47 protein-coding genes, 3 rRNA genes and 2 pseudogenes are annotated in these 57,671 nt (G+C 69.6%); 35 read left to right on the forward strand and 17 right to left on the reverse strand.

The window, feature by feature from the left end; translation table 11 throughout:
* Positions 1–174: 174 nt before the first annotated feature.
* A complete protein-coding gene (locus ABIC53_RS00005) occupies positions 175–1,155 on the reverse strand; it encodes an ABC transporter substrate-binding protein (protein ID WP_354449923.1) in 981 nt (326 codons plus the stop codon).
* Between the two features lie 316 nt (positions 1,156–1,471).
* Between ABIC53_RS00005 and ABIC53_RS00010 the strand changes: the two are divergent.
* From ABIC53_RS00010 to ABIC53_RS00035, 6 genes and pseudogenes are all read left to right on the forward strand, one after another.
* Positions 1,472–1,767 (forward strand): annotated as a pseudogene (locus ABIC53_RS00010) (linear amide C-N hydrolase); the annotation flags it as partial.
* Between the two features lie 104 nt (positions 1,768–1,871).
* Positions 1,872–2,018, forward strand: coding sequence for a linear amide C-N hydrolase (locus ABIC53_RS00015; protein ID WP_354452131.1), 147 nt, complete (start codon positions 1,872–1,874; stop codon positions 2,016–2,018).
* A gap of 139 nt (positions 2,019–2,157) precedes the next feature.
* Complete coding sequence (locus tag ABIC53_RS00020; protein ID WP_094260399.1) at positions 2,158–2,328, forward strand: CsbD family protein; 171 nt, start codon at positions 2,158–2,160, stop codon at positions 2,326–2,328.
* Between the two features lie 159 nt (positions 2,329–2,487).
* A complete protein-coding gene (locus ABIC53_RS00025) occupies positions 2,488–2,859 on the forward strand; it encodes a sigma factor (RefSeq protein WP_282501480.1) in 372 nt (123 codons plus the stop codon).
* Between the two features lie 75 nt (positions 2,860–2,934).
* A complete protein-coding gene (locus ABIC53_RS00030; protein WP_274179370.1) occupies positions 2,935–3,945 on the forward strand; it encodes an LLM class flavin-dependent oxidoreductase in 1,011 nt (336 codons plus the stop codon).
* On the forward strand, positions 3,942–5,594 hold the full coding sequence (locus ABIC53_RS00035) for an alpha-amylase family protein (protein WP_354449924.1): 1,653 nt from the start codon (positions 3,942–3,944) through the stop codon (positions 5,592–5,594). Before ABIC53_RS00030 ends, ABIC53_RS00035 begins: the two co-directional genes overlap by 4 nt.
* A 153-nt stretch (positions 5,595–5,747) precedes the next feature.
* Here ABIC53_RS00035 and ABIC53_RS00040 read toward each other — a convergent pair whose 3' ends face one another.
* From ABIC53_RS00040 to ABIC53_RS00050, 3 genes are all read right to left on the reverse strand, one after another.
* On the reverse strand, positions 5,748–6,668 hold the full coding sequence (locus ABIC53_RS00040; RefSeq protein ID WP_354449925.1) for a hypothetical protein: 921 nt from the start codon (positions 6,666–6,668) through the stop codon (positions 5,748–5,750).
* A 6-nt stretch (positions 6,669–6,674) separates the two neighbouring features.
* The gene (locus tag ABIC53_RS00045; protein WP_323987769.1) at positions 6,675–8,213 is read right to left on the reverse strand and encodes a tyrosine-protein kinase domain-containing protein; all 1,539 of its coding nucleotides are present in this window, start codon (positions 8,211–8,213) and stop codon (positions 6,675–6,677) included.
* Positions 8,214–8,309: 96 nt separating this feature from the next.
* Positions 8,310–8,909: an arsenate reductase/protein-tyrosine-phosphatase family protein gene (locus ABIC53_RS00050; RefSeq protein WP_274179367.1), complete on the reverse strand. Its 600-nt coding sequence runs from the start codon at positions 8,907–8,909 to the stop codon at positions 8,310–8,312.
* Positions 8,910–8,932: 23 nt separating this feature from the next.
* Here ABIC53_RS00050 and ABIC53_RS00055 point away from each other — a divergent pair, with 23 nt between their 5' ends.
* Both ABIC53_RS00055 and ABIC53_RS00060 read left to right on the forward strand, forming a co-directional pair.
* Complete coding sequence (locus ABIC53_RS00055) at positions 8,933–9,700, forward strand: CPBP family intramembrane glutamic endopeptidase (RefSeq protein WP_323986539.1); 768 nt, start codon at positions 8,933–8,935, stop codon at positions 9,698–9,700.
* Between the two features lie 25 nt (positions 9,701–9,725).
* A complete protein-coding gene (locus ABIC53_RS00060) occupies positions 9,726–11,381 on the forward strand; it encodes a hypothetical protein (RefSeq protein ID WP_354449926.1) in 1,656 nt (551 codons plus the stop codon).
* Here the strand turns inward: ABIC53_RS00060 and ABIC53_RS00065 are convergent.
* The gene (locus ABIC53_RS00065; protein WP_112617938.1) at positions 11,373–12,434 is read right to left on the reverse strand and encodes a sensor histidine kinase; all 1,062 of its coding nucleotides are present in this window, start codon (positions 12,432–12,434) and stop codon (positions 11,373–11,375) included. The two genes, ABIC53_RS00060 and ABIC53_RS00065, sit on opposite strands and share 9 nt — an antisense overlap.
* A gap of 51 nt (positions 12,435–12,485) precedes the next feature.
* Positions 12,486–14,183 carry a PAS domain-containing sensor histidine kinase gene (locus ABIC53_RS00070; RefSeq protein ID WP_354449927.1) on the reverse strand — a complete coding sequence of 566 codons (1,698 nt, stop codon included), beginning with the start codon at positions 14,181–14,183 and terminating at the stop codon, positions 12,486–12,488.
* A 228-nt stretch (positions 14,184–14,411) separates the two neighbouring features.
* On the opposite strand from ABIC53_RS00070, the gene rplM reads away from it, so the two are divergent.
* The 3 genes from rplM to glmM are packed head-to-tail and all read left to right on the forward strand — an operon-like array spanning position 14,412 to position 16,743.
* On the forward strand, positions 14,412–14,858 hold the full coding sequence (gene rplM, locus ABIC53_RS00075; protein WP_112617876.1) for a 50S ribosomal protein L13: 447 nt from the start codon (positions 14,412–14,414) through the stop codon (positions 14,856–14,858).
* 29 nt (positions 14,859–14,887) lie between these two features.
* The gene (rpsI, locus tag ABIC53_RS00080) at positions 14,888–15,379 is read left to right on the forward strand and encodes a 30S ribosomal protein S9 (RefSeq protein WP_023954328.1); all 492 of its coding nucleotides are present in this window, start codon (positions 14,888–14,890) and stop codon (positions 15,377–15,379) included.
* Positions 15,380–15,384: 5 nt separating this feature from the next.
* On the forward strand, positions 15,385–16,743 hold the full coding sequence (gene glmM, locus ABIC53_RS00085; RefSeq protein ID WP_354449928.1) for a phosphoglucosamine mutase: 1,359 nt from the start codon (positions 15,385–15,387) through the stop codon (positions 16,741–16,743).
* Between the two features lie 72 nt (positions 16,744–16,815).
* On the opposite strand, the gene ABIC53_RS00090 is transcribed toward glmM, so the two are convergent.
* The 3 genes and pseudogenes from ABIC53_RS00090 to ABIC53_RS00100 all read right to left on the reverse strand — a co-directional run bounded on the left by ABIC53_RS00090 (position 16,816) and on the right by ABIC53_RS00100 (position 20,313).
* The gene (locus ABIC53_RS00090; RefSeq protein WP_354449929.1) at positions 16,816–18,036 is read right to left on the reverse strand and encodes an IPT/TIG domain-containing protein; all 1,221 of its coding nucleotides are present in this window, start codon (positions 18,034–18,036) and stop codon (positions 16,816–16,818) included.
* Positions 18,037–18,199: 163 nt separating this feature from the next.
* Positions 18,200–19,078: pseudogene (locus ABIC53_RS00095) on the reverse strand (IPT/TIG domain-containing protein); the annotation flags it as partial.
* Positions 19,079–19,113: 35 nt separating this feature from the next.
* Positions 19,114–20,313: an NAD(P)/FAD-dependent oxidoreductase gene (locus tag ABIC53_RS00100; protein WP_354449930.1), complete on the reverse strand. Its 1,200-nt coding sequence runs from the start codon at positions 20,311–20,313 to the stop codon at positions 19,114–19,116.
* 115 nt (positions 20,314–20,428) lie between these two features.
* Between ABIC53_RS00100 and ABIC53_RS00105 the strand changes: the two genes are divergently transcribed.
* Positions 20,429–22,240 (forward strand): ATP-binding protein, encoded by a 1,812-nt coding sequence (locus ABIC53_RS00105; RefSeq protein ID WP_354449931.1) that lies wholly within the window; start codon positions 20,429–20,431, stop codon positions 22,238–22,240.
* Here the strand turns inward: ABIC53_RS00105 and ABIC53_RS00110 are convergent.
* Complete coding sequence (locus ABIC53_RS00110) at positions 22,201–23,145, reverse strand: Ppx/GppA phosphatase family protein (protein ID WP_269268822.1); 945 nt, start codon at positions 23,143–23,145, stop codon at positions 22,201–22,203. The genes ABIC53_RS00105 and ABIC53_RS00110 overlap by 40 nt on opposite strands.
* Before the next feature lie 65 nt (positions 23,146–23,210).
* Between ABIC53_RS00110 and coaA the strand changes: the two genes are divergently transcribed.
* The 10 genes from coaA to ABIC53_RS00160 all read left to right on the forward strand — a co-directional run bounded on the left by coaA (position 23,211) and on the right by ABIC53_RS00160 (position 32,063).
* A complete protein-coding gene (coaA, locus tag ABIC53_RS00115; protein WP_404568870.1) occupies positions 23,211–24,167 on the forward strand; it encodes a type I pantothenate kinase in 957 nt (318 codons plus the stop codon).
* Positions 24,168–24,260: 93 nt separating this feature from the next.
* A complete protein-coding gene (locus ABIC53_RS00120) occupies positions 24,261–25,475 on the forward strand; it encodes an esterase/lipase family protein (RefSeq protein ID WP_354449932.1) in 1,215 nt (404 codons plus the stop codon).
* A 37-nt stretch (positions 25,476–25,512) separates the two neighbouring features.
* On the forward strand, positions 25,513–27,363 hold the full coding sequence (gene glmS / locus ABIC53_RS00125) for a glutamine--fructose-6-phosphate transaminase (isomerizing) (RefSeq protein ID WP_354449933.1): 1,851 nt from the start codon (positions 25,513–25,515) through the stop codon (positions 27,361–27,363).
* 25 nt (positions 27,364–27,388) lie between these two features.
* A complete protein-coding gene (locus tag ABIC53_RS00130) occupies positions 27,389–27,745 on the forward strand; it encodes a holo-ACP synthase (protein WP_354449934.1) in 357 nt (118 codons plus the stop codon).
* Complete coding sequence (alr, locus tag ABIC53_RS00135) at positions 27,742–28,878, forward strand: alanine racemase (RefSeq protein ID WP_354449935.1); 1,137 nt, start codon at positions 27,742–27,744, stop codon at positions 28,876–28,878. Before ABIC53_RS00130 ends, alr begins: the two co-directional genes overlap by 4 nt.
* Entirely contained in the window at positions 28,875–29,378 is a 504-nt protein-coding gene (gene tsaE / locus ABIC53_RS00140) for a tRNA (adenosine(37)-N6)-threonylcarbamoyltransferase complex ATPase subunit type 1 TsaE (RefSeq protein WP_354449936.1), read from the forward strand. The genes alr and tsaE overlap by 4 nt, the downstream gene beginning before the upstream one ends.
* 36 nt (positions 29,379–29,414) lie before the next feature.
* Complete coding sequence (tsaB, locus tag ABIC53_RS00145; RefSeq protein WP_354449937.1) at positions 29,415–30,077, forward strand: tRNA (adenosine(37)-N6)-threonylcarbamoyltransferase complex dimerization subunit type 1 TsaB; 663 nt, start codon at positions 29,415–29,417, stop codon at positions 30,075–30,077.
* On the forward strand, positions 30,074–30,541 hold the full coding sequence (rimI, locus tag ABIC53_RS00150) for a ribosomal protein S18-alanine N-acetyltransferase (RefSeq protein ID WP_112617889.1): 468 nt from the start codon (positions 30,074–30,076) through the stop codon (positions 30,539–30,541). Before tsaB ends, rimI begins: the two co-directional genes overlap by 4 nt.
* On the forward strand, positions 30,538–31,605 hold the full coding sequence (gene tsaD, locus ABIC53_RS00155; protein ID WP_354449938.1) for a tRNA (adenosine(37)-N6)-threonylcarbamoyltransferase complex transferase subunit TsaD: 1,068 nt from the start codon (positions 30,538–30,540) through the stop codon (positions 31,603–31,605). The genes rimI and tsaD overlap by 4 nt, the downstream gene beginning before the upstream one ends.
* Positions 31,602–32,063 (forward strand): hypothetical protein, encoded by a 462-nt coding sequence (locus ABIC53_RS00160; RefSeq protein WP_112617890.1) that lies wholly within the window; start codon positions 31,602–31,604, stop codon positions 32,061–32,063. Before tsaD ends, ABIC53_RS00160 begins: the two co-directional genes overlap by 4 nt.
* Here ABIC53_RS00160 and ABIC53_RS00165 read toward each other — a convergent pair.
* Positions 32,042–33,277 (reverse strand): THUMP-like domain-containing protein, encoded by a 1,236-nt coding sequence (locus ABIC53_RS00165; RefSeq protein WP_354449939.1) that lies wholly within the window; start codon positions 33,275–33,277, stop codon positions 32,042–32,044. The two genes, ABIC53_RS00160 and ABIC53_RS00165, sit on opposite strands and share 22 nt — an antisense overlap.
* A 142-nt stretch (positions 33,278–33,419) precedes the next feature.
* Here ABIC53_RS00165 and groES point away from each other — a divergent pair, with 142 nt between their 5' ends.
* The 3 genes from groES (at position 33,420) to ABIC53_RS00180 (ending at position 36,312) form a co-directional block, all read left to right on the forward strand.
* Positions 33,420–33,716 carry a co-chaperone GroES gene (gene groES, locus ABIC53_RS00170; protein WP_023954390.1) on the forward strand — a complete coding sequence of 99 codons (297 nt, stop codon included), beginning with the start codon at positions 33,420–33,422 and terminating at the stop codon, positions 33,714–33,716.
* A 122-nt stretch (positions 33,717–33,838) separates the two neighbouring features.
* On the forward strand, positions 33,839–34,780 hold the full coding sequence (gene rarD, locus ABIC53_RS00175) for an EamA family transporter RarD (protein WP_274179352.1): 942 nt from the start codon (positions 33,839–33,841) through the stop codon (positions 34,778–34,780).
* Positions 34,781–34,953: 173 nt separating this feature from the next.
* Entirely contained in the window at positions 34,954–36,312 is a 1,359-nt protein-coding gene (locus tag ABIC53_RS00180; protein ID WP_112617893.1) for an ABC transporter substrate-binding protein, read from the forward strand.
* A 305-nt stretch (positions 36,313–36,617) separates the two neighbouring features.
* Here ABIC53_RS00180 and ABIC53_RS00185 read toward each other — a convergent pair whose 3' ends face one another.
* From ABIC53_RS00185 to ABIC53_RS00205, 5 genes are all read right to left on the reverse strand, one after another.
* The gene (locus ABIC53_RS00185) at positions 36,618–37,598 is read right to left on the reverse strand and encodes a putative endonuclease domain-containing protein (RefSeq protein ID WP_354449940.1); all 981 of its coding nucleotides are present in this window, start codon (positions 37,596–37,598) and stop codon (positions 36,618–36,620) included.
* Positions 37,599–37,712: 114 nt separating this feature from the next.
* On the reverse strand, positions 37,713–38,435 hold the full coding sequence (locus tag ABIC53_RS00190; protein ID WP_091503903.1) for an ABC transporter ATP-binding protein: 723 nt from the start codon (positions 38,433–38,435) through the stop codon (positions 37,713–37,715).
* The gene (locus tag ABIC53_RS00195) at positions 38,432–39,469 is read right to left on the reverse strand and encodes an ABC transporter ATP-binding protein (RefSeq protein ID WP_114587620.1); all 1,038 of its coding nucleotides are present in this window, start codon (positions 39,467–39,469) and stop codon (positions 38,432–38,434) included. Before ABIC53_RS00195 ends, ABIC53_RS00190 begins: the two co-directional genes overlap by 4 nt.
* Positions 39,459–40,439, reverse strand: a complete 981-nt coding sequence (locus tag ABIC53_RS00200; RefSeq protein WP_269268837.1) for a branched-chain amino acid ABC transporter permease — start codon at positions 40,437–40,439, stop codon at positions 39,459–39,461. The genes ABIC53_RS00195 and ABIC53_RS00200 overlap by 11 nt, the downstream gene beginning before the upstream one ends.
* Before the next feature lie 5 nt (positions 40,440–40,444).
* Positions 40,445–41,719: a branched-chain amino acid ABC transporter permease gene (locus ABIC53_RS00205; RefSeq protein ID WP_274179350.1), complete on the reverse strand. Its 1,275-nt coding sequence runs from the start codon at positions 41,717–41,719 to the stop codon at positions 40,445–40,447.
* A 251-nt stretch (positions 41,720–41,970) separates the two neighbouring features.
* On the opposite strand from ABIC53_RS00205, the gene guaB reads away from it, so the two are divergent.
* On the forward strand, positions 41,971–43,476 hold the full coding sequence (gene guaB / locus ABIC53_RS00210) for an IMP dehydrogenase (RefSeq protein WP_094261156.1): 1,506 nt from the start codon (positions 41,971–41,973) through the stop codon (positions 43,474–43,476).
* 195 nt (positions 43,477–43,671) lie between these two features.
* Entirely contained in the window at positions 43,672–44,535 is an 864-nt protein-coding gene (locus tag ABIC53_RS00215) for an endonuclease domain-containing protein (RefSeq protein ID WP_354449941.1), read from the forward strand.
* A 126-nt stretch (positions 44,536–44,661) separates the two neighbouring features.
* Here ABIC53_RS00215 and ABIC53_RS00220 read toward each other — a convergent pair whose 3' ends face one another.
* Entirely contained in the window at positions 44,662–45,774 is a 1,113-nt protein-coding gene (locus ABIC53_RS00220; protein WP_354449942.1) for an FAD-dependent oxidoreductase, read from the reverse strand.
* Between the two features lie 104 nt (positions 45,775–45,878).
* Between ABIC53_RS00220 and ABIC53_RS00225 the strand changes: the two genes are divergently transcribed.
* The 8 genes from ABIC53_RS00225 (at position 45,879) to rrf (ending at position 57,563) form a co-directional block, all read left to right on the forward strand.
* Complete coding sequence (locus ABIC53_RS00225) at positions 45,879–47,567, forward strand: ABC-F family ATP-binding cassette domain-containing protein (protein WP_274179347.1); 1,689 nt, start codon at positions 45,879–45,881, stop codon at positions 47,565–47,567.
* A 57-nt stretch (positions 47,568–47,624) separates the two neighbouring features.
* A complete protein-coding gene (locus tag ABIC53_RS00230; protein WP_112617902.1) occupies positions 47,625–48,743 on the forward strand; it encodes a GuaB3 family IMP dehydrogenase-related protein in 1,119 nt (372 codons plus the stop codon).
* Position 48,744: 1 nt separating this feature from the next.
* Positions 48,745–49,626, forward strand: coding sequence for an SURF1 family protein (locus tag ABIC53_RS00235; RefSeq protein ID WP_274179346.1), 882 nt, complete (start codon positions 48,745–48,747; stop codon positions 49,624–49,626).
* A gap of 10 nt (positions 49,627–49,636) precedes the next feature.
* Entirely contained in the window at positions 49,637–50,158 is a 522-nt protein-coding gene (locus ABIC53_RS00240) for a DUF3817 domain-containing protein (RefSeq protein ID WP_112617903.1), read from the forward strand.
* Complete coding sequence (guaA, locus tag ABIC53_RS00245) at positions 50,155–51,735, forward strand: glutamine-hydrolyzing GMP synthase (RefSeq protein WP_112617904.1); 1,581 nt, start codon at positions 50,155–50,157, stop codon at positions 51,733–51,735. Before ABIC53_RS00240 ends, guaA begins: the two co-directional genes overlap by 4 nt.
* A gap of 610 nt (positions 51,736–52,345) precedes the next feature.
* Positions 52,346–53,865 (forward strand): 16S ribosomal RNA (locus ABIC53_RS00250).
* Between the two features lie 374 nt (positions 53,866–54,239).
* Positions 54,240–57,346: ribosomal RNA gene (locus ABIC53_RS00255) — 23S ribosomal RNA — on the forward strand.
* A gap of 100 nt (positions 57,347–57,446) precedes the next feature.
* Positions 57,447–57,563: ribosomal RNA gene (gene rrf / locus ABIC53_RS00260) — 5S ribosomal RNA — on the forward strand.
* The 16S, 23S and 5S rRNA genes sit together here, the layout of an rRNA operon.
* Positions 57,564–57,671: the final 108 nt, after the last annotated feature.

The raw sequence follows: 57,671 nt of genomic DNA on the forward strand, positions 1-57,671 counted from the left end.
CCGTGGGCCCTACAGCGGGTTGCTCCGCCCCCCCCCCCGGGGGGGGGGGGGGGGGGGGGGGGGGGGGCCCGCGGGGGGGGGCGGGGGGGGGGGGGGGGGGGGGGGGGGCCCCCCCGGGGGGGGGGGGGGGGGGGGGGGCCCCCCCCCCCCCCCCCCCCCCACCCGGGTGTCGGATCAGTAGGGTCGGCTGTCCAGGACTTCCTTCGCCTGCTCCTGCGTGAAGCTCTGGTCCTCGACGATGTAGGTCTTGTCGACCGACTCGCCCGCGACGACGGACTTCACGACCTCGGCCGTCTTCTCGCCGAGCAGCGGGTTGCACTCGACGATGAAGTTGAACTCGCCGTTCGCGAGAGCGGTCATGCCGTCCTTGACCGCATCGATCGTCACGATCTGGATGTCGGTGCCCGGCTTCATGCCGGCCGCCTTGATGGCGTCGAGGGCACCGAGACCCATGTCGTCGTTGTGAGCGAAGAGCACGTTGATCTCGGAGCCGAACTTCTGCAGGAAGCCCTCCATCACGGTCTTGCCCTCGGCGCGGGTGAAGTTGCCGGTCTGCGAGTCCAGCACCGTGATGTCGGTGCCGGCCACGGCGGCGTCGAAGCCGGTCTGCCGGTCGGTGGCGGCGGACGATCCGGTCGTCCCCTCGAGGATCACCATGTTGGTCGGCTTCGAGCCGAAGTTCTCGGCGACCCACTCGCCGGCGGTCTTGCCCTCCTGCTCGAAGTCGAGCCCGATCCAGCTGGCGTAGAGGTCCTCGGATGCCGAGACCGTGCGGTCTTCGAGGATGACGGGGATGCCGGCATCCTTCGCCTCCTTCAGCACGTCGTCCCAGCCGTCGCTGACGATGGGGGCCAGGACGATCGCGTCGACGCCCTGGTTGATGAAGCTGCGCACCGCGGCGATCTGCGCTTCGGGCTTGTTGTCGGCGGCGTTGAAGATCAGGTCGAAGCCGTTCTCAGCCGAGAACGCCTCCTTGACCGACTCGGTGTTGGCGCTGCGCCATCCGCTCTCGGAGCCGGTCTGGGCGAACCCGACCGTGATGACGTCGTCGCCGCCGGACGCACCGGGGGAGCTGGAGCTCGCGCACGCCGTGGCGCTGAGCGCAACGACGCCGAGCATGGCGATCGCGGTGACGACGGACTTCACCTGGGACATCGGAAACCTCCTCGTTTCGTCCGGCGGCGTCGCCGGATCTCTGATGCGTGTCACCTCTCGGGGACGCTCGAATGTTAGCGCTCACAACACGGGTGCTGTCAAGAGCGTCTCGGGTCACGAATGCGCAACGACAGGGGTTCTGTGCCATAGGTCGCCTCGGTGATCCGTTTCATCGAGGTGAGCGCTCACAAGAGCGGTGGGCCATGACTGCACCGAGCGGCGATGCCGGTGTCAAGTGCCCTAGCGAGCGTCGCGCGGATCGGGATAGGGCTGGGCCAGGGCCGAGGGGCGGCCCGTCACGACAGGAGGCGGCACCGTGTGCACAGGAGTCAGTTACACCACCCGCGATCACTACTTCGGCCGGAATCTCGACCTCGAGTTCTCGTATCACGAGGAGGTGGTCGTGACCCCGCGGAACTTCCCTTTCCGGTTCCGCCGGGTCGACCCGCTCGAGACGCATCACGCGATCATCGGCATCGCGACGATCGCGAGTTCATCCCCTGGGTGCTCGGACGATTCGAGACCGTCGACGAGGTCGAGGCCGCCCTGGCTGGCGTCACGATCATCGACGTCTCGTTCAGCGACGCCTTCCCGGCGTCACCGCTGCACTGGATCATCGCCGACCGCTCGCGTTCGATCACGGTCGAGAGCGTTCGGGAGGGTCTTCGCGTCTCGCCGGAGCTGCCGCTGGATCGCTACAGCCGCGGCAGGGGGCGATCGGGCTCCCCGGCGACCTCTCGTCGTCCTCGCGGTTCGTCAAGGCCGCCTTCACGCGTGTCGACATGCACCGGGAAGACCTCGACGCCGATGCTCTCGTGCACTACCCGCTGGTGACCGGCCAGCAGATCAACATGCAGAACTGACGGCGTTCATATCGCATTCGCGCCGTGAACGCGAGCGGGTGCGCGGGCGGAACCGGTCGACCTAACGTTTGATGACCGGGATGAACCGTCCCGGCATCCGGGGATCAGACCCGGACGCAGATCGACGGAAGGGGCCGATATGGGACTCGACGACAAGATCAAGAACGCAGCTCAGGACGTCGCCGGCAAGGCCAAGGAGGCCACCGGCAAGGCGACCGACAACGAGCGTCTCGAAGCCGAAGGTCACAAGGACCAGACCGCTGCCAACGTCAAGAAGGCCGGCGAGAACGTCAAGGACGCCTTCAAGTAAGACGCTCCCTCACGCGAGCGCCCCGGGTCCCCGCGACCCGGGGCGCTCTGCTGTGCGTGCGGCGCCGCGGATCCATTCATATGACTGGATCGGCCTACCACGGGCGGCCTCGGGACTCAAGCGCTTCCTGCCCGGTCCGCGGTGTCGGACGATTCCCTCATGACAGACCTGCTCGCGCCGGACACGGCCGCGGACGAGCCCGCGCGTCCTGGCACCGACGCCGAGCTCGGCGCGCTTCTCACCGCCGTCGCCGCCGGCGACCGGGGAGCGCTCGCCGACCTGTACGACGCGACGTCAGCCGCCGCCTTCGGGCTCGCGCTGCGGCTGACCGCGAACCGAGCGGCCGCCGAAGAGGTGGTGCGGGAAGCGTTCCTGAATGTCTGGCGCGACGCCCGCCGCTACGACCCCGGTGCGGCCCCGGTCCGCGCGTGGATCCTCGGGCACCTCCGGCGTTGCGTCCTCGATCGCGGTGGGCTGGCCGGGCTGCGCGAAGCGCTCACACGCGTCCACGAGACGGGAGGGCCCGCCTGAGCGCCGGCCTGTACCGCACCCGGCGGCATCGAGCAACCCGACGTCGTCGGGTGCGCGGGACCGAAAGACTGGGGCATGGCCTTCATCGGATATCACGCTTCGCACGAACAGCTCGCGCCCAGCGCGCTCCTGGAAGCCGTCATCGAAGCCGAACGCGTCGGCTTCGACGGGGCGTTCAGCGCTGACCATCTCGCCCCGTGGACGCCGCGTCAGGGGCATTCCGGGAACACGATCGCTTGGCTGGGCGCAGCGCTCGCGTCGACGCGGTTCCCCATCGGGTCCGTGTCGACTCCCGGGCAGCTGTATCACCCCGTCGTCAGCGCACAGGCGATCGCCACCCTCGCCGAGATGTTCCCCGGCCGGTACTTCGCGGCGCTCGGCAGCGGTGAGCTGCTCAACGAGCACGTCACGGGGGCGCCCTGGCCATCCAAGGACGAGCGCACGGCACGCCTGGGGGAGTGCGTCGACGTCATGCGGGGGCTGCTCGCGGGTGAGAAGGTCGATCACGACGGCCGCGTCCGCGTGCATGAGGCCCGGCTGTGGAGCCTGCCCACCGGACCGGCGACGCTCATGGCCACCGCGGCCTCGCAGGAGACGGCGCGCTGGGCCGCCGGGTGGGCCGATGGGCTCGTCACGGTCGGGACGAGCCGCGAGCAGGTCGCCGAGATCGTCAGCGCCTACCTGGATGCCGGCGGCCTCGGTCCCACGTGCCTGCAGGTCCACATCGCCCTCGCCGAATCGTCGGACGAAGCCGCCGCGCTCGTGCGCGACCAGTGGCTCCACGGCGTCGTGACGCCCCCGGAGGCGTGGGACATCGCTCAGCCTGAGGACTTCGCGGCCCGCGCGGGCGACCCCACAGACGCCGAACTCGCCGAGCACGTCATCATCGGCGTCGACTCGCCGAGCGGCATCGCCGAGCTGGCGGACCGTCTCGCCGGCCTCGTCTCCACCGGTTTCGACCGGCTCTACATCCACGAGATCTCCCAGGACCAACGCGCCTTCCTCGGCGAGCGGGCGGGGGCGCTCCTGAACGCGCTGCGCGAACGGCTCGGCGCGAGAACCGACCTCCCCGGAGGTGCACGATGAGGATCTCCGACACGAGCGACCTCTGGTGGAAGAACGCGGTGCTGTACTGCGTGGACGTCGAGAAGTACCTCGATGACGACGGCGACGGCGACGGCGATCTGCAGGGCCTCGCTCGGCGGCTGCCCTACCTCGCCGACCTCGGTGTCACCTGCCTGTGGCTCATGCCCTTCTACCCGACGCCCGGACGCGACAACGGCTACGACGTGTCGGACTACTACGGGGTCGATCCTCGGGTGGGGTCCCACGGCGACTTCGTCGAGCTCATCCGTACCGCTGAGGACCGCGGTATCCGGGTCATCGTCGATCTCGTCATGAACCACACCTCCGACCGGCATCCCTGGTTCCTCTCGGCGCGCGAGAGCCGCGACTCGCCCTACCGCGACTTCTACGTGTGGCGGGACGAGATCCCCGACGACCCCCGTGAGACGCAGTTTCCCGGCGAGGAGGACGGCGTCTGGGAGTGGGACGAGAAGACCGGGCAGTACTACCTCCACAGCTTCTATTCGCACCAGCCCGATCTGAACGCCGAGAACCCGGCCGTCCAGCGCGAACTGGCGAAGGTCATGGGCTTCTGGCTGCAGCTGGGAGTCTCCGGCTTCCGGGTGGACGCGGTGCCCTCGTTCGTCTCCGCGCCCGAGCGCCGCGAGCCGCAGCGTGATCACGATGTCCTGCGCGCGCTGCGGCGCTTCGCCCAGCGGCGCTCGAGCGCGGCGATGCTCGTGGGCGAGGTCAACGTCCCGCACGATGAGCAGGCCGCGTACTTCGGGGCCGACGGCGACGGCGAGCTGCACATGCAGTTCGACTTCGCCAGCAACCAGGCGCTGTATCTCTCGCTCGCGCGAGAAGACCCGCAGCCGCTGCGCTCCGCGCTCGAGAGCCGGCCCGACATCTCGACGATCTCGCAGTGGGCGAACTTCGTCCGCAACCACGATGAGCTCACCCTCGATCAGCTGTCGGACGCCGAGCGCGAAGAGGTCTTCGCCGCCTTCGCCCCCGAGGAGTCGATGCAGGTCTTCGGGCGCGGCATTCGGCGACGCCTCCCTCCGATGCTGGGCGGCGATCCGCGCCGCATTCGACTCGTCTACAGCCTGCTCTTCTCGCTCCCCGGAACACCGGTGCTGCTGTACGGCGAGGAGATCGGGATGGGTGAGAACCTCGACATCGACGAGCGAGACGCCGTCCGCGTGCCGATGCAGTGGCGTCCCGACGGCGGATTCTCCACCGCCGCCGCGAGCGCGCATCCGCTGCCGTCGCCCGAGGGGCCGTATGGGCCCCAGCACGTGAACGTCGAGGCGCAGCTCATGGCCCCCGACTCGCTGTTCGCGTTCGTCCGCGGGCTCGCGCGGAGCTACCGGCAGTCCCCGGAGATCGGCTGGGGCGACCTCGAGCTCGTACCCGCCACCGCGCCGTCTGTACTCGCGCATGGCGCCCGCACGAGCGAGAGCCGATTCGTCGCCGTGCACAACTTCGCGGGGGAGCCGGTCGCCTTCGAGATCGACCTCGGCGAGGAGCCCGACGGCACCGAGCTCGTCTGCCTCGCCTCGGGCGAGAGCTGGGCGCTCGAGGGGGCCACGGTCTCGATGGAGCTCGACGGCTACGGTGCGCGCCGCCTGCGCGTCACGCGCCCGGGTGACGGGCGCCTGCGCTGAGGGGGTTAATCCGCGGGTGAAGCCTCGGGTGAAATCCTCCCCGGGGGCGGTGTGGGCGTCCGGTTCGCGAGCAGGATGGGGACGGGAGCTCGGGAGACGGGGAACGGAAGGCCGGGGGGATCGTCCGTTCCCCGCCTCCGGGCCCGGTCGGCGCTAGCGGGCGATGGTCGTCACGGCGTCGCCCGACCACACGATGACCTCGTCGTCGAAAGCGGCGATCGCCGCCGGCGCGGCCGGATCGCTGTCGGGGATGCATTCGGGGGCCGAGGCTGTTCCCGCCGCGTCGACCCACGTCAGGGCCAAGGTTCCCGCGCAGGCATCCGTCCCGGCGCTCACGAGCGCGGTCGCGCGGCCCAGGACATCGAGAGCGACGACATCCGCGAGCGGCAGAGGAGCGAACGCACCGCTGCCGACGCGGGTGTGGGCGACCCCGTCGCATACCAGCGCGGTCTGCTGCGCCCCCACTCGCACGCTGGCGGGGGTGGCGCAGGGGAGCGCGACCTCGCCCGAGGGCGACGCCAGCACCGTGGGTGCGGAGCCCGAGGGATAGGTCGCTCGCGCCAGGAGATCGGGGTACGGGTCCCAGAACCGGCCCTGCGTGTACGTCCGCAGCAGCTGGGGAGAGCAGTCCGCCGCATCGGCGATCAGCTCGGCCTCGGTGCCGGACAGACCCGACAGCGCGCGGACCTGAGCGATGCCGCGGGAACGCGGGGTGACGTCGACCCAGGTGGTGCCGCCGTCGTCTGATCGCTCGACGACCGGTTCGCCGGCGCCGCAGGCTCCCGCCGTCGCGCGCCACAGCATGCCCTCGGCTGAGCGAGCGAGGAAGCGCTCCTCGGCACCGCCCGTGGCGGGGGTCGCGCTCGACGACGGTGAAGCGCTCGCGTCCGGCCCCGGCCCCCGGAACGAGAAGGTCGGCACGGGGCCCGCGGTCGGCGCGCCCGACGGCTGCGGACTGCGGTCGTGCTGCAGCGCCAGCGCCGTGAGCGCGACCACGACGAGCGCGAGCGCGCCGACGCCGGCCACCGACAACGCGCGGGCGATGGGCGGTGCGGTCAGGTCACGTCGCGCCATGCGCCATCAGCTCGCAGAAGGACCGGAGCGGCGGGACTCGTCGGAGGAGCGAGCGCGGAAGCCGAGGTCATCGAGCGTCGGAGCCGGACCGGTCTCGACCGGCTCGGCGCGGCGTCCCCGACGACCACGCGGCTGCTTCGCCGGGGCAGCGGCTTTGCCGCGGCGAGCCTCGCGGGCCGCGTTCTCCTCCTGCGTGTAGCCGTAGCCGTAGCCGTAACCGCCGTAGTACGCGTCGGGCCCGCGGGTGGGCACCATCGTCAGCACCACGCCGGCGACCTTGGCGTCGACGGTCTGAAGAGCGTCGATGGCGCCGGTGAGCTGGTGGCGGGTCGTCCGGCCCGCCGCGACACCGACGATCGCTCCGCTGGTCGCACGGGCGAGGATGGCCGCGTCCGTCACGGGCAGGAGCGGCGGGGCGTCGCACAGCACCACGTCGAAGTCGCGCTCCAGGACCTCGAGCAGCTGACGCATCTGGGGCGATGCGAGCAGCTCGCTCGGGTTCGGCGGGATCTTGCCCGACGGCAGCACATACAGGCTGCGACCGCCCCAGGGCAGCATGACGTCGCCCAGGCGTGCTCGGCCGATCAGCACATCGGTGAGGCCCGCTCCGCCCTCGAGGCCGAGATACTCGTCGACCTTCGGCTTGCGCAGGTCGGTGTCGAGCAGGGCGACCTTCTTGCCGGCGTCGGCGAGGGCGATCGCGAGGTTGATGGTCGTGGTCGACTTGCCTTCGCTCGGCACCGAGCTCGTGACGACGAAGCTGGAGCGGCCACCCATGTCGAGGAACTGCAGGTTGGTGCGCAGCGCGCGGAACGATTCCGCGCGGGGGCTCAACGGATCGGCGTGCACGATGAGCGGCCGGTCCTTCGCCTTCGGGTCGAAGGCGATGGCGCCGATGAGGGGCGACTCGGTGACCTGCTCCACATCGCGCGAGCTGCGGATGCGGGTGTCGAGCACGGTGCGCAGGACCGCGATCCCGATGCCGAGCGCCAGGCCGACGAGGAGGCCGAGCGCGAGGTTGAGGGGAACGTTCGGGCTCGACGGGCTGAGGGCCGGCTGGGCGTCGCGGACGCGCGACAGCTGAATGGGGCTCGCGCCCGACTCGCTCGCGGGCTCGATCGCGGGGACCGCCGCCGACAGGCTCGCAGCCAGGGCGTTGGCGATGTCCGCCGCCGCGACCGGATCGGTGTCGACCACGGTGATCGTGATGAGCGTCGTGTTCAGGGCAGCGCTCGCGTTGACCTTCTCGGCGAGCTGGCCCGCCGTCGTCCCGAGGCCGAGCTCGGCGATCACCGGGTTCATCACGATCGGCGTCGAGACGAGGCCGACGTACGTGTTGATCCGCGCCTGCGCGAACGTCGACCCCTGCTGCAGCTCGGCGACGCTGCCGGAGGTCTGCGTCGAGACGAAGACCGTGCTGGACGATTCGTAGGTGGGCGTGCGCGTCAGCGAGTACGCGGCCGCGGCGCCCACACCGACGAGGGTGACCACGAGGATCACGATCCAGTTCTTGCGGAGGATGCGAATGTAGTCGGAGAGCTCCATGCTGCCCTTCGGTGCGCGCCACGAGGGCATCGGCGGAAACTCGGATCAGTCTGCCACAGCCATGTTTCCGGCCGGGGTCGGATCGCGCACCTCGGATCAGGAGGTCGTCGCGACCGCCACGACGCGCACCACCTGGTCGATCGCGGGATCGAGCTGCGCCGCCGACGCCTCATATGTCGACCACGACCGGCGGTAGGGGTCGACGACGTCATCCTCCGTCGGATCGGCGGGCGGGAGGACGAGGCCGCGCTGGCCCGCGACCGCTGCGACCGCCGCCCGCAGTCTGCCCGCGGCATCCTGGTCGGCCGCCGTCGCGACGGCCCCCTGCAGCGCGGCGTCCGACAGCGACGAGGCCAGGCGCGCGAACTCGCGCACGGTGAACGCCACGCGTGTCCGCGCGGGGACGAGCTCCGCCACGGCGCGCCGGTGCTCGCGGGCCATCGCCAGGACGAGGTCGGCCGAGACGAGGTGCTGCTCGGTCAGGAAACGAGCCCGGTGCGCCTCGGCATCCGAGGCCGAGATTCCGCGCGCCAGCGCCAGGCGCTGCGCCTCGGGCGTCATCCCGTGATCGGCCAGGCCTCGCGTCCCGGCGCTCGTGACGCGCACGCCCCGGCCGGCCAGACGGGTCTGGAGCATCAGAGCCGCCAGGGGTGAACGGCAGATGTTCCCCGTGCAGATGGTCGCGATCTCGATCATGGGACCTCCGCTAACGTGGGCGCGTGCACACCCACCCTAGCGAGCCGGTCGCGACGACGTCGCGGCGCCCACGTCACCGTCGCGTCGACTGGCGCCAGGGCGGATCGAGCGTGCGCCGGTGGCGCGAGATGATGCTCGCCTGGGCGCTCGTGAGCCTGGGCGCGGGAATCCTGCTGGGGTATCTCGTGCTGTGGCTCCAGCCCGCGGCGTCGTGGTCGGGCGTCGCCGCGACGGCGGCGCTCTGGCTCGGGATGCTGATCCCCGTCGTCCTCGCGCTTCGCGTCTCGCGACCCGCGGGTCTCCTCCGGTTCCGAGCCGCCGACCTCCTCATCGGGCTCGGCTTCGGCATCGTGCTCCGTCTGGTGCAGGGGCTCATCCAGCAGGGGGTCGAGGGGCAGGCCCGCTTCCCCGGGCTCCTGCTCGTCGACGGGCGGCTTCCCGCGAGCTGGTGGCTGACGGATGCCGCCGCCGCGGGGCTGGTCGCCCCGGTCCTCGAGGAGTTCTTCTTCCGCGGGGTCGTGCTCGTCGCGGTCTACACGCTGCTGCGCCGGGCCGCGGGGCCGGCCACGGCCGGCGTGGCGGCACTGCTGGTGTCGACGGCCGTCTTCCTCGTGAGTCATCTCGTCGGCGGGGCCCTCGGTGTCGACGGCGTCCTCTCGATCGCGCTGGTCGGGGTCGTGTGCGCCGGCCTCGTCCTCCTGACCGGGCGCATCTGGACCGGCGTCGTCGCACACGTCGTGTTCAACCTCTCGGGCGTGGGCCTCGCCCTCGTCGGGGCGTTCGCGGGCTGAGAACGCCGGAGAGCGCGGAGCCGGCATGACGACCTGGTGGAACGCAGTCTCCGGAGGCGCCTTCTACACGCGGTGGAGCGCGGCGGTGTCGCTGCTGGTGGCCGGCGTGTTCTCGGTGCCGTCCGTCGGCGGCGCCGGAATCGAGGCGTATCTGCGCGGTGCCACGGTGGCCGTCCTGGGCTGGTCGGTGCTCGCGGCGATGGTCGTCCCGGTCGCCGCGGCCGAACGGCGGCTCGCGTCGCGTCCCGCGCGCGGTGTCGTCGTGCTCGCGTCGCTCGTCGTCGTCGCGACGATCCGTCCCGCCGTCAACGACGCCATCAGCTCCGCCCTGTTCGGCATCGTCCCGAGCGGGCCGGCGTCGTCGCGGATCGCGACCAACCTCGTCACCGCGCTCGCGCTGCTGTCCATCGTCGCCGTCATCACGTCGCGTCACGCCGCCGCACGGGCAGCCGCCGAGCGGTTGCGCGCGGCGCTCGTGCGGGTCGAGCGCGCGGAGGCGCACCGGCAGCATGTCGCGGCCGAGGCCCGCGCCGCGCTCGTGGTGGGCATCGCGGCCCTGCGCCGCTCACGCGAGCGCATGCTCGCCGGACCGATCGATTTCGACGTCGTCCGCACCTTCTCGGAGGATGTCCGCGGGCTCAGCCACCGCATCGACCGCCTGTTGCGCGAGCACGACGAGCGCGACGACGAGCGCGACGACGAGATCAGCGACGCCGCCCTCGCGTCGCACGACAGAGGCGCGGGCCTGTCGATGCGGCTGGTCGCGCCGCCGTGGTTCAGCGTCGCGCCGCTCTACGCGCTGGCGTGCTTCCCCTACGCCGTCGCCGCCGGCGGCGTCGGCGTGGGCCTCGCCGGCATCGCGGGCGGAGTCGTCGTCGATGTCATCGCCGGCGGTGCGGTGCGCCGGTGGGCCCGGCCGCCGCGTCCGGTCGTCTTCCTGCTGGTGTGGATCGCCGCCGGGTGCGCCATGAGCGTCGTCACCTACCTCTTCCTCCCGCGCATCGGTGTGCTCGGCCTCGTCCCCGTGCTCGCCGTCCCCGTCGTCGCGGTGCTGGTCGGCCTCTGCCGCGACGCGCTGTCGCGGGCCCGTACCGATGAGCGCCGGGCGGCGGCCGGGCTCGCCGAGGTCGCACGCGAGGCCGCCGAGATCGATGGGAGCGCGGGCCCGCGGCGCGCCATCGACGTGCTGCACGGGCGCGCGCAGGGCGCCTGCGTCGTCTTCGCGGCCCGCGTCGACGAGCGCGCTCCGACCCCCGACGAGGTGGACGACTTCCGGTGCCGTACCGAGGCCGCGTTCGAGGAGATCCTCGAGTCCGGTGACCCCGAGCGGATGCCGGCGAGCGAGTCGCTGGATCGGCTGATCGAGGCGTGGGCGCCCGCCGTCGCGGTCACGCAGCGCATCGACGACGCGGTCCGGCTGCGGTTGAGCGACCCCGACGCGGCCGAGCGCGTCGTCTCCGTCGTCACCGAGGCGCTCGTCAACGCCGTCAAGCACTCCGGGGCGCGGCGTGCCCGGGTCGTGGCGCGGGTCACCGGATCGGGTTCGCTGCTGCTGCGGGTGTCGTCGCCCGGGCGGCTAGGGCCCGTTTCCGGACGCGGTCTCGGGACCGTCGGGCGACGCGTGTACCAGGACGGCGACGACGTCGTCCTGGAGACGGTCATCACGCTGCCGTCACTGTGAGGGCGGCAGGCGCAGGGTGACGGTCGTCCCGGTTCCCCTGATGCTCTCGATGGATGCCTCTCCGCCGAGTCGTCGCGCGATGTCGCGGACGCTCGCGAGGCCGACGCCCGTGCCGCCGTCGCCCGGATCGGAGAGGCGGCCGCGGTGATAGGGCTCGAAGATCGAGGCGAGGTCGTCGGAGTCGATGCCCCGGCCGCTGTCGGCGACCGTCACCACGGCGGCATCCGGCTCCTCCGACACCGACACGACGATGGTGTCCTCGCTGTACTTGGCAGCGTTGTCGATGACGTTCGCGAGAGCGCGTCGCAAGAGCGCGCGATCGGTCGAGACGTGGGCGCGGCCGGCGCCGCGGACATCCACGCGCTCGTTGACGTCGCCCGGCAGCACGAGTTCCGCCGCCTCACGGGCGAGGGTCAGCAGGTCGGTCTCCTCGCTCTCATCACCGTCGGTTCCCCGCACATGCGCCGAGAGCTCTGCGGCCATGGCGATGATGTGGTCGGTCACGCGTGAGACGTGTTGCAGCAGACCCGACTGCGCCTCCGGGATCTCGTCCTCGAGCAGGTCGACGTAGCCGCGCAGAGCGGTGATCGGCGAGAGAAGGTCGTGGGCGAAGGCCCGCAGGAAGCCGTCCTTCTCGTCGTCCAGTCGCTTGGCCTCGCTCAGGTCGCGCACGATCTTGACGAAGCCCGCGGGTTCCCCGTCGTCGTCGCGGACCGCGGTGATCAGCACGTGCGCCCAGAACAGCGTGCCGTCGCCGCGCACCCGCCAGCCGGTGTCCTCGACCGACCCGTCGGTGCGTGCGGCGGCGAGCAGTCGCGCCGGCCGACCGCGCTCGCGGTCCTCGCGGCGGTAGAAGCGCGAGAACGACGTGCCGATGACCTCATCCGCGGGGTAGCGCTTCAGACGCTCGGCCCCGGGGTTCCATGACCGCACCACGCCGGCGTCGTCGAGCTCGACGATCGCGACCGACGTCACCTGCGCGGCCCAGTCGGTGGCCGTGCCCGCGAGGACGGCACCCGTCGCGCGGGCGTGGTCATAGGGGGAAGCGCTCATCGTCGTCGTCACCTCGAACGGGCCGAGTTGTCGAGAATCTCAGCGTCGAGGTCATTCTTCCGTCGTGACGAATGTGCCGCCCGCGCTTGACACGGGGTGGTCGAGTGCACGATCGTCGTGCGCCGCACCGGGCAGCACGATCGCCATCGCCGTGCCGCCCGATGCCGAAGCGCCCACGCGAACACGGCCGCCGTGCGCGACGACGGCGTTGCGGACGACCGAGAGGCCGATGCCGAAGCCCTGGATCGCGTTCTCCCGGGCATAGGGGGTCCGGTAGAACGGATCGAACACGCGCGTCCGCTCGATCGAGGTGAGCCCGGGGCCGTTGTCGCTGACGACGATGTGCACACCCGACTCGTCGACGCGCTGGCCGATGACGACCGCGGACGAGGGCGGGCTGAACTTCACGGCGTTGATCAGCAGCTCCTCGAGCGACTGGCGGATGCGCACCGGGTCGAGCACGACCCGGTCGTGCGTCGCACCGATCTGCTGGATCGAGCTGCCGCGACGCTCGGCGCGCGGCGAGACGGCGCGCACGGCCGAGGCGATCAGGTCGCTGAGCGTCACCGGACGCGGCGAGACCTCGGTGTCGGTCGACGCGGCGGCGAGCAGTTCGTTGATGCGATCGGTGAGCACCAGCACATTGCGCTCGACCAGCGAGAGGTAGCGCGTCGCTGCGGCGTCGTCGGGCCGGACGTGGTCGGTCAGAAGATCGAGGTAGCCGGTCACGCTCGTCAGCGGCGTCCGCAGCTCGTGCGACACCGTGCGGAGGAAGTCGTGTCGCAGCTGCGCGGCATCGGCCATCTCGGTCACGTCGTGGGCGACCACCAACGTGCCCAGGAGAGTCCCGTCGGCGCGGCGCACGCGGTCGGCGTCGGCGAGGATGGCCCGTTGCGCCGCCGGCGGACCGACCCACTCGACGGCGTCGCTGAGCTTGTCGCCGCGCAGGGCACGGGGGATGAGCTGCTGGTGATGGGGTACCGGCGTCGTGCGGTCCGCCGCCAGCACGGCGTCACCCGCGTAGGGAGCCTCGCTCAGCGAGAACCCCATCGCTCGGGAGAGGTCCTCGGCGGTGCGGTTCGCGAGCATGAGCCGCCCCGCGTCGTCGTAGAGGGCGACACCGCTGCGGACGGTGTCGAGCACCGTGCGCAGGACGAGTTCGTTGTCGCGGGCCCGGGCGAGCGCGCGCTCCCGTTCCTCGTGGGATGCGCGCAGGCGGCGGCCGCTGCGCCGCAGATGCTGGGCGGCGATGTTGACGACGACGGCGACGGCGAGGATGAGGCCCGGGAGGGTGAAGACGTTCGCCCACTCGAGCGGCGTGACCGGCCAGCTGCCGCGGACGAAGAAGGGGAGCGAGGTCATGAGCGCCGCCCCGCCCACGGCGGCGGTGAAGGCGATGGGCGGGAAGCCGTAGGCGATCCAGAGGATGGGGAAGATCGCCAGCATGCTGACACCGGGCAGGAGCCACACCACCTCGGTGCGCACGAGCGCGACGGCGACGATGTCCGTCACGGCGAGGGTGACCAGCCAGGAGGGCGAGAACCGCTCCCACGGGAGGAGGGCGCCGGCCATCGACGCGAGGATGACGATCACGACCGCGGCGCACATGAACGGCGACGAGAGTGACTCTGGTGCTCCGAAGGCGAGCGCGACGATCACGACGAACGTGCCGGCCACGAACGGCAGCTGCGCCCGGGTGAAGACGCGGATGCGACCGAGGCGAGAGCGCCGCAGTTCGAACAGGGGCATCCGGGGTCTCCGATCGGGGTGCATGAGAGATCGAGGACGGCCCGGGGGGACAGGCGCGGCTTTGATAACGTCGACAGATAGCGTACGCTGTCTCTTTGGTGCGCGTGCCACGCAGGCGTGCCGCTACGAACGTGAGCCCTCCACTGGCGTGTTCGTCCGATTTCGGACCAACCACCCCGGAGCGGGATTCACGAACTCCTCCGTTCGATTCAAGAAAGCAGCACTACTGTGACGCGCACTTTCACCCCCAAGGCTGGCGAGATCCAGCGCGAGTGGCTGGTCATCGACGCAACCGACGTCGTCCTCGGCCGCCTCGCCTCGCACGCCGCCGTCCTCCTCCGCGGCAAGCACAAGGCTTCGTTCGCTCCTCACGTCGACACCGGTGACTTCGTCATCGTCGTCAACGCCGACAAGGTGGCCCTGACGGGTCAGAAGCTCCAGAAGAAGATGGCCTACCGCCACTCGGGCTACCCGGGCGGCCTCAAGTCGGTCTCCTACGAGGAGCTCCTCGAGAAGAACCCCGTCCGCGCGGTCGAGAAGGCCATCCGCGGCATGCTCCCGAAGAACAGCCTGGGCCGCCAGCAGCTCTCGAAGCTCAAGGTCTACGCCGGTGCCGAGCACCCGCACGCTGCGCAGCAGCCCACCACCTACACCTTCGACCAGGTCGCCCAGTAAGCGCCGCGAAAACACTCAAGGAAACACTGATGGCGAAGATCGCTGACTCCCTCGAGGAGACCCCCCAGAACTACTCGACCGAGACGCCCGCCTCGGAGGCTGCTGCAGCCGCCGCGCCCCGTCCGGTCCTCTCGGTCCCCGGTGCCGCCGTGGGTCGCCGCAAGCAGGCCATCGCCCGCGTGCGCCTCATCCCCGGTTCGGGCACCATCACGGTCAACGGGCGCACGCTCGAGGACTACTTCCCGAACAAGCTGCACCAGCAGCTCATCAACGACCCGTTCACGGTGCTCGAGCTCGCCGGCTCGTATGACGTCATCGCCCGCATCTCCGGTGGCGGCCCCTCGGGCCAGGCCGGCGCGCTGCGCCTCGGCATCGCCCGTGCGCTGAACGAGATCGACGCCGAGAACAACCGCCCGACCCTGAAGAAGGCCGGCTTCCTCTCGCGCGACGCGCGCGTCAAGGAGCGCAAGAAGGCTGGTCTCAAGAAGGCCCGCAAGGCTCCTCAGTACTCGAAGCGTTAAGCTCCGTGGCGCTGTTCGGTACGGACGGTGTTCGGGGGCTGGCCAACGGCCCCCTCACCGCCGAACTCGCACTCACCCTGGCCCAGGCGACTGCCGTCGTCCTGGGCCAGGGCCGTATCGCGGAGGCGCGCAAGGCAGCCGGAAAGCGGCTGACCGCGGTCGTGGCGCGCGACCCCCGCGTCTCGGGAGAGTTCCTGTCGGCCGCTGTCGCGGCCGGCCTCGCCTCGTCGGGCGTCGACGTGCTCGACGCGGGCGTCCTGCCCACTCCGGCTGCGGCGTTCCTCGTCAGCGACATCGACGCCGACTTCGGCGTCATGGTCTCCGCGTCCCACAATCCCGCGCCCGACAACGGCATCAAGATCTTCGCCCGCGGCGGGGTCAAGCTCCCCGACGAGGTCGAGCGCCGTATCGAGGAGGCCCTCACCGGGCCCAAACTCCAGCCCACCGGCGCCGACGTCGGCCGCATCCGTGTTTTCGCCGATGCCGAGGACCGCTACGTCGTCCACCTGCTGGGCTCGCTGCCGCATACCCTCGACGGGCTGCACGTCGTGCTCGACTGCGCTCACGGAGCGGCATCCGGGGTGTCTCCGCAGACGTTCCGCGACGCGGGTGCGAAGGTCACTGTCATCGGTGCCGACCCGGACGGTCTCAACATCAACGACGGGGTCGGCTCGACCCACCTCGACCGCGTCGCAGCAGAGGTGATCCGGACCGGAGCCGACATCGGCATCGCCCACGACGGCGACGCCGATCGCTGCCTCGCCGTCGACGCCGACGGTCGTGTCATCGACGGCGACCAGATCATGGCGATCCTCGCCGTGGCGATGAAGCAGCGGGGGCGGCTGCCGTTCAGCACCCTCGTCGCGACCGTCATGAGCAACCTCGGTCTGCACCGGGCCATGGCCGAGCACGGCATCACCGTCGAGCAGACCGCGGTCGGCGACCGCTACGTGCTGGAGCGGATGAACCAGGGTCGCTTCGGGCTCGGCGGAGAGCAGAGCGGGCACGTCATCATGAGCCGCTACGCGACGACCGGCGACGGCCTGCTGACCGGGCTCCACCTCGCCGCCGAGATGGCTCGGCAGGGCAAGACCGCGGCCCAGCTCGCGGCCGTCATGACGGTGTATCCCCAGGTCCTCGTGAATGTCCGCGGCGTCGATCGCGACCGGGTCGCGAGCGACGCCGGCGTGCAGGATGCCGTCGCCTCGGCGTCCGCGCGCCTCGGCGACTCCGGCCGCGTGCTGCTGCGCGCCTCGGGTACCGAGCCGCTCGTGCGGGTGATGGTTGAGGCGACCACCGAGGCCGAGGCCCAGGCGATCGCCGACGAGCTCGCGGCCGTCGTGGCCGACCGCCTCGCGCTCTGAGTCGCCCTGACAGCCGAGCGGCCCCCTCCTCCTCGCGGGGGAGAGGGCCGCTCGTGCCGTCGGGCTCAGGGCTCAGGCGAGCCGGCGTCGCGCGATCATCAGCGCCCCGCCGAGCATGAGCAGCAGCGCCGTCATCGCGAGCGCACCTGCCCCGTCGCCGTCTCCACCGGTGGCAGCGAGAGAGCTGCTGCCGTTGCCGCTCGATCCGGACGCGCCGGACCCGGCCGAACCTGCCGCGTAGGTGAACGCGCCCGGTTCGACGGCCGTGCCGCACGCGCCCGAGCCCACGACCGTGACCGGCACCGTGCCTGTCGTCTCAGCCGACGGTGAGATCGCGCGGATCACGCCGTCGTTGATCACCTCGAACTGTGCGGGCACCTCGCCGAACAGCACCGCGGTCGCCCCGGTGAAGCACTGCCCGGTGATGGTGACCACCGTTCCGCCCGAGATCGGGCCGGTGCCCGGCGCGATCCCGCCGATGTCGGCGACCGGGTAGAAGGTGAACGCACCCGCGTCGCTCGACCCCGCCGGGGTGGTCACGACCACCGCGGCGTCACCGGCTGCGTGGGCCGGAGTGGTCGCGCGCAGCTCGGTGTCCGACACGACGGTCAGAGCCGACCCCGCGACGCCGTCGAAGGTGACCGATGTCGTCCCCGTGAAGTTCGTGCCCGTGATGGTCACGACGGTTCCGCCGGTCTCGGGTCCGCGATCCGGGGCGATCGTGCCGATGACCGGCTCATCGGTGTACTCGTAGCCGTCCGGCAGCGTCTCGCTGCCGCACGCGGCAGCCCCCACGACCTCGACGTCCACGACGCCCGTGCCGGCCGGGACGACCGCGGTGATGCGCGTGTCGCTCTCGACGGTGAAGCTGGTCGCCGGCACGCCGCCGAAGAGGACCGCCGTCGCGCCCGTGAAGCACGAGCCCGTGATCACGACGGTGTTCCCGCCCTCCTCCGGTCCGCCCGGAGGAGTGGCACCGTCGATCTCCGTTCCCGCGACGTAGGTGAAGTCGAACGGTGCGCTGTCGCCGTTCGGGTGGACCACCACGACGTCGACGAGTGCCGGCGCGTGCGCGGGTGTCGTCACCCGGATCTCGGTGTCGCTGACGACCTCGAGGTCGGTGCCGGCGAGCCCGTCGAACGTGACCGCGGTGGCTCCGAGCAAGCCTTCGCCGATGATCGTCACGACCGTGCCGCCGTCCTCGGGCCCGGTCGCCGGGTCGATCGACGTCACGGCGGGCACGTCCAGGCTGACGCCGGTGGTGCCCGTGAAGCCCTCGCCGTCGATCGTCACGACGGGTCCCGCCCGTCTCGGGGCCGGATGCCGGCTCGAGGTCGGTCACGACCGGCGGTGCCACGTACTCGTAGCCGTCGGGGATCTCCGCGGTGCCGCAGTCGCCCGCACCCACCACGACGACATCGACGGCGCCGGCCGTCCCCGCGGGGACGACCGCCGTGATCTGGGTCGGCCCGTCGACGGTGAAGCTCGTCGCGGGGATTCCGCCGAAGATGACCCCGGTGGCACCGGTGAAGCAGTCTCCCGTGATCACGACGGTGTTGCCGCCGGCCTCGGGCCCGCTGCCGGGGGTGACGTCATCGATCTCGGCGACGTCGACGTACTCGAAGTCCAGCGGTGCCGACGCGCCCGCCTCGTTCGTGACCACGACGTCCACGACACCGGGCGCCTGGGCCGGCGTCGTGGCCTCGATGACGGTGTCGCTGACGACCTCGAAGTCGGTGGCGTCGATGCCGTCGAAGGTGACCGCGGTGGTCCCGGTGAAGTCCTCACCCGTGATCGTCACGACCGTGCCGCCCAGCTCGGTGCCGCGCTCCGGAGCGATCGTGGCGAGGGTCGGTGCGCCGGGCTCGACGTAGACGAACCCGTCGTCGACGACGGTGCCGCCGCAGTCGGTGGGGTTGACGATCTCGACGTCGACCGCGCCCGCGGTTCCGGCCGTCGTCGTCACGGTCAGCTGCGTGTCGCTGACGACGGTGAGGTCGGTTCCGGCGACGCCGTCGAACAGGACGGCGGTCGTCCCGGTCAGACACGTTCCGGTGATCGTGACGGTGTCGCCGCCGAGCGTCGAGCCCGACGGCGGCGCGATCGCATCCACGGCGGTGACGTCGAAGTACTCGAACACGAGCGAGTCATCCGCGCCGTCGACGTTCGTGACGGTCACCGCGACGACTCCCGCCGCGGCCTGCGGCGGAGTGACGGCCGTGATCGTCCCGTCCGGGTTGATCGTGAACGAATCGGCCGGAACGCCCCCGAAGTCGACGGCGGTCACGGAGTCGAGTCCCGTTCCCGAGATGGTGGTGGTGGTTCCGCCGGTCACCGGACCGCGAGCCGCTCAGTATTCGCTGAGGGCGCTCAGGTGATGCGTCCTCGCAGCTCCGCCTCGTGGGTGGGCGCCTCGGCGAGGACGAGGCGTGCGGCATCCGTGGCGTCGGCAACGTTCCAGAGCAGCACGCCTACCGGCGCGCCCGTCTCGTCGCGGTAGTACACCACTGTCCGCGGTCCGGATTCGTCGTCGCCGGTCTCCACGACGAGGGTGTCGAGATCGGGGTCGAGCGTGCCGACCGCCTCCCACCGGACGTCGAACACCTGCGAGTAGAAGTACGGGGTGTGGCGGTAGGCCTCGCCGCCGCCCGCCATCGATCGCCCGGCCGCCCGGCCCATCTCCTGGGCGTTGTCCACGTGCTCGACGCGGGTGCGACCGAGCAGCCGGTCAGGGTACGAGGCGATGTCGCCGGCCGCCCAGATCGCGTCGTCGGTCGTGGCGAGGAACGCGTCGACCACGACCCCGTCATCGACGGCGAGCCCGGACTGCTCGGCGAGGTCGGTCACCGGCGAGACGCCGAGGCCGAGCACGACCGCGTCGCCGCGCAGCCGCGATCCGTCGTCGAGCACGACCTCGAGGCCGTCGGCCGACGCGTCCGTGACCACCTCCTCGACCCGGCGGCCGGGCACCAGGCCCACACCAGCGTCTCGGAACAGCCGCTGGTACCGCTCGGCGAGCGGAGGCGGGAACGTGCCGTCGCCGAGTGTGGTGCTCGGGAAGACCAGATCGACCCCCACGCCGTTCTGCACGAGGGCGGCGGCGAGCTCCGCGCCGATGTAGCCCCCGCCGACCACGACGATCCGCTCGCCCTCGGCGGCGAGCTCGCGCAGCCGCCGGTAGTCGTCGGCGGAGCGGAAGAAGAGCACCCGGTCGCTGTCGGGCGCATCGACCTCGTGCGGGCGTGAACCGGTCGCGAGGAGCAGCCGACGGTAGCCGATGCGCTCGCCGGATTCGTCCTCGACCGTGCGCCCGTCGCGGTCGATCGCGGTCACGGTGGTCCGCAGTCGGATCTCGGCGCCCGTGTCGTCGGCCGTGCCGAGCGGAACCTGATCCCAGGTGAAATCCGGGTCGGTCCACAGCTTCTTGGTGAGCGCCGGGCGTGTGTACGGTTCGTCGACGTCGGCGCTGAGGACACCGATCGTGCCGCTCTCGTCGAGCTCGCGGATGCCGCGGGCGGCCGCGTCGGCGACCATTCCGCCGCCGACGATGAGGTAGTCGTAGCTCTGCATCCGGCCACGCTAGGGGCGGGCGCCACCCGATCCCAGCGCGTGCCGCCGACTCCAGCCGAGCGTATGATGCGCGCGTTAACGGCGACGTCGCTCGGATTCGCTAGGATTTCGGCCGGTGCGGCAGCGGCCCGCCGAAGTCGAGGGGGCGGATGTGAACCGGGGGCGAACATCGCGACATCGAGCGCGGGTTCGTCCGGGCGTCGCGATCTGGTGGGATGCCGTGTCGAGCGGGCGGTTCTTCACACCCTGGAGCGCCCTCGTCGCCGTTCCCGTCTCCGCCATCGTCCTCGTCCCCTACGCGACCGTCGACACGCCCCTGGAGCTGCTGTCGGCGCAGTTCTCCGGTTTGCTCGTCGCGGGGATCCTGGCTGTGGCCCTGCTGCCGGTCGTGCTCGCGGAACGACGGATACCGTCATCGACGGCACGCGGGGTGCTCGTGCTGGCGGCTCTCGTCGCCGCGGCCGTCGCGCGGCCCTTCCTCAACGACGCTCTGGCGGTCGGTGCGTTCGGACTCGGAACCGACCCCGCGTGGAGCGAGCGCATCGTGACCAACGTCGTCGCGTGGGTGAGCGTGCTGTCACTCGTGGCCGTGACCGAACAGCTCTACGTCAGCTCGCGGACCGCGAGGACGCGCCTCGCCGACGCGCTGCGGACGGTGACCGACGAGCAGCGCCGCGCCGGTCGCTACGAACGGGACACGCGCGAGTTCCTCACGTCCGAGATCAGCGCCCTGCGCACCGCGCTGGCCGCTCTCGTCGCTTCCCCGCTCGACTTCGAGCGCGTGCGAGGTTTCTCCGACGGCGTCCGCTCGGTGAGCCACCGGGCCCGAGATCGCGCGGGGCTCGAGCTCGCCGACATCTCTCCCGACGACGCGGGGCCGTCGGCGATCGAGACGGCACGCACCGTGTTCGAGCGATTGCGTCCGCCGGCGCCGGGCCTCGTCGGCGTCATCTTCGCCGCGGGGAGCGCGCCGTTCGCGCTGCGCACCGAGGGCCCCGTCTTCGCGGCGGTCCTCATCGTCGGGGTGCTCGCCCTGTGTCTCGCGGTCGACCGGCTCACCCGCGGCATCGCCTGCCGCTCGTCCGCGCCCCGACGGGGGAGACGCCTCGTCGGGCTGTGGCTCGGCGCGGGGATCGTGGTGGCCGCGGCGGCGGCGGTGCTCGTGGGGGAGCCCAGCTTCATCCCCGTCATCCCTGCGATCGCACTGCCCGGCATCGCGATCGTGGCGGCGCTGTGTGCCGAGGCGATCCACCGGGGCCGGGTCGAGACCCGTCGGCTGGGCCGTGCGCTGCAGGCGCTCGTCCGCTCCGCCGCGGACCAGACCTCGAGCACGAGGCAGAACCTGGCGCATGCCTCCGACGTCCTTCACAGCCGGGTCCAGAGCACGTGCGTGATCCTCGCGGCCCGCGTGGACGACGAGATCGCGACGCCCGGCGACATCCGCGACTTCGAGCTCGCGATCAGCGCGGGGCTGACCGACGCCCTCGGGACCCGTCGGCCCGGGGCGGCGCGAGCGGCGGACCTCGCCGAGACCGTGGCGATCTGGCGACCCGTGCTGACGGTGTCTTCCGCGGTGGATCCTGCTGCGACGGTCGCCATGTCGGACGCCCTCGTGACGACGCGCGTCGTCGCGGTCGTGGCCGAAGGGCTCGTGAACGCGGTCAAGCATGCCGCGGCCCGCTCGGCCGACATCGAGGTGCGAGGCGCCGCCGACGGGGCATCCCTGTCGATCCGCGTCCGCACCCCCGGGCGGTTGCGCAGCGACGCCGGTGCGGCGACGGGCCTGGGCCTCGCCGGGCTCGGACCGTCGGCGCGGGTGTTCCAGAACGGCCGCGACGTCGTTCTCGAAGCCTCCGTGCCGGTCGGCGGACGTCGTGTGATCGACGGTCAGGGGCGCGGAGCGCTCCATGACAGCGACTCGATGTAGCGGAGAAGCACTCCCTCGCGCAGCGCCCAGGGCGAGACCTCGAGCTCGTCGACGTCGAACGCGCGCATCGCCTCGTGCAGGACGACGGCGCCCGCGACGATCTGGAAGGTGCGGTCGGCGGTGATCCCCGGGAGCTCCTGCCGGGCGGATGCCGGGATGCGGGCGAGCCGCGGGATCCACGAGTTCAGCGCCGAGCGGGGCAGGGTCATCCGCTCGATCCCCGACCAGCCCGGCACCGGGTCGCCCGCGAGCTTCGCCAGCGATCGGATGGTCTTGGAGGAGCCGACGACGTGGTCGGGTCGAGGGCTGTCCGCCATCGACGCGACGATCGGCTTCAGGGTCGCGCGCGCGTGCTCCCGCAGGACGTCGACGGCATCCTCGCCCGGCGGATCGGCGGGCAGGAACTGCACCGTCATCCGGCCTGCGCCGAGCGGCACCGAGGCGGCCGTGTCGGGCAGCTCGTCACTGCCGGCCGCGATCTCGAGAGAACCGCCGCCGATGTCGAACAGCAGGATCTCGCCCGCGGACCAGCCGAACCAGCGGCGCACCGCCAGGAAGGTGAAGCGCGCCTCCGACTCGCCACCGAGCACCTGCAGGTCCTGCCCCAGGGCCTCCTCGATCGCGGCGATGACCTGCGGTCCGTTCGCGGCGTCGCGCACGGCGCTCGTGGCGGTGGCGAGGAGCTCGGCGACGTTCTCCGTGCGCGACACCGCGACCGCCTCGGTCACGGCGGCGACGAGGGCGCGGACGCCGTCGTCGCTGATCGAGCCGTCGGGCTCGAGATAGCGCATCAGTCGTAGCACGGTCCGCTTGCTCGTCCGGGCGAGGGGGCGCCCTCCGGGGCGGACATCGGCGACGAGCAGGTGGACGGTGTTCGAACCGATGTCGAGGACTCCCAGACGCACAGGTTCACAGTAGTGGCAGGCCGCCAGCGCCGCCGGGGCTCCGGCCGGGGGTTACGATGAGCGCGATGTCCCCTGAAGATGTGCAGGCGCTGGCGCCGCTCGCTCCCGCCCTGTACCGCGAGATCGACCGCTCCGACTGGTCCCGGCTCGCGGCGGGTGTGACCCAGCCGCTGACCGAGACCGAGATCGTCCAGCTCCGCGGACTCGGGGACCGGATGGACCTCGGTGAAGTGTCGCAGGTCTACCTGCCCCTCAGCCGGTTGCTCTCGCTGTACGCCAGCGCGACCCGGCGCCTCGGGGCCGACACCGACGCGTTCCTCGGCGAGCAGGACAGCACGACGCCCTTCGTCGTCGGCGTGGCCGGATCGGTCGCCGTCGGGAAGTCGACCGTCGCGCGTCTGCTTCGCGAGCTGATGAGTCGCTGGCCCGGGACGCCCCGGGTGGAGCTCGTCACGACCGACGGCTTCCTGTATCCCAACGCCGAGCTCGAGCGTCGCGGGCTGATGGCTCGGAAGGGCTTCCCCGAGAGCTACGATCGCCGCGCGCTGATCGAGTTCCTCACGGAGGTGAAGTCCGGCGCCCCCGAGGTGCACGCCCCGTTCTACTCGCATATGCGGTACGACATCGTCCCGGACGCGCAGATCACCGTCCGCCGCCCCGACGTCGTGATCGTCGAGGGGCTGAACGTCCTGGCACCGCCGCCCGCGCCGCACGAGGTCGCCGTCAGCGACATGTTCGACTTCTCGATCTACGTCGATGCGGATGCCGAGCACATCAGTCAGTGGTACGTCGAGCGCTTCATGGCGCTCAAGGCGGGCGCATTCAACAACCCCTCGTCGTACTTCAACACCTTCGCCGACCTGGACGACGACGAAGCGGTGGCGATGGCGCGCGGCTTCTGGAACGACATCAACCTCCCGAACCTCGTCGAGAACGTCCTGCCGACGAAGCACCGGGCGACACTGATCCTGCACAAGGGCGCTTCGCACGCCGTCGAGCGCGTGCTCCTGCGGAAGGTCTGACTGCCTCGACCCGGCGTTCTGTCAGCGAGTGCTCGCTAAGCTCCGGTGTCTTCTGTTACGCACCCGTCACCGCAACCTGCTAGGTATGGATCCATGGAACTGGGGCGGCGTTCGCGCGCGCTCGTGCGCGGTGCGTTACGCGCGCGCTCGCGGCTGCGCCGCCGGCGGTCCCGGTGGCGGTCCCTCGTCGCGCTGAGCACGGTCGTCGTGCTCGCGGCGACTGCGACCCTCGCTCCCGCGGCGGCGTCGTCCGCGTTCGCGCCTGCGGCGGTGGCCGGCCCGGCCGTGGCGCTCGGCGACCGTGTCGTGCGGCTGAGCGAGCAGGCGGAACCGGACTCGCGGGCGGTGCTGCTCGTCCACGGGTGGCTGAGCACCGTCCTCCCCGACGCCGACGGCCAGCGCTCCTACGCCCGGTCGCCGTTCGCTCGTCCGGTGCAGTGGCGCGACGGCTCCGGTGCGCCGGTGGCGCGGGGGATGACGGCGTCGCTGCAGCAGCGGCTCGAAGCGCGGCCGGGGGTCGCCGTGTACGCGTTCGACTACTCCGCGAACTCCGCCGGGTGGGTCGGCTCGACCGGTTCGGCCGACAATCTCGCCGCCGCGATCCGTTCGATAGCCGACGCCGTCCACGGCCCCGTCGACGTCGTGACCCATTCGATGGGCGGGCTGGCCCTGCGGTACGCCCTGCGCGACGCCCCGGACATCGCCGCGCTCATCGGCGAGGTCGTCACGGTCGCCGCTCCCACGCAAGGCTCGGACATCGCCAATGTCGCGGTCGACATCGCCGGGGCGATCCGCGCCACGATGTCGACGGTGCCGGTGCTGCAGAACCTCGTGCTGCCCTGGATCGGCGCGGTCTGCAACAAGCAGCTCGCGGAAGACGCGCGCGGCGGCTGCGATCTGCCACCCGTCATCCGGACGGGTATCGCCGCCCTCGGCCCGGCAGGTACGTCCCTGCGCGCCGGGTCGGCGGAGCTCGCCGATCTGCCCGACTGGCCGGCGGGTCTGCACGTGCACGCGATCGCGGCGTCCGCCGTCGTCGCGATGCCGCTCCCGTCGGGGAAGACCGGGGAGGCCCGCCTCGGCGACGGTCTGGTCGCCGAGACGTCCGCCCTCGCCGGAGCGGCGGACACGACGGTGGTCACATGCCGCACGGACCTCCCGCCCGGCGTGGGCGGAGTCGGGATGATCCTGTCGGGCCAGGTCGCCGCACCGCCGTTCGGCGGCGCGTGCGGGCACGACGCGGTCTTCTCCAATCTCGAGGCGGTCGACGCCGTGCTGGCAGCGTTGCGCGGGCCCGCGTCCGGCTGAGCTCGAGCGCCCGGGCTCCCGATCTAGGATGGAGCCCATGTGCGGAATCATCGGCTACGTGGGTCCTCGTCCCTCGCAGGACATCCTCATCTCGGGCCTGGCCCGCCTCGAATACCGCGGCTACGACTCCGCCGGCATCGCCGTCATCGACGGTGAGGGCGGCCTCGGAACACGCAAGCGCGCGGGCAAGCTGCAGGTGCTGCGCGACGACCTGGCCGCGCACCCGCTGGCCGACGGCACGACGGGAATCGGCCACACCCGGTGGGCCACGCACGGCGGCCCGACCGACGCGAACGCGCACCCGCACCTGGCCGACGACGACAAGCTCGCGGTCATCCACAACGGCATCATCGAGAACTTCTCCGAGCTGAAGTCCGAGCTCGTCGCCGAGGGCCACACGTTCCGCAGCGAGACCGACACCGAGGTCGCCGCTGTGCTGCTGGGCCGCGAGTACCGGGCATCCGGCGATCTGGTCGAGGCGTTCCGCGCGACGGTGTCGCGCCTGGAGGGGGCGTTCACGCTCCTGGCCCTGCACCGCGACCAGCCCGGTCTCGTCGTGGGCGCCCGCCGCAACTCGCCGCTGGTGATCGGCCTCGGCGACGGCGAGAACTTCCTCGGCTCCGACGTCGCCGCCTTCGTGGAGCACACGCGCCACGCGCTCGCGATCGGCCAGGACGAGATCGTCGCGATCACCCCGCAGGAGGTCACGGTCACCGACTTCTCCGGCGATGCCGTCGACGTCGAGCCGTTCGAGGTCGTGTGGGATGCCGCTGCCGCGGACAAGGGCGGCTGGTCGTCGTTCATGGCCAAGGAGGTCTCGGAGGAGCCCGAGGCCGTCGCGAACACCATCCGCGGGCGCGTGCACGACGGTCTCGTGCAGATCCCCGAGCTCGATGGCCTCGACGAGCTGTTCACCGGCATCGATCGCGTCATCGTCATCGCGTGCGGCACCGCCGCGTACGCCGGCATGGTCGGCAAGTACGCTCTCGAGCAGTGGGCTCGCGTTCCCGTCGACGTCGAGCTCGCCCACGAGTTCCGCTACCGCGATCCCGTCATCGGTCCGCGGACACTCGTCGTCTCCATCAGCCAGTCCGGCGAGACGATGGACACGCTCATGGCGGTCAAGTACGCCCGCGAGGCCGGCGCGAAGACGCTGTCGATCTGCAACACCCAAGGCGCGACGATCCCGCGCGAGTCCGATGCCATCGTCTACACCCACGCCGGCCCCGAGGTCGCCGTCGCGTCCACGAAGGCGTTCGTCGCGCAGATCACCGCGCTGTACCTGCTGGCCCTGCATGTCGGCCGTGTGCGCGGTGCGCTGAGCGCTGCGGCGATCGCCGAGCAGGTCGCTCAGCTCGAAGCGGTGCCCGAGAAGATCGCCCGGGTGCTCGCGAGCGAGCAGGAGCACATCGAGCAGTTCGCCCACTGGATGGCCGACACCCGCTCGGTGATCTTCCTCGGCCGTCACGTCGGCTATCCGATCGCGCTCGAGGGCGCGCTCAAGCTCAAGGAGATCTCCTACATCCACGCCGAGGGCTTCGCCGCCGGAGAGCTCAAGCACGGCCCGATCGCCCTCATCGAGCCCGGTCAGCCGGTGTTCGTCATGGTGCCCTCGCCGACGAGCTCGCCGCTTCTGCACGCGAAGGTCGTGTCCAACATCCAGGAGATCCGCGCCCGCGGCGCCCGCATCATCGCGGTCGCCGAAGAGGGGGATGCCGCCGTCCTCCCGTTCGCCGACGAGGTGCTGCGCATCCCGCTCGCCGAGCCGCTGTTCGAGCCGCTTCTCGCGGTGGTTCCGCTGCACATCTTCGCCATGGGCCTGGCCACCGCCAAGGGCCTCGACGTCGACCAGCCGCGCAACCTCGCCAAGTCGGTCACCGTCGAGTGAGTCCGTCGGGCTGGAAGGGGGTGCTGTGATCGTCGGCATCGGCGTCGACCTGGTCGACGTCCCGCGCTTCGAGCGTTCGCTCGAACACACCCCTCGCCTGCTCGACAGGCTCTTCTCGCCCGCCGAGCGCGCCCTCAAGCCCCGGTCTCTCGCTGCCCGGTACGCCGCGAAGGAGGCGCTCATCAAGGCCCTCGGCGGCTCGGAGGGCGTGCACTGGGTCGACATCGAGGTGGCGTCGGAGTCTTCGGGGCGCCCGGTCTTCGCCCTCACCGGTGAGACGGCCGCCACGGTGGCCGCACGGGGCGTGACGGCGGTGCACCTGTCGCTCTCGCACGATGCGAACCTCGCCACCGCCTACGTGATCGCCGAGGCCGCATCGTGACCGTACGCCCGCTGCGCGAAGCCCTCATCGACGTCGAGGCGATCGAGCACAACGTCCGTCATCTGCGGCGTCTCGTCCAGACCGAGATCATCGCCGTCGTGAAAGCCGACGGTTACGGGCACGGCGCCGCGCGTGCGGCGACCGCGGCCCTGTCGGGTGGCGCGACGCGACTCGGCGTGGCGGACATCGCCGAGGCCGTCGCCCTGCGCCGAGCGGGAATCACCGCCCCCATCGTCGCGTGGCTGCACGCGCCCGGCGCGGATTTCCGCGAGGCGGCCGAGCACGGCGTCGAGCTCGGGATCTCGAGCTTCGCGCAGCTGCAGGCCGCCGCGGCGGCAGCATCCGTCGGGCGCTTCGTCGGTGTGCACCTCAAGGTGGAGACAGGGCTCGGGCGCAACGGCGTCGAGCCGCGCGAGTGGCAGCGCGTCTGCGCGGAGGCGGCGAGACTCGAGCGCATCGGCCAGCTGCGCGTCATCGGCGTCTTCAGTCACCTCTCCAACACGAGCATCGAGGACGACCGCGCCGCGCTCGCCCGATTCCACGACGCTCTCGCTGAGGCGAGCGCGGCGGGGGTGCATCCGCCGCTGCGCCACATCGCCGCGTCGAACGCGGCGATCGCGCTGCCCGAGACGCGGCTGAACTGCGTCCGCCTGGGGCTCGCGATCTACGGACTCTCTCCGCTTCCGGGTCGCTCCTCGGCAGACCTCGGGCTGCGGCCGGCGATGACCCTGCGCACCTCGGTCGCCGCGGTGCGACGCGTGCCGGCCGGCCAAGGCGTGTCGTACGGCTACACGCACCGCACCGCGTCCGAGACGACGCTCGCCCTGGTCCCGCTCGGCTATGCCGACGGCGTGCCCCGGCAGGCCTCCGGCCGCGGGCCGGTGGTCATCGGCGGCCGGCGGTTCACGGTCTCGGGCCGGATCGCGATGGACCAGTTCGTCGTCGACGTCGGTGACGCCGAGGTCTCGATCGGCGACGAGGTCGTGCTCTTCGGCGACCCCACGCTGAGTTTTCCCGCCGCCGCCGACTGGGGTGATGCCGCGGACACGATCGATTACGAGATCGTCACCCGTATCGGCCCGCGGGTGCACCGCACGGCGGTATCGTCCGAGATGACGGGAGGCCGGCGATGAGCGGAATGGACGACTACCTCGGCGAACGCGAGGTGACTTCAGCCGACGAGATGGAGGCCTGGGGGAGGGAGATCGGATCGCGGCTCCGCGCCGGCGAGCTCGTCGTCCTCACCGGGCCTCTCGGGGCTGGCAAGACGACGCTGACCCGGGGGATCGGCGCCGGCCTCGGCGTCCGCGGACCGATCCAGAGTCCGACCTTCGTCATCGCACGCACCCACCCCTCGCTCGTCGACGGTCCGCCGCTGATCCATGTCGACGCCTACCGCCTGGGGTCCCCGGCGGAGCTGTCGGACCTCGATCTCGACCTGGACGCCAGTGTCACGATCGTCGAGTGGGGACACGGCATGGTCGACGGTCTTCGCGACAGCTGGTGGGAGATCGAGCTCGAGCGGGGCTGGAGCGGCACCGGGCTCGACAACGCCTGCGGCACGAGCGGCCCGGCGGCAGCGGAGATGGCCGACGCGGCCCCGCGCCTCGTGACGGTCACGCGGCGCCCCTGAGCGCGAGGCCGCACGGCCCGGGCTACCCTGGGTGACGTGATTCTGGGCATCGACACCTCGATCGGCACGGCCGTCGCGATCGTCGACCCCGCGGGCCGTGTCCGCGCCGAGGTCGTCAGCCGCGACCCCCGCGGTCACGCCGAGGTCATCGGCGATCTGCTCGTGCGCGTCTTCCACGAAGCGGGGGTCGACCCCGTCGAGATCACGGCCGTCGCCGCGGGCATGGGGCCGGGTCCGTTCACGGGACTGCGGGTCGGGATCGCGGCCGCACGGGCGTTCGCCCTCGGGCGCGGCGTCCCCCTGATCGCGGTCGCGAGCCACGATGCTGCGGCGCGCGCACACGTCGATCCCGCGTACGCCACCGCCGGCGCGGCTCCCGTCGAGGGCGAGCCGGTCGCGATCGTGACCGATGCCCGCCGTCGCGAGGTCGCCGTCTCGGTCTACCGCGTCGAGCGGGGGATGCCGGTGCGCCTCACCGACGCGCATCTCGTGCCGCGCGCGTCGACCGAGCCCCTCGCCCTGTTCGGAGCTCCCGCCTCGGAGCTGCCGGAGACGACATCCATCAGTGCCGCAGCCCTCGGCCGGATCGCGGCCGAACGGCTGTCGGCGGGCGCCGCCGACGCGTCGGCCGCCGAGCCCCTGTACCTCCGCGCCCCGGACGTGACGGTGCCGGCCGGACCGAAGAAGGTGGGTACGTGAGCCTGCGGACCGCGACCGGTGACGACCTCGACGCGATCATGGCGCTCGAGCAGGCGTCGTTCCCCACCGATGCGTGGAGCCGCACCGCCATGTCCGCAGAGCTCGCCTCGCCGCACGGGCGCTACCTCGTCGACGTCGAGGACGATCGCGTCGTCGGTTACGGCGGTGTCCGGTCGGTGCGGGGCGCGGATGACGCCGACATCCAGACCATCGCCCTCGAACCGTCCCGGCGCGGCACCGGTCGCGGCCGAACCCTGCTGCGGGCGCTCATCGCCGAAGCCCGCGACCGCGGCGCGCGCGAGCTCTTCCTCGAGGTGCGCGCCGACAACCCCGTCGCCCAGGCCCTCTACGTCTCGGAGGGGTTCGTCGAGATCGCCCGCCGTCCGCGGTACTACCAGCCCGACGACGTCGACGCGATCATCATGCAGCTGAACCTCCGCGGTGAGGGAGGGACCGACCGATGACCACCGACCTGACCCGCTCCGAACCCCTCGTGCTGGGGATCGAGACCAGCTGCGACGAGACCGGCATCGGCATCGTCCGGGGGCGCACGCTGCTGTCGAACACGATCGCGAGCTCGATGGCCGAGCATGCCCGTTACGGCGGCGTCGTGCCCGAGGTCGCCGCGCGCGCCCACCTCGAGGCGCTCCAGCCGGCGATCGAGGCCGCCGTGGCCGAAGCGGGCGTCTCGCTGCAGGAGCTCGACGCGGTCGCCGTCACGAGCGGCCCAGGGCTGGCCGGCGCGCTCATGGTCGGCGTCGGGGCTGCGAAGGCCCTCGCCGTGTCGCTCGGGAAGCCGCTCTACGCGGTCAACCATCTGGTCGGTCACATCGCGGCCGACATCCTGACCGGTGACGACGTCGAGTACCCGACCGTCGCCCTCCTGGTCAGCGGCGGGCACACCTCGCTCCTCCTCGTCCGCGATCTGGTCTCCGACGTCGAGATGCTCGGCGAGACGATGGATGACGCCGCCGGCGAGGCCTTCGACAAGATCGCCCGCATCCTCGGTCTGCCCTACCCCGGAGGCCCCGAGATCGACCGCGCCGCAGCCGGCGGCGACCCCGACGCCATCCGATTCCCGCGCGGACTCTCCCGAGCGTCCGACCTGGCCGCGCACCGGTACGACTTCTCCTTCTCCGGGCTGAAGACCGCCGTAGCGCGCTGGATCGAGCAGCGCGAGGCGGCGGGCGAGACCGTGCCCGTCGCCGACGTCGCGGCATCCTTCCGCGAAGCGGTCGTCGACGTCCTCGTGACCAAGGCGCTCGACGCGTGCGCGCAGCACGGCGTGCCCCGGCTGCTCCTCGGCGGCGGCGTGATCGCCAATCGCCGGCTGCGCGAGGTCGCGCTCGGACGAGCCGCCGCCGCGGGCGTCGCGGTGCGCATCCCGCCGCTGAGCCTGTGCACCGACAACGGGGCGATGATCGCTGCGCTCGCCGCCGAGCTCATCTCCTCGAGCGCCGAGCCGTCGACCCTCTCGTTCGGCGCCGACTCGACGCTTCCGGTCACCGAGATCCAGGTACGCGGGTGAGCGACGACCGTCGGCGCAGTCGGCGCCCCGCCGTGGCAGCGCCGACGGATGACGTCGCGTCGGCTCCCGAGGCCGCGAGGCTGCCGGGCGAGCACCGCGGCGGGTTCCAGCGCGAGTTCACGCAGCCGACACCGCTGCTGAGCAGCCCCGAGGTCGGCCCGCGCGCCGAGCCCGCTGCGTCGCAGCCGCGCGTCGAGTGGGCCCCGGCGCCCGAGATCCTGCCCCGATCGGGGGCGTGGGCGCTCGCGCTGGCGATCGTGGCCCTCGTGCTGTCGCTGTTCGTCGGGTGGGCGTTCCCGCTGGGTATCGCAGCGGTCGTGATGGCGGTGCTGGCGCTGCGCCGACCGTGGGAGCGTCGCGGGGTCGCGGTGTGGGCGCTCGGCCTCGCCGCGTTGTCGATCCTCTACAGCGCGGGCTGGCTCGTCTGGGCGGCGGCTCAGGCCGGGCTGCTGGACTGAGCCCCGTCGCCGGGGCGGCCCTCACCGTCCTCGACGCGGTCGGCGAGGACGGCCACCCGGCGGTCTCCGACGCGCGTGAGGAAGAGGGTCGCCGACGCGCTCCCCGACAGGCTCAGCTTCTTGCGGAACTGCGCGGGATCGATGTCGACCCCGCGTTTCTTGATCTCCAGGATGCCGATCCCTGCGCGCTTGAGCGCGGCGTCGATCTCGCGGGTCTTCAGCGGCAGGACCTCGCGCACCCGGAACGTCGTCGCGAACGCGCTGGTACGCCCCGTGTCGGAGGTCATGTACGCCGTGCCGCCGGCGAGCATCCCCGCGTCGAGGGAGCGGGCCACGTCGCCGATCAGCCGAGCGCGGATGACGGCGCCGTCTGGCTCGTGCAGGTAGGCGCCCAGATCGCGCGGATCGACGTCCGGAGCATCATCGGCGGCGGTGAGCTCGGCGGCACGATCGCCGCGGATCACGAGGGCGGACCGCCGGACGCCCGGGCGAGCGAGAGCGCCCGACCAGAGGACGAGCTCGATCGTCGAGCCGTCCGCGCTGATCCACTGCGCCTCGCCGTCGGTGGGAAGATCGTCGTGGTCGAACGCAGGGCCGAGCTTGATGCCCGTCGGCATCCGACCTGCGAGGTCGAAGGCCCACTCGAGCGACGGCGTGTAGTCGGATGCCGCGATGCGCCGCGTCTCGCTGTGGCCCGAGGTGCGGCGGGCGGGGTCGAGCCAGACGGCATCGACGCCGTCGAGATCGGTCTCCTCCGCCCGCCCGTGGCGCACGCGAGCGGCTGCACCGAACGGGGCGAGGTTGTAGGCGGCCAGGGCAGCGGTGATCTCGTCGGCGTCGACGGCCAGGACCTCGAGCCCGACGCCGGCGAAGCCGAGCGCATCGCCGCCGATGCCGCAGCCGAGGTCGGCGACGCGGGCGATGCCGGCATCGCGGAACCTGCCGGCGTGGCGGGCGGCGACAGCGAGACGCGTGGCCTGCTCGAGGCCGGCCCGGGTGAACAGCATCCGATCGGCGAACGGACCGAACTTCGCCCGCGCGCGCTCGCGCAGCCGCGCTTGCCCGACGACGGCCGACACGAGGTCGGGGGAGAGGCCCTCGCGTCGCAGCCGCGACACGGCCGACGCGGCATCCGCCGTCGACGAGATCCGGAGGGCGTCGACCAGACGGAGTCCCTCGGGGGTCAGCAACGCGGAGAGCTCGGCGTGATCCACCACGACAGCCTACGCGGGGCGGTGCCGCCGGTTCAGGGACGTTGGCACTCGCGTTGCATGAGTGCCAACGTCCCCCTAGACTCGGAGTTGGCACTCTCAGGGTGAGATTGCCAACAAGTCTTGTCGAAGAAAGAGGTAGACCGTGTCGGTTTCCATCAAGCCGCTCGAGGACCGCATCGTCATCAAGCAGGTCGAGGCCGAGCAGACCACTGCGAGTGGTCTGGTCATCCCCGACACCGCCAAGGAGAAGCCCCAGGAGGGCGAGGTCGTGGCGGTCGGCCCCGGCCGCATCGATGACAACGGCAACCGTGTTCCGCTCGACGTCGCCGTCGGCGACCGCGTGATCTACAGCAAGTACGGCGGAACCGAGGTCAAGTTCGGCGCTGACGAGTTCCTCGTGCTCTCGGCGCGCGACGTCCTCGCCGTCGTCGTCCGCTGACGCAGAGCTCTTCCACGAAGGCCCGGGTGCATCGCATCCGGGCCTTCGTCATGGCAGGCGTGCGGCGGCGGATGGCAGTCCGTCGTGACCTCGCCGTGTCATGACCGTCCTATGCTTGGCTCGTGACACCCCTCGATCCCGCCCGTGAACGCTCGCTCGGCGGGATCTACGCTTTCTCGGCCTACGTGCTCTGGGGCTTCATGCCCCTCTACTTCCTCACGCTCGCCCCGATGGGGCCGTTCGAGGTCGTGTCGTGGCGCATCCTGTTCTCGCTGGTGTTCTGCGCGATCCTCCTCACGGTGCTCCGGGCCTGGGGCAAGCTGATCGCGATCCTGCGCACGCCGCGCCTGGTGCTGTGGACCATCGTGGCTGGGCTGCTCATCTACGTGAACTGGCAGGTCTTCCTCATCAGCACCCTCACGGGGCACGTGATCGAGGGGAGCCTCGGGTACTTCATCAACCCGATCGTCACGGTGCTCCTCGGCGTCCTCGTCCTGAAGGAGCGGCTGCGGGTGGCCCAGTGGGTCGCGATCGGCATCGCCGCCGTCGCGGTCGGCGTCATCGTCATCGGCTACGGGGCCTTCCCGTGGATCGCCCTGACCCTCGCCGCGAGCTTCGGCACCTACGGACTGGTCAAGAAGCAGATCGGGCCCTCGGTCGACGCCGTGAGCGGCCTGACCCTCGAGTCGCTCTGGCTGGCGCCCGTCGCGATCGTGCAGGCGATCATCGTCGCGGTCACCGGCGGGCTCGTTTTCGGCTCGGTCAGCCCCGGCCACACCGCGCTGGTGACCCTCGCCGGGATCGTCACCGCCGTGCCCCTGCTGTTCTTCGCCGCCGGCGCCCGTCGCAGCAGCCTCACGGTGATCGGCCTGCTGCAGTTCGTCGCGCCGATCCTTCAGTTCATCACGGGGGCCTGGATCCTCGGCGAGCCGATGCCTCTCGAGCGCTGGATCGGCTTCGGGCTCGTCTGGCTCGCCCTCGTCGTGCTCAGCGTCGACTCGCTGCGCGCCGCTCGTCGTCCGAAACGCGTCGACGAGGCATCCGACGTCGCCCCCGTCGTCTGACGTGGCACCGGTCCCACCCGCGTCATCGCGCGGGACGCCGCGGGCCGGAAGTAACGATCAGGTCGCGTAACAGACCGTTAACACATCGCAACATCCCTGATGCAGCGGCACCACTAGGTTTGACCCAACCTCGCGGGGCTTCGGTGCCGCGTTCCCACTCATCAAGGAGCACAATGGGCGTTCTCACCCGTTCCCGCACCGCGAAGGTCCTCGGCGGTATCGCCGTGATCGGCGCGAGTGCCCTCGTCCTCGCAGGCTGTGCCGGAGGCAGCGAACCGGCTGCATCGGGTGACGCCGAAGGGAACTCCTCGGCCGATTTCCCCATCGACTGCGAAGCGGCCGAGCCCGCGTCGTACACCCCCGAGTACACCTCGACCTCCACCGGTCCCGGCACCGACCTCACCTACACGATCGGCACGGCTCTGCCCGTGACCGGCAACCTCGCCTTCCTCGGCCCGCCCGAGATCTCGGCGACCGAGTTCGCCGCATCCGAGATCAACGCCGCGGGCAAGGGCATCACGATCGACCTCAAGCAGGGCGACTCGGGTGACACCGACAACAAGGCGTACGAGACGGAGATTCCGCGACTGCTGGGCGAAGGCGCCACGGCGATCATCGGCGCGGCGTCCTCGGGCACGTCGCTGCAGTTCATCGACCAGGTCATCGCCGCCAACGCCATCCAGTTCTCGCCGGCGAACACCTCGGCCGCCTTCACCGGCTACGAGGACAAGGGTCTCTACTGGCGCACCGCTCCCTCGGACGTCCTGCAGGGCGAAGTGCTCGGCAACCTGATCGGCGCCGACGGCAACGAGACGCTCGGCATGATCGTCCTCAACGACGCCTACGGCACCGGCCTCGCGTGCTTCACCAAGGCCGCCTTCGAGGCTGCCGGCGGCGAGGTCGTCGCGACCTCGCTCTACAACACCGGTGACACGAACTTCTCGGCCCAGGTCGAGGACGTGCTCGCAGCCGGCCCGGACGCGATCGCCCTGATCACGTTCGAAGAGGTCAAGACGATCATCCCCGAGCTGATCGGTGCCGAGGTGGCCCCCGAGCAGCTGTACCTCGTCGACGGGAACCTGGCGAACTTCGGCGACGATTTCGAAGCCGGCACCATGGCCGGCGCGAAGGGCACCTACCCCGCCGTCGACCCCGCGTCGATCGCAACCTTCCGCGACAACCTGCAGGCGTTCTGGACCGGTGCCGGCAACGCCGAGCTGCAGGACTTCACCTACGGGCCGGAGTCGTATGACGCCGTCGTGCTGCTGGCACTCGCGGCGCTGCAGGCCGGATCGACGGCCGGCCCCGACGTCGCCGCGAACCTGCAGGCGGTCTCCGGCGGCTCGGGCGAAGGCACGAAGTGCACGACCTTCGCGGAGTGCGCCGACCTGATCATCGCCGGTGAGGCCGCGGACTACGACGGTGTCTCGGGCCCGATCACCTTCAACGAGGTGGGCGACCCGACGGAGGCATCCATCGGCGTCTTCGAGTACGGCGACGACAACAACTACGAGTTCGTCCGCGTCGGCTGATCCCCACGCACGAGGGCCCCGGTCTCCCGGCCGGGGCCCTTCGTCGTGCGCGCCGTGGGGCGGGCTCGGGGTGTGGGTTGGCAGTTGGTGCCCGCTCCTGGCGCGTGTGTGGGCGCGAGCTGCCAGCTGAGCGCTGTGTGGGCTCGCGCTCGCGCGTGGGTTCGCAGTTGGTGCCCGCTCCTGGCGCGTGTGTGGGCGCGAGCTGCCAGGTGAGCCCTGGGTGGGCTCGCGCTCGCGCGTGGGTTGGCAGTTGGTGCCCACTCCTGGCGCGTGTGTGGGCGTGAGCTGCCAGGTGAAGCGCGGGGTCAGTTCGGGGGAGACCACCCGCGGCGCCGGAGAGCACCGCTGACGAGAGCCACCGCCGGCGAGCCCGATGGCCTGATGTGCGCCGAGGTGAGCCTCACGACCTCGAAGCCGAGAGCGACGTAGGCGGTGTGCTTCTCGATGTCGCGCGCCCACTGGCTCCGCGATGTGCGATGGTGGTCGCCCTCGACCTCGGCGATGACGCGGTACTCGGGCCAGACGGCATCCGCGATCCCCGCCAGCCGCCCCGAGCCATCGCGGATCTCCTGGTCGAGCAGCGGCTCGGGCAGCCCCGCCCCGACGACGGCGAGCCGGAAGTCGGTCTCCAGCGGAGACATCGCCCCCTCGCGGACCAGGCTCAACGCTTCGACGAGCTTCGCGGAACCGACGCGCCTCCCGGAGGCGACCGCCTCGGCGAGCTCATCCACCGTGCACAGCCGCGCCTCGGGGCGGCTTCGGCCACGATCGCCGCGCGGCACCCGCACGAGCGCGTCGCCGACCCGCACCAGCTCGCGGACGCCGGCGTCCCGCCCGAGCATTGCCCACGTCGACGCCGGTGACGACAGCCGCAGGCCCCCGAGAGTCCTCACCTCGACGTGCGTCGGCGCGAGCTGACGTCCGCGGATGCCGCGCCGCCGCGGCGCGCGTTCCGGCGCGACGACCCCGACCTCGAGCTCACCGGAGGGCAGAGCACCCGTTCCCCACAGCACCGCGGCTGTGCGCCCGCAGTAGAAGGCGTGTCCGCTCATGATCTGGGCATACGCCCGCGCGCGGTCGAGCACCCGCTGCCGCGCAGCGTGATCCTCGGCGAGCGGGCCGGTCGCCGCGGCCTCCCCGGCTCCCGCTCTCCGGCGCACCCCGCGGAACGGGATGTCGAGATCCAGGGCACGCAGACGCTTGAGCGATACGCCCGCGGCCGACGCATCGGCGCACGAGAACGCTTCGCCGAGTGCGTCAGGCAGAGGTTCCGGGAGTCGCGGCATCCCCCCGATTCTCCCGGTGTAGTCCGCCCCGCGGGGCTCAACGCCCACGCCTTGTGCGTCGCCCGCGCGCATCTCTCGCGGGGGAGGAATCGCCCCCAATCAGGCGAGGCGGGCTCAGGTCCCCAGCGTGCCGAGGTACAGGCCGATGACCTTGGGGTCGTTGAGCAGCTCACGGCCGGTGCCCGTGTAGGCGTCGCGGCCCTGGTCGAGGACGTAGCCCCGGTCGCAGATCTGCAGACAGCGTCGGGCGTTCTGCTCGACCATGATCGTCGTCACGCCGGCCTTGTTGATCTCCGACACCCGCAGGAAAGCCTCGTCCTGGCGCGACGGCGACAGGCCCGCGGAGGGCTCGTCGAGCAGCAGCACGTAGGGATCCATCATCAGCGCGCGCCCCATCGCGACCATCTGGCGCTCGCCGCCCGACAGCGATCCGGCCCGCTGCTGCAGGCGCTTGGCGAGGTCGGGGAAGATGGATGTCACGAAGTCGGTGCGCTCCGCGACGACCTTCGGTCGCTGATACGCCCCCATCTGCAGGTTCTCCGCGATCGTCAGGCTCGGGAAGACGTTGTTCGTCTGCGGCACGAAGCCGACGCCCTTCGACACGAGCTTGTTGGCACGCAGCCCGGTGATCTCCTCGCCGTTCAGCTTCACCGAGCCGGAGCGCACCTTCACCTGCCCGAAGATGGCCTTGAGCATCGTGGACTTGCCGGCGCCGTTGGGGCCGATGATCCCGACGAGCTCGCCGGGAGCCGCGGTGAGGTTCGCGCCGTTGAGGATGTTCACCCCGGGCAGATAGCCAGCGTGCACATCCGACAGCTCGACGACGTTCTCGGTCACTTGCGGTCCCCATCCTTCTCGGCATCCACGGCGCCTGCCGCATCCGTCGTGCCCGCGGCATCCGTCGTCGGCGCCTCGTCGATCGCCTGGTCGAGCTCGTGAACCGTCTCGACGAGCTCTTCCGCCTCGGGCGGCAGTTCGCCGGCGTGCCGGCCCGTCACGACGCCGAGGTCGACGTCCTGGTGTGCGCCGAGGTAGGCGTCGATCACCGCGGGGTTCTGCATCACGGTGTCGGGCGGGCCCTCGGCGACGACGCGTCCTTCGGCCATCACGACGACCCAGTCGGCGATGTGACGCACCATGTGCATGTCGTGCTCGACGAACACGACGGTCATGCCGAGGTCCTTCAGGTCGAGGATGTGGTCGAGCAGCGACTGCGTCAACGCGGGGTTCACCCCGGCCATGGGCTCGTCGAGCATGACGAGCACGGGGTCGCTCATGAGAGCGCGGGCCATCTCGAGGAGCTTGCGCTGTCCGCCCGAGAGCGACGCGGCGAAGTCCTTCTCCTTGGCGTCGAGCTTGAAGCGGGCGAGCAGGCCGCGCGCCTTCTCCTCGATCTCGGCCTCCTGCTTGCGCCAGAGGAAGGGCAGGATGCCGGCGAGGATCCCCTCGCCCTTCTGCTTCGGAGCGCCGAGCTTCATGTTCTCGAGCACCGTGAGCAGGCCGAGCGACTTCGTCAGCTGGAACGTGCGCACCTGACCCATGCGAGCGGCCTTGAAGGCGGGGATGCCGGCGAGGTTGGTCCCATCGAACGACCACGACCCCGCGTTGGGCTTGTCGAAGCCGGTCAGCAGGTTGAACAGGGTCGTCTTGCCGGCGCCGTTCGGGCCGATGAGGGCCGTGATCGCGCCGCGCGGGATCTCGAGGTGCTCGACGTCGACGGCGGTCAGGCCGCCGAAGACGCGCTTGACGCCGTCGGCGACGATGATCGGGTCGTTCTTCGCGACGCCGGGGCGGACCTCGCCGCTGCCGTCGTCTTTGTGCAGGCCGGTCGCCTTGGGGCGCGGCGTCGGGGGTACGACATCAGCGGACAAAGGTCAGCTCCTTCTTGCTTCCGAGGATGCCCTGCGGGCGGAAGATCACCAGCAGCATGAGCGCGACGCCGACCAGCACGAACACGAGCATCTGGCTCTGCTCGGTGGTCAGGAACGGCAGCCAGCCGATGTTGACGAGGGCCGGCAGCAGGTTCGACAGGAACGCGCGCACCACCCAGAACAGCACGGCGCCGAGCACCGGGCCGAAGATGGTGGCCGCGCCGCCGAGCAGCAGCGCCGTCCAGACGTAGAACGTCTGCGAGGTGACGTAGACGTTCGGGTTGACGTTGGTGCCCATGGCGGTGACGATGCCGCCGGCCGCGATAATGACACCGCCGACGATGAGCGCCTGCATCTTGAAGGCGAAGACGTTCTTGCCGAGCGAGCGCACGGCGTCCTCGTCCTCGCGGATGCCGCGGATGACGCGCCCCCAGGGGCTGCTCATGAGCAGCCAGACGAGGGCGACGACGATCGCGATCGTGATCAGACCGACGATGATGACCCACCACTGGTCGGACTGGTACGTCCACGGCCCGAAGCCCCACCGTCCGGGCGGAAGCGGGTTGCTGGCGCGGAACCCGGCCTGGAAGCCCGAGAGGCCGTCGGCCGATCCCGTCTGGTTGCGGAACGCCGACGTGAGGAAGAGCAGGCGCAGCACCTCGGCGGCCGCGATCGTCACGATGGCGAGGTAATCGCCGCGCAGCCGCAGGGTCGGGATGCCCATCACGAGCGCGAAGACCACGGCGGCGATGAGACCGATGAGCGCCGCCACCGGCCAGGCGAGGCCGAAGGTGAGGATCGAGATCGCGAACCCGTAGGCGCCGATCGCCATGAAGCCCGCGACGCCCATGTTGAGCAGGCCCGCGAAGCCGAAGTGAACCGACAGGCCGATGGCGGCGAGGATGTACCCGAGGGTCGCCGGGGCGAGGATCTGCGCCGCGGTGTTGCTGAGGATCTGAAGGAAGTTCACGATGCCTATCCGATTCGCTCTCGGCGCCCGAGGAGACCCTGCGGGCGGAACAGCAGGATGACGATCAGCACGACCAGCGCGCCGACGTACTTGAGGTCGGAGGGGATCCACAGCGTCGAGACCTCGACGAGGAGCCCCACGATGATGGCGCCCACGAGCGCACCGAACGCGGTTCCGAGGCCGCCGAGCGTGACGGCGGCGAAGATGAGCAGCAGGATGCTGGTGCCCATGTCCCACTTGATGCCCGGACGGAAGTAGGCCCACAGCACACCCGACAGGCCGGCGAGCGCCGCGGCGACGACCCACACGACCCGGACCACCGCATCGACGTCGATGCCGCTGGCGGCGGCGAGCGAGGGGTTGTCCGACACGGCCCGCGTGGCGCGGCCGATGCGCGTGCGCATGAGCCACCACGCGAAGCCGGCGATGACCACGAGCGAGACGCCCATGCTGATCACGTCGGTGAGGGTGAGGCGGATGGGGCCGAGCCCGGGGATGACCGAGGTCGAGCCGCCGGGGAGCTGGGCCGTCCCGCCGCCGACGAACATCTGGAAGATGTAGCGCAGCGCGAGCGAGAGACCGATCGAGACGATCATGAGCTGCACGGTGCCGAGGCCGCGGCGTCGCAGCGGCCGCCAGAGGCCGGCATCCATCGTCAGGCCGAACAGCGCCGAGACGGCGACCGCCAACGGGATCGCGATCCAGATCGGCAGGCTGAACCCGGCCGAGAAGAGCAGCGCGGCGAGCGCTCCGAAGGTGACCATCTCGCCGTGCGCGAAGTTCGACAGGCCCGTCGTGCCGAACACGAGCGAGAGGCCGATCGCGGCGAGGGCCAGCATGAGGCCGAAGTTCAGGCCGTTGACGGCGCGGGAGAGCAGCTGATCGACGAAGCTCGTCGTCTGCCGCTCGGCCGCCTCGAGCGTGAAGTTGCGCGTGATCGTGCTGGTCGCGCCGAACTCCACCTCGAGCGTCGACTCGAAGCCCTCCGGGACGGTCACCCCCGAGGGGAGGCTGTCCTCGACGAGTTCGACGGTGTACGCGACATCCTTCGTCGGAACGCCGATCGAGAAGCTGCCTCTCTCGTTCGTCTCGCCTTCGGCTTCGAAGTCGCCGCCGGTCACGACGATGGTGGCACCCTCGACGGGTTCACCACCGGTGCGGACGTTGCCCGCGATCGTGAAGGGCAACGACTCGACGTCGTCTCCTGCGGCCATGGCGGGGGAGGCGATGCCCAGGAACGCCACGACGGCCAGGAGGCCGGCGATCAACGTCGAGAACATGCGCCTCGGGCGACGAGCAGCGCGCGTCATCGAAGTGATCGCCACTGGCACCTCCTGAGATAAGTGGACGAACGCCGAGAGGTACCGGTTCTGCTGGTGGCTTCGGCGACACCTGAACGTATGCGCTGATTGTTGCTTGCGTGTTTCCGGTGCGCAACAACGAATGCGGTGTGTCGTTTCGCGGATCTCGAGCGAGGGAATGCCGCGCGGCGCCCGGCGCTTAGAATCGTTGAGACTTCCAAGGAGTGCGCATGAGCGACTACAACGACCCGTTCGGATTCGTCGGCCTCACCTACGACGACGTCCTGCTCCTGCCGGGGCACACCGACGTCATCCCGTCCGAGGCCGATACGTCGTCGCGCGTGACGCGGCGCATCACCGTGGCCACCCCGCTGCTGTCGGCCGCGATGGACACCGTCACCGAGGCGCGCCTCGCGATCGCGATCGCGCGTGAGGGCGGCATCGGCATCATCCACCGCAACCTCTCCATCGAGGAGCAGGCGGCGATGGTCGACCGGGTCAAGCGCAGCGAGTCGGGCATGATCACCGACCCGATCACGACGACCCCCGACGCGACGATCGAAGAGGTCGACGCGCTCTGCGGGCAGTACCGCATCTCGGGCCTGCCGGTCGTCGACGACGAGGGGCACCTGCTCGGCATCGTCACGAACCGCGACATGCGCTTCGTCTCGGGCTTCGAGCGGCAGACCACCAAGGTGCGCGACGTCATGACGAGCGAGAACCTCGTCACCGGTCGCGTCGGCATCGGGGCGAACGAGGTCATCGCACTCTTCGCCCACCACCGCGTCGAGAAGCTCCCCCTCCTCGACGAGGAGGGCAAGCTCGCCGGTCTCATCACGATCAAGGACTTCGACAAGAGCGAGAAGTACCCCCTCGCGACGAAGGACGACCAGGGGCGCCTGCGCGTCGGCGCGGCCATCGGCTTCTTCGGTGACGCGTGGCAGCGGGCCGAGGCTCTCCGCGACGCCGGCGTCGACGTGATCGTCGTCGACACCGCGAACGGGCAGTCCGCGGGCGTCATCGACATGGTCAAGCGCCTGAAGGCGGATGCATCCTTCGAGCACATCGACGTCATCGGCGGCAACGTCGCGACCCGCGAGGGTGCGCAGGCGCTCATCGACGCGGGTGTGGATGCCGTCAAGGTCGGCGTCGGTCCGGGCTCGATCTGCACCACGCGCGTCGTCGCGGGTGTCGGCGTGCCCCAGGTCACCGCGATCTACGAAGCGTCGCTGGCCGCGCGCGAAGCCGGCATCCCGATCATCGCCGACGGCGGTCTGCAGTACTCGGGCGACATCGCCAAGGCCCTCGTCGCCGGCGCCGACTCGGTCATGCTCGGGTCGCTGCTCGCCGGAACCGACGAGTCGCCGGGCGAGATCGTCTTCCAGGGCGGCAAGCAGTTCAAGCAGTACCGCGGCATGGGGTCGCTCGGCGCGCTGCAGACCCGCGGCAAGAAGACCTCGTACTCCAAGGACCGGTACTTCCAGGCCGACGTCCCGAGCGACGACAAGCTCATCCCCGAGGGCATCGAGGGTCAGGTCGCCTACCGCGGCCCCGTGTCGGCCGTGGCCTACCAGCTCATCGGCGGCCTGCGTCAGTCCATGTTCTACGTGGGCGCGCGCACCGTCGAAGAGTTGAAGGCTCGCGGCAAGTTCGTGCGCATCACCTCGGCCGGGCTCAAGGAGTCGCACCCCCACGACGTCCAGATCGTGGTGGAGGCCCCGAACTACAAGCGCTGATTCGCGCACGCCTGCGCGCGAAGCTCGGAGATTCTGACGAAGGTCGGATCGATCGCTCCAGATCGTCCGACCTTCGTCGCATTCTCCGAGGCGCGACCGGTATGGGTCCTCCTCCCCAGGGCGAGAGGGCTGAGGGGTTTCCCCAGAACCGGGGAGGGATGCCGCGGGGCCGCGGCGCCGCACAAGGATGACGGGATGCCTCGCCGTTCCACAGCATCCGATGTCACCCGATGGGTCGAGGGCGCCGGTGGCATCGCGCACCGCAGTGAGGTGCTCGCCGCGGGGTTCTCCGTGCGGTTGATCCGCGACGCGGTCGCTTCGGGCGGCTTGCGGATGGTTCGCCGCGCCTGGTGCGTTTCTGCAGGGGCACCGGGAGACCTCCGTGCGGCGGCATCCGCCGGCGGAAGACTGACCTGCGTCTCGCTCGCGCGGCGGCGCGGGTGGTGGGTGCCCGACGATATCTCGTCGAAGCATCACGTGCACCTTGTGCCGCACGCGTCGTCCGCGGGGATCGACGCCGACATCATGGTGCATTGGACCCGCCCGCTCTGCCCGGTGGCGCGGACTGATCTGCAAGCCGGCATCGAGGATGCGCTTGGCCACATCGCCCAGTGCCTGCCGCGGGAGGACGCGCTCGTGGTGTGGGAGTCGGCCGCCCGCACCGAGGCTCTCGCGCCCGAGACCCTCCGGGCTGTGCCGTGGCCGGCGGTCGCGGCGCGCGAGCTCGCCGGCGCGGTCACGGGGTTGTCTGACTCCGGCCTCGAAACCTTGGTCTTCGCGCCGCTGCGTGCACGCGGGATCTCTGTCGTGCAGCAGGCGAAGGTCGCCGGTCGATTCGTCGACGGCCTCATTGGCGACGCGCTGGTCGTTCAGGTCGACGGATTCGCGTTCCACGCCTCGAGTGCGCAGCGCACCGCAGACGTCGCCCACGACACCGAGCTGCGGCTGCGCGGCTACACGGTGCTGCGCTTCACCTACCGGCAGGTCGTGCATGAGCGGGCCGCCGTCCAGCGCACCCTCCAGCGTGCCCTCGCCCAACGGCTCCACCTGCGGCAGTAAGTGGGCTTGCGCGGGGACCGCCCGTGAACTTCGGACAGTTTCGTCGGTATCGGAGCGATCGAGCCGATCGGTCCGAGTTTCGCGTCATTCTCCGAACTTCGCGCAGCCCGCCCGCCCGCCCCGGACTCACCCCGCCGGCAGCCGGAAGGGCGCGGCTGCGCGCGCCGTCGCATCCAGCGCGAGGTCGGCCAGAGTGGCGCCGACACCGGGCGCGAACTTGAAGCCGTGGCCCGAGAATCCCGCGCCCACCACCACCGAGCCGACGCGATCCAGCACGAAGGCGCTGTCGTCGGTCGAGGTGTAGGTGCACGACAGGTGCACGGCGGATTCGTGGTCGAGCCCCGGCATCCATTCCCGCACGTACTCGACGAGCGTCTCGTGGTGCGTCACCCGGTGCGGGCGCGCATCGGGATCGACGACGTCCCCGACGCGGTGGAACCCGACCTTGACCCCTTCGTCCGGCGTCGGCATCCCGTACACCGGTGCCGGGTAGCGCGCGGGGTCGAGCCGATGGTTGAACGAGGGCCAGGGACCGGTCGTCGAAGCGAAATGCGCCGGGGTCTCCTCCGTGACCGTGAGGCGGGGCAAGCGGATGCCGGGCAGCAGGCCCTCGGTCCAAGCGCCGACCGTCGCGACGACGACATCCGCGTCGACCTCGCCGCCGCTCGCCAGCCGCACCCGCGCGCCGCGCTCGCCGAGATCCTCGATGCCGGCGACAGGCGCGCCCCAGCGCACTTCGCCGCCGCCGCCCTGCACGCGGCGCTCCAGCTCGAGCATCGCCGCCGACGCCCGCGCCACGCCGGCGTCCGACGAGTACAGGACGTCGGTCTCGAATCGCATCCCCGGCCACCGCGCGCCCGCCTCCACAGCAGACAGCATCTCCGCGGGGATGCCGCGCGCGCCGAGGCTCCGCGCGATCGTCTCGAGCCCGTCGCCGTCGTCGGCGCCGCCGCCGAGGTCGCTGCCGACGCCGTGCGTCACCAGCCCGTGCCGTCGCAGCAGCGGCTCCCCGTCGACCTCGCCGAGAGCGTCCCACCCGTCGCGGGCCCGCTGCAGCAGATCGAGGTAGTGCGCGTCGGCGTAGGCGTTGTTGAAGTTGCGGGTCGCGCCGTGCGACGCGCCGTGGGTGTGCCCCCGCCCGAAGCGCTCGAGGACGAGGGGGCGCTCACCCCGGCGGACGAGGGCCCACGCGGTGGCGAGGCCCATGATGCCCGCGCCGACGATCACGATGCGTGTCATGCCGCCAGCATCCCACTCGCCGCGGTCCGGGCGCGCGCACGAGCGCGCCCCGGCGTGCGATAGCCTGGTCGGCTCCGCAGTGGAGCGGAAAGGCCCGGTCCACGATGGGATCGCTCGACATACAGGGTGTCTCGTACACCCTCCCCGACGGCAGGCCGCTGCTCGACGAGGTCACGTTCCGCGTCGGCGCGGGTTCGACGACCGCGCTGATCGGGCAGAACGGCGCGGGAAAGACGACGCTGCTGCGCATCATCCGAGGGGATGCCGCGGCCCACGGCGGTGTCGTCCAGATCGACGGCGGCCTCGGGGTCATGGACCAGTTCGTGGGGCACGGCGGCGCCGGTGAGACCGTCCACGACCTGCTGATCTCGGTCGCGCCCGATCGCGTCCGTCGTGCGGCCCGTGAGCTGGATGACGCCGAGAACGCCGTCATCGCGTCCGACGAGCTCGACACCCAGATGCGCTACGCCGCCGCGATCGCCGACTACGCCGACGCGGGCGGCTACGAGTACGAGACGGTGTGGGACACCTGCACGACGGCGGCCCTCGGTGTGCCGTTCGAGCGGGCGCGCTACCGCGAGCTGACGACGCTCTCGGGCGGCGAGCAGAAGCGGCTCGCTCTCGAGGCACTGCTCCGCGGGCCCGACGAGGTGCTGCTCCTCGACGAGCCCGACAACTATCTCGACGTCCCGGGCAAGCGCTGGCTCGAGGACCGCCTGCGCGAGACGGCGAAGACGGTCCTGCTCGTTTCGCACGACCGCGAGCTGCTCGCCCGTGCCGCCGACCGCATCGTCACTCTCGAGGCCGGGGGAGCGGGCAGCACCGCCTGGGTCCACGGCGGGAGCTTCGAGACCTATCACCGCGCCCGCGACGACCGGATGGCCCGGCTCGACGAACTGCGCCGCCGGTGGGACGAGGAGCACGCGAAGCTGAAGAGATTCGTCGCCGATATGAAGGCGAAGGCCGCGGCCAGCGACGAGTTCGCGTCGCGATACCGCGCGGCGCAGACGCGGCTGCGCCGGTTCGAGGAGGCCGGGCCGCCCGAGGAGCGGCCGGCCGAGCAGAACCTCGAGCTGCGCCTGCGCGGCTCGCGCACCGGCAAGCGCGCGGTCGTCGCCGACGGGCTGGAACTCGTCGGCCTCATGCGGCCGTTCGACCTGGAGGTCTGGTTCGGCGACCGTGTCGCGGTGCTGGGCTCCAACGGCTCGGGCAAGTCGCACTTCCTGCGTCTCCTCGCCGCGGGCGGCACGGAGCCCGACGCCCTGCTCGGACACGTCACCGCCGTCGGCTCCGCCCTCGAGCCGGTCGAGCACGCGGGGACCGTGACGCTCGGCGCGCGGGTCGTCCCGGGCTGGTTCGCCCAGACCCACCGGCATCCGGAGTTCACCGGCCGCACGCTGCTCGAGATCCTGCATCGGGGCGACGATCGCCGAGCCGGGATGCCGCGGGATGCCGCGAGCTCGGCGCTCGACCGCTATGGGCTCGTCCGCCAGGCGGAGCAGAGCTTCGACAGCCTGTCGGGTGGTCAGCAGGCGCGGTTCCAGGTGCTGCTGCTCGAGCTGTCGGGTGCGACGCTGCTGCTGCTCGACGAGCCCACCGACAACCTCGACCTCACGTCGGCCGAGGCGCTCGAGCTCGCGCTCACCGCTTTCGAGGGCACGGTGCTCGCGGTGACCCACGACCGTTGGTTCGCTCGTTCGTTCGACCGCTTCGTCGTCTTCGGCGGCGACGGACGCGTCTACGAGTCGAATGAGCCCGTCTGGGACGAGCAGCGGGTCGCGCGCGCCCGTTGAGCGGACGGCCGGTCCGGCGGTCGTGTCCGGACCGGCCGGTAGGCTGGAGGAGTGACCATGGAGATCGAGCTCGGCCGCGCCAAGCGCGCCCGTCGGGCCTACGCGTTCGACGACATCGCTGTGGTGCCCTCGCGGCGCACCCGCAACACCGAGGACGTGTCGACCGCGTGGTCGATCGACGCCTTCCAGTTCTCGATCCCGGTGCTCGGCGCCCCGATGGACTCGGTCATGAGCCCTCGGACGGCCATCATGCTCGGTCAGCTCGGCGGACTCGGCGTGCTCGATCTCGAAGGGCTCTGGACGCGGTACGACGACCCCGAGCCGCTGCTCGCCGAGATCGCGGGGCTGCCCGACGCGTCGGCGACCCGACGCATGCAAGAGCTCTACGCCGAGCCGATCAAGCCCGAGCTCGTGCGCGACCGTCTGGCCGAGATCCGCGCGGCCGGCGTCACCGTCGCCGGCTCGCTGACCCCGCAGCGCACGCAAGAGCTGTACGAGACCGTCGTCGCCGCCGGCGTCGACCTGTTCGTCATCCGCGGCACCACGGTGTCGGCCGAGCACGTCTCGAGCGTCGACGAGCCGCTGAACCTCAAGAAGTTCATCTACGACCTCGACGTCCCGGTGATCGTCGGCGGCGCCGCGACCTACACCGCGGCCCTGCACCTCATGCGCACCGGTGCCGCGGGCGTGCTCGTGGGCTTCGGCGGCGGTGCCGCCTCGACCACGCGCGCGACGCTGGGCCTCCACGCTCCCATGGCCACGGCGGTCGCCGATGTCGCCGGGGCCCGCCGTGACTACCTCGACGAGTCGGGCGGACGGTACGTCCACGTCATCGCCGACGGCGGCGTCGGCACGTCCGGCGACATCGTGAAGGCGCTCGCCATGGGCGCCGACGCGGTCATGCTCGGCGTCGCCCTGGCGCGCGCGACGGATGCCCCCGGCCAGGGGTTCCACTGGGGACCCGAGGCCCACCACGCTCAGCTCCCGCGCGGCCGCCGCGTCGCCGTCGAGCAGGTCGGCTCGCTCGAAGAGGTGCTCTACGGCCCGGCACCGGTGGCCGACGGCACCGCGAACCTCATCGGCGCGCTGAAGAAGTCGATGGCGACGACCGGCTACTCCGATCTGAAGGAGTTCCAGCGCGTGGAGGTCGTGGTGGCGCCGTACAGCGTGCGGTGACATGAGCTCGACCGACTCGGTTCCGCCACAGGCGTCGACGGCGGCCTTCGCGCCGACGTTGCGCGAGGTCATGCTGCGCCCGTGGTGGCTGGGCATGCTCGCGTTCGCCCTGCTCGTGGCGGCGGTCTTCGCGTGGCTCGGCCAATGGCAGCTCTCGCGCGCCGTCGACACGTCGCCCCCGCCGCCGGGTCAGACCGAGCAGGTGCGCCCGCTCGCCGACGTCGCCGAACCCGGGGAGTATCTCCCCGAGCCCCTCGTCGGTCAGCGGGTAGAGGTGAGCGGCTCGTTCGTCGCCGACGACTTCGACGTCGTGTCGTCGCGATTCGACCGAGGCGAAGAGGGGTACTGGGTCACGGGGCAGTTGCGGGTCGATCCCGAGTCCGCGCGATCGTCGGAGCCGACCTCGCTCGCCGTCGCGGTGGGATGGACCTCGGATCGGACCGAGGCGGATGCCGTTGCGGCAGCCCTCGACGCCGATCCGCCGCAGGATGTCGTGCTCACGGGGCGAATCATCTCCGACGAGGGGCCTGCTCTGCCCGGACGCGGAGCCGGTCCGCAGGAGATGACGCGGATGTCGCCGGCGGCTCTCCTCAGCCGCTGGCACGACACCGCCGGGCTCGACGTCTACCGCGGCTACCTCACCTCCGCGGAATCCTTCGGGGGACTCACCGCGATCCACTCGCCGGCACCCGAAGAGCGGTCGAACGTCAACTGGCTCAACATCTTCTACGCCGTGGAGTGGGCGGTCTTCGCGGGCTTCGCGTTCTACATGTGGTACCGCCTCGCCAAGGACGCGTGGGAGAAGGAGCTCGAGGACCTCGAGGACGAGCACGAGGGCGCCGACGTCCCCGCAGCGGGAAGCGCGCCGTCGGGCCGCGACTAGACTGGACGCCATGCCTCGCGCCCCGAAACTCGCCACGTTCCCGGCGATCCGGAACGCTCTGCGCTTCTACCAGATCTGTTCGGTGATCACGGGTGTCGGCCTGCTGCTCCTGCTCGCGGAGATGATCCTGAAGTACACCCCGATCCACACCGAGCTCTTCGCCGGCGGCTCGGGTGGGTTGCTCTGGTTCGCGCCGGTGATCGCGGGCGCCGACTGCGAGTGGTGGTCGCTGTTCCTGCCGCAGACGAACTCGTGCGAGATGCTCTCGACGGGCGACGGGTTCAACATCTCGCTCGCGATCCTCGTGGTGCACGGTTGGTTCTACGTCGTGTACCTGTTCTCGTGCTTCCGCGTGTGGAGTCTCATGCGCTGGTCGTTCCCCCGCTTCATCCTGCTCGCGCTCGGCGGCGTCGTGCCCGCCCTGTCGTTCTTCATGGAGGCCCGCGTCGCACGCGAGGTGAGGACGTACCTCGCCGAGCGCGAAGCCGCTGAGGCAGCCGCATCCATCCCCGCCACGGAAGGCACCCGATGACCACACAGACCGAAACGTCGCAGCGTCCTGTCCTCGTCGTCGACTTCGGCGCGCAGTACGCCCAGCTCATCGCCCGCCGCGTGCGTGAGGCGGGGGTGTACAGCGAGCTCGTCCCGCACACCGCGACGGCCGAGGAGATCGCAGCGAAGGAGCCGGTGGGCATCATCCTCTCCGGTGGCCCCTCATCGGTGTACGAGCCCGGTGCCCCGGCTCTCGATCCGGGCGTGTTCGATCTCGGCGTCCCGACGCTCGGCATCTGCTACGGCTTCCAGGTGATGGCCCAGACGCTCGGCGGCGAGGTCGCCAACACCGGACTCCGCGAGTACGGCGCGACCGACGCGACCATCGTGACGGAGGGCACGCTGCTCGAGGGGCAGCCCCCCGAGCAGAACGTGTGGATGAGCCACGGCGACCAGGTCTCGCGTGCGCCGGAGGGCTTCGAGGTGCTCGCCCGGACTGCGGCGACCCCGGTGGCAGCGTTCGCCAACGACGTGCGCAAGTTCTACGGCGTGCAGTGGCACCCCGAGGTGAAGCACTCCGACCACGGCCAGAACGTGCTCGAGAACTTCCTGCACAAGGCCGCGGGACTCCCGGCGGACTGGAACAGCGGCAACGTCATCGCCGAGCAGGTCGAGCGCATCCGCCAGCAGGTGGGCTCGGGCCGGGTGATCTCGGCGCTGTCGGGCGGTGTCGACTCAGCGGTGTCGACCGCGCTCGTGCACAAGGCGGTCGGCGACAAGCTGACCGCGATCTTCGTCGACCACGGGCTGCTCCGGAAGGGTGAGCGGGAACAGGTCGAGAACGACTACGTCGCGTCGACGGGAGTCCGGCTCATCACGGTCGATGCGCGCGAGCGTTTCCTCGAGGCCCTCGCCGGCGTCAGCGATCCGGAGCAGAAGCGCAAGATCATCGGCCGCGAGTTCATCCGCGCGTTCGAACAGGCCGAGCGCGACCTGATGGCCGAGGCGGCCGCCGACGGGGAGCCGATCCGCTTCCTCGTGCAGGGGACGCTGTACCCGGATGTCGTGGAGTCCGGCGGCGGTGCCGGCACGGCGAACATCAAGAGTCACCACAACGTCGGCGGATTGCCCGAAGACCTGCAGTTCGAGCTGATCGAGCCGCTGCGAACCCTGTTCAAGGACGAGGTCCGTGCCATCGGGCGCGAGCTGGGTCTGCCGGAGGCCATCGTCGGGCGCCAGCCGTTTCCGGGGCCCGGCCTCGGAATCCGCATCGTGGGCGAGGTCACCGCTGATCGTCTCGAGATCCTGCGTGACGCCGACGCCATCGCGCGCGCCGAGCTGACGAAGGCGGGGCTCGATGCCGAGATCTGGCAGTGCCCCGTCGTGCTGCTCGCCGATGTCCGATCGGTGGGCGTCCAGGGGGATGGCCGCACCTACGGTCACCCGATCGTCCTCCGTCCCGTCTCGAGCGAAGACGCCATGACCGCCGACTGGACGCGGCTGCCCTACGACGTGCTGTCGAAGATCTCGAACCGCATCACGAACGAGGTCCGCGAGGTCAACCGCGTGGTGCTCGATGTCACGTCGAAGCCCCCGGGGACGATCGAGTGGGAGTGAGCGCGCGAGCGACGCTCCACAGCGAGACGGCGGATGCCGCGGCCGAACAAGCCGCGGCATCCGCCGTTTTCCGCGTCATGGCGCGGATCGCGGGCCTCCCGAGGCCGCGCGACACGCCCGGGATGTCACGCCGCTTTGCCACGATGCCGGGAGCCGCGTAACTTATTACTTGTTCGCCCCACAGGGAAGAGCGAGAAGGCCGGAAGGCCTACGCCCCCTCAAGCGGAGAACAAATCCCATCCCAAACCTCTTGCGAGAACAAGGCGCTTGCGTCTAGGATGGAACTTCCACCCCGAACAGCAGTCCTCGACTGGCGCGGAACCTCGTTCCGACGGCAGATCGAAGCGCGTCGTCGGTGGGGTATGGTTGTGAAGTTGCCCTCTGGGCTGGCTGTGAGGTCAGTTGGGGGAGCGTCCGATCCTTGAGAACTCAACAGCGTGCACTTGTCAAATGCCAAATAACCTCGACTCCACTTCGGTGGGGTGAGATTCCTTTGGATCAAAGACCTTCCCTTCGGGGGAGGCAACGGATAGTCAGCAATGATTTATCTCTTTGGTCAGCATCAAACTCGCTGCTCCAGTCTTTTTCCGGCTGGTCGCAGCAAATTTTCTTTACGGAGAGTTTGATCCTGGCTCAGGATGAACGCTGGCGGCGTGCTTAACACATGCAAGTCGAACGGTGAAGCAGAGCTTGCTCTGTGGATCAGTGGCGAACGGGTGAGTAACACGTGAGCAATCTGCCCCTGACTCTGGGATAAGCGCTGGAAACGGCGTCTAATACCGGATACGAGCTGCGACCGCATGGTCAGTAGCTGGAAAGAATTTCGGTCAGGGATGAGCTCGCGGCCTATCAGCTTGTTGGTGAGGTAATGGCTCACCAAGGCGTCGACGGGTAGCCGGCCTGAGAGGGTGACCGGCCACACTGGGACTGAGACACGGCCCAGACTCCTACGGGAGGCAGCAGTGGGGAATATTGCACAATGGGCGAAAGCCTGATGCAGCAACGCCGCGTGAGGGATGACGGCCTTCGGGTTGTAAACCTCTTTTAGCAGGGAAGAAGCGAAAGTGACGGTACCTGCAGAAAAAGCGCCGGCTAACTACGTGCCAGCAGCCGCGGTAATACGTAGGGCGCAAGCGTTATCCGGAATTATTGGGCGTAAAGAGCTCGTAGGCGGTCTGTCGCGTCTGCTGTGAAAACCCGAGGCTCAACCTCGGGCCTGCAGTGGGTACGGGCAGACTAGAGTGCGGTAGGGGAGATTGGAATTCCTGGTGTAGCGGTGGAATGCGCAGATATCAGGAGGAACACCGATGGCGAAGGCAGATCTCTGGGCCGTAACTGACGCTGAGGAGCGAAAGGGTGGGGAGCAAACAGGCTTAGATACCCTGGTAGTCCACCCCGTAAACGTTGGGAACTAGTTGTGGGGTCCATTCCACGGATTCCGTGACGCAGCTAACGCATTAAGTTCCCCGCCTGGGGAGTACGGCCGCAAGGCTAAAACTCAAAGGAATTGACGGGGACCCGCACAAGCGGCGGAGCATGCGGATTAATTCGATGCAACGCGAAGAACCTTACCAAGGCTTGACATATAGAGGAAACGTCTGGAAACAGTCGCCCCGCAAGGTCTCTATACAGGTGGTGCATGGTTGTCGTCAGCTCGTGTCGTGAGATGTTGGGTTAAGTCCCGCAACGAGCGCAACCCTCGTTCTATGTTGCCAGCACGTAATGGTGGGAACTCATGGGATACTGCCGGGGTCAACTCGGAGGAAGGTGGGGATGACGTCAAATCATCATGCCCCTTATGTCTTGGGCTTCACGCATGCTACAATGGCCGGTACAAAGGGCTGCAATACCGTGAGGTGGAGCGAATCCCAAAAAGCCGGTCCCAGTTCGGATTGAGGTCTGCAACTCGACCTCATGAAGTCGGAGTCGCTAGTAATCGCAGATCAGCAACGCTGCGGTGAATACGTTCCCGGGTCTTGTACACACCGCCCGTCAAGTCATGAAAGTCGGTAACACCTGAAGCCGGTGGCCCAACCCTTGTGGAGGGAGCCGTCGAAGGTGGGATCGGTAATTAGGACTAAGTCGTAACAAGGTAGCCGTACCGGAAGGTGCGGCTGGATCACCTCCTTTCTAAGGAGCATCTGACTCTTCGGAGTCCAGAACCCAGTTCGAAGGCACATGTTCTTCGCTGGGAGCTCATGGGTGGAACATTTGACATGGTGCGAAGGATGAGGTTCTTCTCTAGTACGCCGCTTGCGGTGGGAACGGGGAGGGTTTCGGAGGTCGCACCTGCACGCTGTTGGGTCCTGAGGGACCGGATGAGAGTCCGCAACCTCTGGGCCTTTTCTTCATGCTGCTTGGGTGGCATGTGGGGAGGGTACCGCCCGTACTTTGAGAACTACACAGTGGACGCGAGCATCTTCGATGCGACACCTTCGGGTGTTGTGTCGTGAAGATGATCTTAAAGATCATTAGTCAATTTTTTGACGATTCAACTCATGTGATTTCAAGTCTTTAAGAGCAAACGGTGGATGCCTTGGCATCTGGAGCCGAAGAAGGACGTAGCAATCTGCGATAAGCCTCGGGGAGTGGATAAGCACACTGTGATCCGAGGGTGTCCGAATGGGGAAACCCCGCTGGGCGGCGTGCCGACCTAGTGACTCCCGCCTGAATATATAGGGCGGGTAGAGGGAACGTGGGGAAGTGAAACATCTCAGTACCCACAGGAAGAGAAAGCAACAGCGATTCCGTTAGTAGTGGCGAGCGAAACCGGATCAGGCTAAACCTTGCGTGTGTGATAGCCGGCAGGCGTTGCACGTTGGGGGTTGTGGGACTTTTCTGATCATTCTGCCGAGTGGTCGACGTTACAAGAAGGTATAGACGAACAGGTTTGAATGCCTGGTCATAGAGGGTGCGAACCCCGTAGTCGAAATGCTTCTCTTGGCGTGAAGAGTATCCCAAGTAGCACGGGGCCCGAGAAATCCCGTGTGAATCTGTCAGGACCACCTGATAAGCCTAAATACTCCCAGATGACCGATAGCGGACAAGTACCGTGAGGGAAAGGTGAAAAGTACCCCGGGAGGGGAGTGAAATAGTACCTGAAACCGTTTGCTTACAAACCGTTGGAGCCTCCTTAGTAGGGGTGACAGCGTGCCTTTTGAAGAATGAGCCTGCGAGTTAGCGATACGTGGCGAGGTTAACCCGTGTGGGGTAGCCGTAGCGAAAGCGAGTCTGAATAGGGCGATTCAGTCGCGTGTCCTAGACCCGAAGCGAAGTGATCTATCCATGGCCAGGTTGAAGCGACGGTAAGACGTCGTGGAGGACCGAACCCACTTAGGTTGAAAACTGAGGGGATGAGCTGTGGATAGGGGTGAAAGGCCAATCAAACTTCGTGATAGCTGGTTCTCTCCGAAATGCATTTAGGTGCAGCGTTGCGTGTTTCTTGCCGGAGGTAGAGCTACTGGATGGCCGATGGGCCCTACAAGGTTACTGACGTCAGCCAAACTCCGAATGCCGGTAAGTGAGAGCGCAGCAGTGAGACTGTGGGGGATAAGCTTCATAGTCGAGAGGGAAACAACCCAGACCACCAACTAAGGTCCCAAAGCGCGTGCTAAGTGGGAAAGGATGTGGAGTTGCTCTGACAACCAGGAGGTTGGCTTAGAAGCAGCCACCCTTGAAAGAGTGCGTAATAGCTCACTGGTCAAGTGATTCCGCGCCGACAATGTAACGGGGCTCAAGCACGCCACCGAAGTTGTGGCATTGACATTATTGGTAGGCCTTCGTGGTCCAGCCGTGTTGATGGGTAGGAGAGCGTCGTGTGCCGGGTGAAGCGGCGGGGTGACCCAGCCGTGGACGGCACACGAGTGAGAATGCAGGCATGAGTAGCGAAAGACGTGTGAGAAACACGTCCTCCGAAAGACCAAGGGTTCCAGGGTCAAGCTAATCTTCCCTGGGTAAGTCGGGACCTAAGGCGAGGCCGACAGGCGTAGTCGATGGACAACGGGTTGATATTCCCGTACCGGCGAAGAACCGCCCAAGCTAATCCAGTGGTGCTAAGAGTCCTAACCCGGGCTTAGTTGATCCCTTCGGGGTGAGACGGTCCGGTCTAACGCTCGACCCCATGCTGGTGCGGCTAGCGTATTAACAGGTGTGACGCAGGAAGGTAGCCCAACCCGGGCGATGGTTGTCCCGGGGCAAGTGCGTAGGCCGAGTCATAGGCAAATCCGTGACTCATCAAGGCTGAGACACGATGCGGATAAAAAGTGGGTGATCCTATGCTGCCGAGAAAAGCATCGACGCGAGGTTCTAGCTGCCCGTACCCCAAACCGACTCAGGTGGTCAGGTAGAGAATACCAAGGAGATCGAGAGAATCGTGGTTAAGGAACTCGGCAAAATGCCCCCGTAACTTCGGGAGAAGGGGGGCCTTCCACTTATTAGGATTTACTCCGAAAGGGTGTGGAGGCCGCAGAGACTAGTGGGTAGCGACTGTTTACTAAAAACACAGGTCCGTGCCAAGTCGCAAGACGATGTATACGGACTGACGCCTGCCCGGTGCTGGAAGGTTAAGAGGACCGGTTAGCCGCAAGGCGAAGCTGAGAATTTAAGCCCCAGTAAACGGCGGTGGTAACTATAACCATCCTAAGGTAGCGAAATTCCTTGTCGGGTAAGTTCCGACCTGCACGAATGGCGTAACGACTTCCCAACTGTCTCAACCGCGAACTCGGCGAAATTGCACTACGAGTAAAGATGCTCGTTACGCGCAGCAGGACGGAAAGACCCCGTGACCTTTACTACAGCTTGGTATTGGTGTTCGGTGTGGCTTGTGTAGGATAGGTGGGAGACTTTGAAGCGGTGACGCCAGTTACCGTGGAGTCATTGTTGAAATACCACTCTGGTCACTCTGGATATCTAACTTCGAACCGTAATCCGGTTCAGGGACAGTGCCTGGTGGGTAGTTTAACTGGGGCGGTTGCCTCCCAAAAAGTAACGGAGGCGCCCAAAGGTTCCCTCAACCTGGTTGGCAATCAGGTGGCGAGTGTAAGTGCACAAGGGAGCTTGACTGTGAGACTGACAGGTCGAGCAGGGACGAAAGTCGGGACTAGTGATCCGGCAGTGGCTTGTGGAAGCGCTGTCGCTCAACGGATAAAAGGTACCTCGGGGATAACAGGCTGATCTTGCCCAAGAGTCCATATCGACGGCATGGTTTGGCACCTCGATGTCGGCTCGTCGCATCCTGGGGCTGGAGTAGGTCCCAAGGGTTGGGCTGTTCGCCCATTAAAGCGGTACGCGAGCTGGGTTTAGAACGTCGTGAGACAGTTCGGTCCCTATCCGCTGCGCGCGTAGGAAATTTGAGAGGATCTGACCCTAGTACGAGAGGACCGGGTTGGACGAACCTCTGGTGTGCCAGTTGTTCCGCCAGGAGCACCGCTGGTTAGCTACGTTCGGGATGGATAACCGCTGAAAGCATCTAAGCGGGAAGCCGGCCTCAAGATGAGATTTCCATGCCTTCGGGCGAGAGGCTCCCAGCCAGACTACTGGGTTGATAGGCCGGATGTGGAAGCGTGGTAACACGTGAAGCTGACCGGTACTAATAAGCCGATGACTTGATAACACACCGTTTTTGGTGCTTGCGTCCACTGAGTGGTTCTCGATGTACGGTCGAGAACCGCATAACGAATTGATCGTTGTGCAGACTGAAACATCAATAGTGTTTCGGCGGCCATAGCGTGAGGGAAACGCCCGGTTACATTCCGAACCCGGAAGCTAAGCCTCACAGCGCCGATGGTACTGCAGGGGGGACCCTGTGGGAGAGTAGGACACCGCCGGACTTCTTTCGTGAAATGGCCACCCAATGTTGGGTGGCCTTTTCTCGTTTCCGGGACGAAAGGAACGTCGTGACTGAAGAAGACCGCCCGCGATCGGAGCGCAAGCCCCGT

This window comes from Microbacterium sp. 1262, from assembly GCF_040544895.1.
GTDB lineage: Bacteria > Actinomycetota > Actinomycetes > Actinomycetales > Microbacteriaceae > Microbacterium > Microbacterium plantarum.

Bases quoted from the DNA above. Each gene is read 5' to 3' on its own strand.
- ABIC53_RS00005 (WP_354449923.1), bottom strand. From the start codon at position 1,155: ATGTCCCAGGTGAAGTCCGTCGTCACCGCGATCGCCATGCTCGGCGTC.
- ABIC53_RS00020 (WP_094260399.1), top strand. From the start codon at position 2,158: ATGGGACTCGACGACAAGATCAAGAACGCAGCTCAGGACGTCGCCGGC.
- ABIC53_RS00025 (WP_282501480.1), top strand. From the start codon at position 2,488: ATGACAGACCTGCTCGCGCCGGACACGGCCGCGGACGAGCCCGCGCGT.
- ABIC53_RS00030 (WP_274179370.1), top strand. From the start codon at position 2,935: ATGGCCTTCATCGGATATCACGCTTCGCACGAACAGCTCGCGCCCAGC.
- ABIC53_RS00035 (WP_354449924.1), top strand. From the start codon at position 3,942: ATGAGGATCTCCGACACGAGCGACCTCTGGTGGAAGAACGCGGTGCTG.
- ABIC53_RS00040 (WP_354449925.1), bottom strand. From the start codon at position 6,668: ATGGCGCGACGTGACCTGACCGCACCGCCCATCGCCCGCGCGTTGTCG.
- ABIC53_RS00045 (WP_323987769.1), bottom strand. From the start codon at position 8,213: ATGGAGCTCTCCGACTACATTCGCATCCTCCGCAAGAACTGGATCGTG.
- ABIC53_RS00050 (WP_274179367.1), bottom strand. From the start codon at position 8,909: ATGATCGAGATCGCGACCATCTGCACGGGGAACATCTGCCGTTCACCC.
- ABIC53_RS00060 (WP_354449926.1), top strand. From the start codon at position 9,726: ATGACGACCTGGTGGAACGCAGTCTCCGGAGGCGCCTTCTACACGCGG.
- ABIC53_RS00065 (WP_112617938.1), bottom strand. From the start codon at position 12,434: ATGAGCGCTTCCCCCTATGACCACGCCCGCGCGACGGGTGCCGTCCTC.
- ABIC53_RS00070 (WP_354449927.1), bottom strand. From the start codon at position 14,183: ATGCCCCTGTTCGAACTGCGGCGCTCTCGCCTCGGTCGCATCCGCGTC.
- rpsI (WP_023954328.1), top strand. From the start codon at position 14,888: ATGGCGAAGATCGCTGACTCCCTCGAGGAGACCCCCCAGAACTACTCG.
- ABIC53_RS00100 (WP_354449930.1), bottom strand. From the start codon at position 20,313: ATGCAGAGCTACGACTACCTCATCGTCGGCGGCGGAATGGTCGCCGAC.
- coaA (WP_404568870.1), top strand. From the start codon at position 23,211: ATGTCCCCTGAAGATGTGCAGGCGCTGGCGCCGCTCGCTCCCGCCCTG.
- ABIC53_RS00120 (WP_354449932.1), top strand. From the start codon at position 24,261: ATGGAACTGGGGCGGCGTTCGCGCGCGCTCGTGCGCGGTGCGTTACGC.
- glmS (WP_354449933.1), top strand. From the start codon at position 25,513: ATGTGCGGAATCATCGGCTACGTGGGTCCTCGTCCCTCGCAGGACATC.
- tsaE (WP_354449936.1), top strand. From the start codon at position 28,875: ATGAGCGGAATGGACGACTACCTCGGCGAACGCGAGGTGACTTCAGCC.
- tsaD (WP_354449938.1), top strand. From the start codon at position 30,538: ATGACCACCGACCTGACCCGCTCCGAACCCCTCGTGCTGGGGATCGAG.
- ABIC53_RS00180 (WP_112617893.1), top strand. From the start codon at position 34,954: ATGGGCGTTCTCACCCGTTCCCGCACCGCGAAGGTCCTCGGCGGTATC.
- ABIC53_RS00185 (WP_354449940.1), bottom strand. From the start codon at position 37,598: ATGCCGCGACTCCCGGAACCTCTGCCTGACGCACTCGGCGAAGCGTTC.
- ABIC53_RS00205 (WP_274179350.1), bottom strand. From the start codon at position 41,719: ATGTTCTCGACGTTGATCGCCGGCCTCCTGGCCGTCGTGGCGTTCCTG.
- guaB (WP_094261156.1), top strand. From the start codon at position 41,971: ATGAGCGACTACAACGACCCGTTCGGATTCGTCGGCCTCACCTACGAC.
- ABIC53_RS00215 (WP_354449941.1), top strand. From the start codon at position 43,672: ATGCCTCGCCGTTCCACAGCATCCGATGTCACCCGATGGGTCGAGGGC.
- ABIC53_RS00220 (WP_354449942.1), bottom strand. From the start codon at position 45,774: ATGACACGCATCGTGATCGTCGGCGCGGGCATCATGGGCCTCGCCACC.
- ABIC53_RS00225 (WP_274179347.1), top strand. From the start codon at position 45,879: ATGGGATCGCTCGACATACAGGGTGTCTCGTACACCCTCCCCGACGGC.
- ABIC53_RS00230 (WP_112617902.1), top strand. From the start codon at position 47,625: ATGGAGATCGAGCTCGGCCGCGCCAAGCGCGCCCGTCGGGCCTACGCG.
- ABIC53_RS00235 (WP_274179346.1), top strand. From the start codon at position 48,745: ATGAGCTCGACCGACTCGGTTCCGCCACAGGCGTCGACGGCGGCCTTC.
- ABIC53_RS00240 (WP_112617903.1), top strand. From the start codon at position 49,637: ATGCCTCGCGCCCCGAAACTCGCCACGTTCCCGGCGATCCGGAACGCT.
- guaA (WP_112617904.1), top strand. From the start codon at position 50,155: ATGACCACACAGACCGAAACGTCGCAGCGTCCTGTCCTCGTCGTCGAC.